Source organism: Streptomyces sp. 351MFTsu5.1 (assembly GCF_000383655.1).
Lineage (GTDB): Bacteria > Actinomycetota > Actinomycetes > Streptomycetales > Streptomycetaceae > Streptomyces > Streptomyces griseorubiginosus.
Genome location: NZ_KB911796.1, coordinates 1 through 55,262 on the forward strand (window position 1 = coordinate 1; position 55,262 = coordinate 55,262).

The window sequence follows — 55,262 nt, forward strand, 5'->3', positions numbered from 1 at the left end:
CTCTAGCGCGGACAGCCCGGCCGGCCCGGCTACTTCACCGGCCGGCCCGGCTACTTCAGCAGCGACAGCACCCGGATGTCGTGCTCCTCCCACAGCCGCCGCGACACCTCCTCCGGGTACGGCCGCACCTCCGGCTCCACGTCCAGGACCTGCGTCAGCCGGCCGCTCGCCGGCTCGTACGCCGGCCAGCCCGGGTCACCGGTCCGCGCGAACGCCGTCCACGCCGACTGGAAGCGGGCGGTCAGTGCCTTCGCCTCGGACGGCACCCCGGCCCCCATGAAGAGGAGAGCGCCGAGGTCGGCCTCGTACGTGCCGAACAGCAGCGGGATGTCCAGCCCGTGGCACGCGCCCAGCGCGCCGCCGAACACCGGTGCGGGCCAGGTCAGTTCGTAGAGGTGGGCCCGGCCGCCACCCGCCACCTGCGCCTCCGCAAGCCGCTGGGACGGCACGCTGAACAGCCAGTCCGTCTGGACGCGTTCGTGGAGTCCGGCCGGTGTCGCGTCCGGGAAGGCCGCGCGGTAGGAGCGCTCCCCGTCCGGACCCGGCGCGAACGTCCGCAGCGCCGCGGCCGCCTGCTCCTCGGTGGCCTTGCCCAGCCGGTCGGCCAGGGCCAGGAAGAGCCGGTACTCGTCCCGGTTGTGCCCGACGAGCAGCTCCACCTCCCGGCCCGCGCCCGCCGCCAGCGCCTCCCAGGGCGTGCACGGCAGCACCTCGCCGTCGACGACGGGAGAGAAGGGAGTGGCGGTGTGCGCGACCCGTCCCCACCGGTCGTCGTACTCACTCATCCGCAGGCTCAACCGCTCGCCCACCGACGGGAGTTCACGCGGGTCCACGGCGGCCAGCGCGTCGGCCGTGGCAGCGAGACCCGCCTCCTTGCCGAACTCCACCGCGATGTCCCGGGCCAGTTCGGCGGAGAAGTACGTCACGGGCACGCTCTGCGCGACCGCCCGCCGGAACAGCCCCCGCGCGCTCGGCATCGCCAGCAGGGACGCCACCGACCCCGCGCCCGCCGACTCCCCGAACACCGTGACCTGCTCCGGGTCCCCGCCGAACGCCGTGATGTTGTCCCGCACCCACTCCAGCGCCGCGACCTGGTCCAGCAGCCCCCGGTTCGCGGGAGCGCCCTCCAGCAGGGCGAACCCCTCGATGCCGACGCGGTAGTTGAGGGTCACGACGACCACGTCACCGGCGCGCGCGAGATGCTGGGCGTCGTAGCCGGGGCTGCCGGCGTGACCCAGCTTGTAGGCGCCGCCGTAGATCCACACCATGACGGGACGGCGGGCGGACGGGTCGGGGGCCGGGGTCCAGACGTTGACCGTCAGCCAGTCGTCGCCCGTCGGCTGGTCCCCCGTGGCCGCCCGGCCCTGGAAGGCGGACTCCTGCGGGGGCGGCGGCCCGAACGCGTACGCCTCCCGGACCCCCTCCCAGCTCCGCACGGGCCGCGGCGCCTGGAACCGGGCCTCGCCCACCGGCGGTTCGGCGAAAGGGATGCCCCGGAAGACGCCGAGGCCCCCCTCCTCCCGTCCGCGCACCGCACCGGCGGCGGTGCGCACGTCGAGATCCGCGGCTGACGTCATCGTCGAACTCCTAAGCTGGGGGGGCTGGTCCTCCCACTCCAGCCGACGGCCCTTGCCCGAGTCAACCAAGTCGGTCAGGGTCCGTGCTCCGCCACCACCGCCCGGGTGCGCTCCTCGTCCAGCTGGTACACCGTCTCGTGCGCCCGCGGGTCCCGCGCGTGGAAGGTGTGGAACATCGGGCTCGCCGGCCCGCCCAGCTCCACCAGCGAGGCCGAGGCGCCCCGTACCGCGCGCTCGGTGCCGTACGGCGTCGTGAGGTCGGTCCGGTTGACCACCCCCGGCGTCACCCACACGGGGACGGACTCCAGCATCCCGAAGAGCTGGAGGTGGTAGTGCCCGGTGAGGACCACCCGTACGTCACTGCCCCGGATCGCCGCCGCCAGCTGCCCGGGGTCGAGCAGCCCGAAGACCTGCTGGGTGACGGACAGGCCGAGGCTGATGGGCGGGTGGTGGAACGCGAGGACCGTGCCGTGCTCGGCCGGGGTGCTCAACACCTCCCGGAGCCAGTCCAGTTGAGCGGGGCTGATACGGCCGTACACCTTTCCCGGCACCAGCGAGTCGAGGGTGACGAACCGGTGACCGCCGACCGTGCTCACCGCGGCCCGTTCCGCCGCGTCGGTCTCCAGCACGCACTCGGGCTCGGCATGACCGCTGCCCAGCACCTTGCCGAAGGCCTCGCGCTCGTCGTGGTTGCCGGTGGTGTAGAAGACGGGGGCCTTCCGGGGCCGGGCGAACTCCCCGACCAGCTCCCGCACCGCCCTGTAGGCCTCCACGTCCCCCTGGTCGGCGATGTCCCCGGTGACGACGACCGCGTCGACGTCCCGCAGGTGCCGCAGCTCGGCGAGCATCAGCCGCAGCGATTCGGTGGCGTTGACGCCGTTACTGTTCGGAGCGTCGGTGCGCTCCACATGGGTGTCCGAGAGCTGAAGGATCCGCATGTCCCTTGACGCTAGCGGGAGTTGCCGTCCGCGTCAGCGCGCCGGCCGGCCCCGCGAGGTTGGCGGGGTCGGTCGACTCCAGGTAGGCGGGGCGCCGAGTTCGTCGACACGGCGGAGACCCTCGGCGAGCAGTCCCATGCCGAGGCCCTTGCCGCGATGGTCGGCGTGGGTGCCGAGAATGGTGAGACAGAAGAACGGCTCGGCCGGATGGACCGCCTCGAACCGCTCCCCCACCTCCATGATCGCCCGGGCGGTCCCGGGGTCAGTGGCCGCCGCCGGCTTCCCCTCCAGCCCGGCCGCTTCCGCCGCCGTGAGCTCGGTCCTTTGTCGGCCACGTCACTTTCAGCCCGTCCGGCGTTTGAGGACGAGGCCCTTCGGGCCGATGGGGGTCTGGGGGCACAGCCCCCGGGAACAGCAACCCCCACCGACCCGCAGCGCCCGACCGAACCGTCAGCTCAACGACTTGAGCGCCGCCGCGTCATACGGCTGAAGCTCGTCGAACCGACCCGCCAGCACCTTCGCCGCCCACTCCGGGTCCTGAAGCAGCGCACGCCCCACGGCAACCATGTCGTACTCCTCGCGCTCCAGCGCGTCGAGCAGGTCGTCGATCCCCTTGACCGGCGAGCCCTCGCCCATGAACCCGCGGATGAAGTCGCCGTCGAGCCCGACCGACCCGACCGTGATCGTCGTCTTGCCGGTCAGCTTCTTCGTCCAGCCGGCCAGGTTGAGGTCGGATCCGTCGAACTCGGGCAGCCAGTAGCGGCGGGTGGAGGCGTGGAAGGCGTCCACGCCCGCGGAGGCCAGCGGCGTGAGGATCGCCTCCAGCTCCTCCGGCGTCTGGGCGAGCCGCGCCTTGTACGCCTCCTGCTTCCACTGCGAGTACCGGAAGATGATCGGGAACTCCGGCGACACCGTCTCCCGTACGGCCGCCACGATCTCCGCCGCGAACTTCGTACGGGCGACCGGGTCACCGCCGTAGGAGTCGCCGCGCCGGTTGGTGCCCGCCCACAGGAACTGGTCGAGGAGGTAGCCGTGGGCGCCGTGCAGCTCGACGCCGTCGAAGCCGATGCGCTCGGCGGCGGCCGCGGCCTGGGCGAACGCGCCGATCACGTCGTCCAGGTCGAGCTGGGTCATCGCCTTGCCGGTGGGCTCGTCGGCGCCGATGCGCAGACCGGAGGGACCGACGGCGGGGGCGTCGGCGTAGGGCGCCTGGCCCTGCTCACGCACCATGCCGATGTGCCACAGCTGCGGGACGATGGTGCCGCCCGCCGCGTGCACCCGCTCGGCGACCTTCGCCCAGCCGGCCAGCTGCTCCTCGCCGTGGAACCGCGGGACGCGGTCGCTGTTCCCGGCCGACTCGTGGCCGACGTAGGTGCCCTCGGTGACGACGAGACCGACTCCGGCGGCCGCGCGGCGGGAGTAGTACGACGCCACGTCCTCGCCGGGGATGCCGCCCGGGGAGAACATGCGGGTCATGGGCGCCATGGCGATGCGGTTCGGGACGGTCAGACCGTTGATGTGGACCGGGCGGGCGAGGATCTCGGCGGCACGGGAGGTGGAGGGGGCGGGGGAGGCGGTCACGAGGCGATACTCCTTGGTATGTGCATGTACATATACGCTACCAAGGTGCCCTGCACGACAGAAGCCCGCCCCACGACGTGGGACGGGCTTCACATGGAGCGCCGGGCAGGCCTTGCACCTGCATTTCCCCGCAGGAAGCGGGGCGTCTTTCCTTGGACCACCAACGCGTAGTCGACCGACGGGAGTTCACGTCGGGCGGCTCGTGATCAACTATAGCGCAAGAAAAGACCGGGGGCGGCCACCCCCTGTTCCCAGGAAGTGCCGCCCCCGGCAAGACCGTTGATCAACCGTCAGGCCTCGCGGCCCGGGGATGATCAGAAGTCCATGTCACCGCCCGGCATGCCGCCACCGGCGGGCGCGGCGGCCTTCTCCGGCTTGTCGGCGATGACGGCCTCGGTGGTGAGGAACAGCGCGGCGATGGAGGCGGCGTTCTGCAGGGCAGAGCGCGTCACCTTCGCCGGGTCGATGATGCCCTCGGCGATCATGTCGACGTACTCACCGGTCGCGGCGTTCAGGCCGTGGCCGACGGTGAGGTTGCGGACCTTCTCGACGACGACGCCACCCTCGAGACCACCGTTCACGGCGATCTGCTTGAGCGGGGCCTCCAGGGCGAGCTTCACGGCGTTGGCGCCGGTCGCCTCGTCACCCTCGAGCTCCAGCTTCTCGAACACCTGGGAGGCCTGGAGCAGGGCCACGCCACCACCGGCGACGATGCCCTCCTCGACGGCCGCCTTCGCGTTGCGAACGGCGTCCTCGATGCGGTGCTTGCGCTCCTTGAGCTCGACCTCGGTCGCGGCACCGGCCTTGATGACGGCGACGCCACCGGCGAGCTTGGCCAGGCGCTCCTGGAGCTTCTCGCGGTCGTAGTCCGAGTCGCTGTTCTCGATCTCGGCACGGATCTGGTTCACGCGGCCGTTGACCTGGTCCGAGGAACCGGCACCGTCGACGATGGTGGTCTCGTCCTTGGTGATGACGACCTTGCGGGCGCGGCCCAGGAGGTCCAGGGTCGCGTTCTCCAGCTTGAGGCCGACCTCCTCGGAGATGACCTCGCCGCCCGTGAGGATGGCGATGTCGCCGAGCATGGCCTTGCGGCGGTCACCGAAGCCCGGGGCCTTGACGGCGACGGACTTGAAGGTACCGCGGATCTTGTTGACGACCAGGGTCGACAGGGCCTCGCCCTCGACGTCCTCGGCGATGATCAGCAGCGGCTTGCCCGACTGCATGACCTTCTCCAGGAGCGGGAGCAGGTCCTTGACGGAGCCGATCTTGGAGTTGGCGATGAGGATGTAGGGGTCGTCGAGCGACGCCTCCATGCGCTCCATGTCGGTGGCGAAGTACGCCGAGATGTAGCCCTTGTCGAAGCGCATACCCTCGGTGAGCTCCAGCTCCAGACCGAAGGTCTGGGACTCCTCGACGGTGATGACGCCTTCCTTGCCGACCTTGTCCATGGCCTCGGCGATGAGCTCGCCGATCTGGGTGTCGGCGGCGGAGATGGAGGCCGTGGAAGCGATCTGCTCCTTGGTCTCGACATCCTTGGCCTGCTCGAGCAGGGCGGCGGAGACGGCCTCGACGGCCTTCTCGATACCGCGCTTGAGGGCCATCGGGTTGGCGCCGGCGGCTACGTTGCGCAGGCCTTCCTTGACCAGGGCCTGGGCGAGCACGGTCGCGGTGGTCGTACCGTCACCGGCGACGTCGTCCGTCTTCTTGGCGACTTCCTTGACCAGCTCGGCGCCGATCTTCTCGTACGGGTCCTCGAGCTCGATCTCCTTGGCGATGGAGACACCATCGTTGGTGATCGTGGGGGCGCCCCACTTCTTCTCGAGGACGACGTTGCGGCCCTTGGGGCCGAGCGTCACCTTGACGGCGTCCGCGAGCTGGTTCATGCCGCGCTCGAGGCCGCGCCGCGCCTCCTCGTCGAACGCGATGATCTTGGCCATGTGAAGTGGTCCCTCCAGGACTGGGGGTGATTCCTTCGGACCGCGCCCGCGCCCGCGACGGACGGCTCGCACACCTCGTGGGTTCCTTCCCCACCCGGCCTGCGGGCCTCACCGACCCGGTCCTTCGTTGTCACTCTCACCTTCAGAGTGCTAACGCCAATGATTAGCACTCGGCATGGTCGAGTGCAAGCGCCTCTCGTGGATCGACCCCGCCCACAACCCCACCGACCACGCGCGTCCGCCCCCACCGGACAGTTCGCCGCGTACGACATGAAGGGGACGGGGTGGGGGGATGTCCGCCCGCAGCGGCCGGCGTCCGGAACCGAGAACTGACCAAGAGACCGAGCCGCCGGACCGAGGACGGACACCCCCCACCCCGGCACCGACCCACCCACCACACAGAACGCGCTACACAAGCCCCCACCGAGGCCGGGCGGGCCGCCGCAGGCACCCAGGGGCGCGGGGCTGTATCGAGATGCGGCTCCGCCGCGTGGGCGCAAAACGCCAGCCCCCACCCACCCGCAGACAACAACCCGCGCATGACGAAGGGCCCGTACCCATGACTCCCCATGGGGTACGAGCCCTTCGTTGGAAAAGAAGAACGACGCTGTTGTTACCCGGCGCGTGCTTCAGCCAGTCGCGAGACGGACCATGTCCGCCTGCGGCCCCTTCTGACCCTGCGAGATCTCGAACTCGACCCGCTGGCCCTCTTCAAGGGTGCGGTAACCGTCCATCTGGATCGCGCTGTAGTGGACGAATACATCCGCACCACCGTCGACCGCGATGAAGCCGTACCCCTTCTCCGCGTTGAACCACTTGACGGTGCCCTGAGCCATGCCTAACTCCCCTATTACTGGCCCTTGCACGGATCCGCACTTCGCGGATCCGGGTCAGACCTCACCCCCCACATGGTTGGGGGCGTGCGCCGGAACGCGTCGACCGCGGCTGAATGTATCTGTCCAACTGCCGTCTGCAACAGGTCAATCGGACGAGAATTCTGGACGGAAGGGGTCCGGAATGTAGTGAGAATTCGTCCGAATTCGGGGCAAGTCGGGCCCCATAAAGGACGCATAAGGCACATAAGGTGCACACACTTTGGCTACTTCTCATCGCATCCGGAGCAGGAACTCATATGCGTGCGGCAAGGAGAAAGACCCTGGTTCCCCAACTGTACCGCGCTCAACCATAGAGAATTGCCCCCTCCGCTTCTCTCGCGGAGGGGGCAATCAGTTGAACACTCGGTAATTACCATTACCGATGGTAATGACCAGTCATACGGTCACGGTCGCGCTCACCCGCCGGCGACCGCCGGGATGATCGAGACACCCGCCCCGTCGGGCGTCGCCGTCTCCAGCCCCTGCTCGAACCGCACGTCGTCGTCATTCACGTACACATTGACGAACCGGCGCAGCTTGCCCTGGTCGTCGAGAACACGTGCGGCGATACCGGCGTGGTTCTTCTCCAGATCCGCGATGACCTCGGCGAGGGTCCCGCCCTCGGCCTGCACCTCGGCCTGGCCGCCGGTGTAGGTGCGCAGGATGGTGGGGATGCGGACGTTGACGCTCATGCGAGGCCAGCCTCTCGGAAAGAGTCGAGGTTCGGACGAATCGTGGCGGTGAGCCCCGTACCGGCCACCGCGTCCAGGGTCTTGAGACCGTCGCCGGTATTCAGTACCACCGTGGTCTTCGTCGGGTCGAGGACACCGTTCTCGATCAGCTTGCGGGCCACACCCACGGTCACGCCGCCCGCGGTCTCCGCGAAGATGCCCTCGGTCCGCGCCAGCAGCTTGATCGCGTCCACGACCTGGTCGTCGTTCACGTCCTCCACGGCACCCCCCGTACGACGGGCGATGTCCAGCACGTACGGCCCGTCCGCCGGGTTGCCGATGGCGAGGGACTTGGCGATGGTGTTCGGCTTCTGCGGCCGTACGACGTCGTGCCCCGCCTTGTACGCGACGGAGACCGGGCTGCACCCCTCCGCCTGCGCACCGAAGATCTTGTACGGCCTGTCCTCGACGAGCCCGAGCTTGATCAGCTCCTGGAGCCCCTTGTCGATCTTCGTGAGCTGGGAGCCGGACGCGATCGGCACGACCAGCTGGTCGGGAAGCTTCCAGCCGAGCTGCTCGCAGATCTCGTACGCCAGCGTCTTGGAGCCCTCGGCGTAGTACGGCCGCAGGTTGACGTTGACGAAGCCCCAGCCCTCGCCGGCCGGGTCGCCGATCAGCTCGGAGCAGAAGCGGTTCACGTCGTCGTAGTTGCCCTCGATGCCGACGAGCTCGCCGCCGTAGATCGCGGCCATGACGACCTTGCCCTGCTCCAGGTCGTGCGGGATGAACACGCACGAGCGGAAGCCCGCCCGGGCGGCGGCGGCACCGACCGCACCGGCGAGATTGCCGGTCGAGGAGCAGGACAGGGTGGTGAAGCCGAACGCGCGCGCCGCCTCCAGGGCCTGCGCGACGACACGGTCCTTGAAGGAGTGCGTCGGGTTGCCGGAGTCGTCCTTGATGTACAGGCCGCCGGTGACACCGAGCTCCCGGGCGAGGTTGTCCGCCTTGACGAGCGGGGTCCAGCCGGGGTTGATGTTGGGCTTGTCCGCCACGTCCGCGGGGACGGGCAGCAGCGGGGCGTAACGCCAGATGTTCGCGGGTCCCGCCTCGATCTGCTTACGGAGTTCCTCGGTTTCGTAGGCCGAGTAGTCGTACGCGATCTCGAGCGGGCCGAAACACTCCTCGCAGGCGAAGACCGGGCCGAGCGGCACGCGGTGACCGCACTCGCGGCAGCTCAGTGCCGCGGCGGGACCCAGGTCGACGGAGTTCGTGGTGCTTGCAACAGTCTGCGCAGCCATGGAGGCGAGGCCCTTTCTCCTCATCTTCCTCACGACGCGTTTCGCCGTGAGACGGATTTGGCACCTTCCCTAGCCGGGAGCCTCGCGAAATGATCAACAGTGATCTACGAGAACCGACTGGAGGGTTGCCGGGGCTTCATCGGGCCGTATCCCTCTGCCCCTCTGGATGAGCGGTATGAAGTTGTGGTCGGCGGGCGGTCCAGGACATGCGATGGTCACCCGCGTTGTTCAAGACTGTAACCGACAACCAGGACAGTTGAGATAGTCCGTCCGAACCGCGAGACGGATCACCCGGACCACACACGAAGGAGCCGCCTACGTGCTGGAAGAAGTCGAGCGCTGGCTGAGCACCCGCTCCTGGTCGGTGACCGATCGCCCGCTCCACCAGATCATGGCCGCCAAGCAGCGCACCGGGCAGACGGTCAGTGTCGTGCTGCCCGCGCTCAACGAGGAGGAGACGGTCGGTGACATCGTCTCCGTGATACGTCACGACCTGGTGCGGCAGGTTCCGCTCGTCGACGAGATCGTCGTCGTCGACTCGGGATCGACCGACCGCACCTCCGAGGTCGCCGCCGCGGCCGGCGCCACCGTGGTGCACCGCGACGAGATCCTGCCCAGGCTGCCCGCCCTCCCGGGCAAGGGCGAGGTGCTGTGGCGCTCCCTGCTGGTCACCCGCGGGGACATCGTCTGCTTCATCGACGCCGACCTGAAGGAGTTCTCCTCGGACTTCGTCCTGGGCATCGTCGGCCCGCTGCTCACCGACCCCGGGGTCGACCTGGTCAAGGGCATGTACGACCGCCCCCTGGGCGGCGCGGCGGGTCAGGGCGGCCGGGTCACCGAGCTCATGGCGCGCCCGCTGCTGAACATGCACTGGCCGCAGCTGGCCGGCTTCGTGCAGCCGCTGGGCGGCGAGTACGCGGCCCGCCGCAGCCTCCTGGAGCAGCTGCCGTTCCCCGTCGGCTACGGCGTCGAGCTGGGCATGCTGGTCGACGCGCTGCACCTGGTGGGCCTGGACGCCCTCGCCCAGGTCGACGTCGGCGTCCGCAAGCACCGCCACCAGGACGGCCAGGCCCTGGGCCGCATGTCGGCGGCGATCTACCGCACGGCCCAGCTCCGCCTGGCCCGCGGCCACCTGATCCGCCCGTCCCTGACCCAGTTCGAACGGGGGGAGGAGGGCTTCGAGCCCCGCACCTACTCGGTCGACACGGAGGAACGTCCACCGATGACGGAAATCCCGGAGTACATGAAGAAAAAGGCTGCGTAAGAGCGCCCCGTCAGGGGCGCGGGGAACGGCGCGACCAGCCCCCACCGGCCGGTAGCCGACCACGCGCCCCACGGGAACGTTTGAGCGGTTGCACCCCGGGCTAGATGTCGAGGCATGGCTCCCTCGCACAACGCCCACGTACTGGTCGCATCCAACAGAGGCCCCGTCTCGTACGAGGTCCAGGAGGACGGCGAGCTCACAGCGAAGCGCGGCGGCGGCGGCCTGGTCTCCGGCCTCTCGGCGATCGGGCCGGAGGCCGACGCCCTGTGGGTGTGCTCGGCCCTCTCCGACGGCGACCGGGAAGCCGTCCGGCAGGGCGTCGGCGAGGACGGCGTGCGGATGCTCGCGATCCCGGCCGACGTGCACGCGGACGCGTACAACGGCGTCGCCAACTCGGTGCTCTGGTTCGTCCACCACATGCTCTACCAGACCCCGCTGGAGCCGGTCTTCGACGCGGAGTTCCGGCGCCAGTGGGCGTCGTACGAGACGTACAACCGCGCCTTCGCCGAGGCGCTGGCGGAGGAGGCGGCCGAGGGGGCGGCGGTCCTGGTGCAGGACTACCACCTGTGCCTGGTCCCGGGGATGCTCCGCGAGCTCCGCCCCGACCTGCGGATCAGCCATTTCTCGCACACGCCGTGGGCGCCGGTGGACTACTTCCGGATGCTGCCGGACGACATCGCGGCGCAGCTGCTGCGCGGCATGCTCGGCGCCGACCGGCTCGGGTTCCTGACCCGGCGGTGGGCGGACGCCTTCACGGCCTGCGCCACGGAGTGCGCGGGCGGGCTCGGGGACACACAGGTCGGCGTGCACGGGCTGGGCGCGGACGCGGACTTCCTGCGCGAGCGGTCGCACGCGGCCGATGTCGAGGAGCGCATCGTCGGTCTGCGCGAGGAGATCGGCGCGGGCCGGAAGACGATCGTGCGGGTGGACCGGACCGAGCTGTCCAAGAACATCGTGCGCGGGCTGCTGGCCTACCGGCGGCTGCTGGAGTCGCGGCCCGAGTGGCGGGAGCGGGTCGTGCACGTGGCGTTCGCCTACCCGTCCCGGCAGGACCTCGCGGTGTACCGGGACTACACGGCCGAGGTGCAGCGGGTCGCGGACGAGGTCAACGACGCGTTCGGCACGCCGGGCTGGACGCCGGTCGTGCTGCACGTCAAGGACGACTTCGCGCGCTCGCTCGCCGCGTACCGGCTGGCCGACGTGGCGCTGGTCAACCCGATCCGGGACGGTATGAACCTGGTCGCGAAGGAGGTGCCGGTGGTCTCCGACGAGGGGTGCGCGCTGGTGCTGTCGCGGGAGGCCGGGGCGTACGAGGAGCTGGGCGAGGACGCGATCACGGTCAACCCGTACGACATCGAGCAGACGGCGGCGGCCCTGCACGAGGCGTTGACGTTGCCGCCCCACGACCGCGCCGAACGCGCGAAGCGGCTGGCCGCGGCGGCCACGGCCCTGCCACCGGCCCAGTGGTTCCTGGACCAGCTGAACGCACTGAAGGCACTGGACGCATGAGTCTTCCCACGCCCGGCACCCCGGCCGGCCAGGACGGTCTCGCAGCGTTTCTGTCGCACCCGCGCGGAGCGGTGATCGGGCTGGACTTCGACGGGACGCTCGCGCCGATCGTGGCGGACCCGGAGCAGGCGCGGGCGCACCCCGAGGCGGTGTCGGTGCTCGCCGCGCTGGCCCCGAAGGTGGCCTCGGTGGCGGTGATCACCGGCCGCCCGGCCGAGGTCGCGGTCCGCTACGGCGGCTTCGCGGGCGTCGCCGGTCTGGAGCACCTGACCGTGCTCGGCCACTACGGCGCGGAGCGCTGGGACGCGGCGACGGGCGAGGTGACGGCGCCGGAACCGCACCCGGGTGTGGCGGCGGTCCGCGCGGAGCTGCCCGCCCTCCTCGACGGCACCGGCGCCTGGGTCGAGGAGAAGGGCGGCCGTGCCGTGGCCGTCCACACCCGCCGGGCCCCGGATCCGCAGGCCGTCTTCGACGCCCTCCGCACCCCCCTCACCGACCTGGCGGTCCGGCACGGCCTGATCGTCGAACCGGGTCGACTGGTCCTGGAACTGCGGCCGCCGGGCATGGACAAGGGCGTGGCCCTGCTGACCCACGTCCGCGAGCTGTCCGCCACCTCGGTCCTCTACGCCGGCGACGACCTCGGCGACCTCCCGGCCTTCTCCACGGTCGAGAACCTCCGCACCACCGGCACCCCCGGCCTCCTGGTGTGCAGCGGCAGCGACGAGGTCACGGAACTACGCAAACGCGCCGACCTGGTGGTGGACGGCCCGGACGGCGTGGTGACCCTGCTGCGCACCTTGGCGGACCACCTCACCTGACCCGGCGGGCGAACCATCCGCTCGACCAGCGTGCGCCCCCGGCACACGGTTCCCACGGCCGGAAGCCGCCGAGCGCCCTGCTCACCTGCCGAGACGGCCCGCTGGACCGGCCCCGCCGCTCGCCCCTCCAGGCCGACGGCCTCGACGGTCGGCACCACCGGACCGGCCCGCACGACGGAAGACCGCGGGCCACCGGGGCCGGCCGACGGGAGCGCCTGCTCGGGCCGTCGACCCGGCACACCCACACGCGGCCCACCGACCCCCCGCCCCGCCCCGCCGGCGGCTACCGCTCGGAGCGCCGCGCCTCCCGTACCCGGCGCAGTCTGTTCACCGTCACCGGGTCGTGGGCCAGGGCGCGTTCGTCGTCCAGCAGGGCGTTGAGGAGCTGGTAGTAGCGGACCGGCGCCAGGCCCAGCTCCTCGCGTATCGCGCGCTCCTTCGCGCCGGGGCCGGAAAAGCCGCGGCGCTCCAGGGCGAGGACGTCCCGCTCCCTGCGGTCCAGCTCCGGATGCTCCATGCCCAGAACCGTAGCCCCCGCCACTGACAACGCGACCTCCTCCACCGGAGAAGCGACTAGTCGGCGTTCTGCGCGGTCAGCTGAAGCTCCCGCAGCACCTCCTCGGGGCTCCCGCCGGGACTCACCGCCGACCCGATCCGCTTCTTCACCGCCGCGCTCACCGACGCCCAGGACGTCTTGCCCACCGGCGGCAGCTCGGCGGTGGGCAGCGCGTCGAGGAAGGGCTTGAGATCGGCGTCCCGGGAGGCCCGGCTCATCGTCGTGGACGCGGAGTTGGTCACCGGCAGCAGGTCGTACTCCCGCGAGAACGCGAGCACGTTCTTCTCGCTGTACACGAAGTCGAGGAAGTCCCCCACCTGCTCGGCGTGGCCGTTCTGCTTGAAGGCGGTCATCCAGTCGGCGACGCCCATGGAGTTCTTGGTCGGGCCGGCCACCCCCGGCATGGGCACCATCCCGAACTTCACCCCCTTCGCGGCGGCGATCTTCATCAGCGAGGGATGCCCGTTGAGCATGCCGACGTCCCCCGCGGCGAACGCCGAGAACGCGGCGGCCCGGTTGAGTTCCGCCGGTGCGACGGGCCCGGTCAGCCCCTTGCCGACGAGGTCGTCCTTGAGCCAGTTCATCGTCGTGACGTTCTCGTCGGAGTCGATGCCGTACGTCCCGACGGAGTCGATGTACCCGCCGCCCCCGCTGAGCAGCCACTGCATGGTCTCGGCCTGTGCCTCCTCCGGGCCGAGCGGCAGCGCGTACGGGTACTTCACCCCGTCCGCCCTGAGCGCCTCGGCGTCGGCGGCCAGCTGCTTCCACGTCTTCGGCGGGGTGAGCCCGGCGTCGGCGAAGAGCGTCTTGTTGTAGAAGAGGAGCCGCGTGGACGCGGCGAACGGCATCCCGTACTGCATCCCGTTGATCCGCCCCGCGGCACCGAGCTGCGCGACGAAGTCGGCCTGTTCGCGGATCCCGATCAGGTCGTCGGCCTTGTAGAGCAGCCCCTTGTCCGCGTAGTCGGCGTACGAGCCGATCTGCGCCATGTCGGGCGCCTCCCCGGCGGCGACGAGCTCCTTGACCTTGCGGTCGACGTCGGTCCACGAGTACACGCTGACGTCGATCTGCACGCCGGAGTGCTTCGCCTCGTACTCCTTGACGAGCTTGTCCCAGTACTTCCGGGAGCTGTTGGCGGAGCTGTCGCCGTAGTCGGCGGCGACCAGTCTCAGTGTCACCTCGTCCGGTCCGCCGCCCAGGCCACAGCCGCCCAGGGCCGCCGTCATGCCCAGTGCGGACACCGCCGCGATCGTTCCCGTCCTACGCCGCCGCACCGACAACCGCCCCACACTCACGTTCGAAACTTTCGAAAAGTCATACATATCTCGGCCTTAAGGTCTACACCACGTGAGTGGACTAGACCTCTTGCGGGTCGAAGGGCCACACTGTCCCCCGTGAGACATGTCATCGCCCTCGACGTGGGCGGCACCGGGATGAAGGCGGCCTTGGTCGGCGCGGGCGGCGAACTCCTGCACCGGGCCCGCCGCGCGACCGGCCGCGACCGCGGACCGGACGCGGTCGTCGAAGGCATCCTCGACTTCGCCGCCGAACTGCGCGCGTACGGCACCGAACAGCTCGGCGCCCCCGCGCTCGCGGCCGGCGTCGCCGTCCCGGGCATCGTCGACGAGGAGCACGGCGTCGCCGCCTACGCAGCCAACCTGGGCTGGCGGGACGTGCCCCTGCGGGCGCTGCTCACCGACCGCCTCGGCGGCGCCCCGGTCGCCCTCGGCCACGACGTCCGCACCGGCGGTCTCGCGGAGGGCCGCATCGGAGCGGGCCGGGGAACCGACCGCTACCTGTTCGTCGCCCTGGGCACCGGCATCGCGGGCGCGATCGGCATCGCCGGCCGGGTGGAGGCGGGCGCGCACGGCTTCGCGGGCGAGATCGGCCACATCGTCGTACGGCCCGGGGGCACCCCCTGCCCCTGCGGCCAGCGGGGCTGCCTGGAGCGGTACGCCTCCGCGGCGGCGGTCAGCGAGGCCTGGGCGGCCGTCACCGGGAACCCGGAGGCGGACGCGGCGGACTGCGCGAGGGCCGTGGACGCCGACGACCCGAAGGCCCGGGAGGTCTGGCAGCACGCCGTGACCACCCTGGCCGACGGCCTGACCACCGCCCTCACCCTCCTGGACCCCCGCACCCTGATCATCGGTGGCGGCCTGGCGGAGGCGGGGGAAACGTTGTTCACACCGCTGAGGGAGGCGGTGCGGCAGCGGATCACCTTCCAGAAGCCACCGACGATCGTCCCTGCGGCCCTCGGGGACACGGCGGGCTGCTTGGGCGCGGGCCTGCTGGCCTGGGATCTCCTAGACAAGACAAACAGTTCGGAGGCAACGGCGTGACGGCCAACCCCCCAGGGGCGCGGGGAACTGCGCGACCAGCCACAACGGCGCCGCACCCCGCAACCGGCAAGGCACCCCTCGTCCTCTCCGGCGCCACGGTCGTCCTCCCCACAGGACCGGTGAAGAACGGCCAAGTAGCGATCGAGGGCACCCGCATCACCGCCACCACCCCCGAAAACGCCCAGGTCATCGACGCAACCGGCCATTACCTGGTCCCGGGATTCGTCGACCTCCACAACCACGGCGGCGGCGGAGCCTCCTTCACCTCGGGCACCCCCGAGGAGATCCTCAAGGGCATCCACACCCACCGGATCCACGGCACCACCACCCTCGTCGCCTCCACCGTCACCGGCGACATGGACTTCCTCGCCCAGCGGGCCGGTCTCCTCTCCGAACTCGCCGAGCAGGGCGACATCGCCGGCATCCACTTCGAGGGCCCGTTCATCTCCCCCTGCCGCAAGGGCGCGCACTCCGAGGCTCTGCTGCGCCACCCCGACCCCGCCGAGGTCCGCAAGCTGATCGACGCGGGGCGCGGACACGCGAGGATGCTCACCCTCGCCACCGAACTCCCCGGCGGCCTCGACTCCGTACGCCTGCTCGCCGAGCACGGCGTCATCGCGGCGATCGGCCACACGGACGCGACCTACGAGCAGACGGTCGAGGCGATCGACGCGGGCGCGACCGTGGCGACGCACCTCTTCAACGCGATGCCGCCCCTGGGCCACCGCGAGCCGGGCCCGATCGCCGCCCTGCTGGAGGACGAGCGGATCACGGTCGAGCTGATCAACGACGGCACGCATCTGCACCCGGCCGCGCTGCAACTGGCGTTCCGTCACGCGCGTTCGGCACGGGTGGCGTTCATCACGGACGCCATGGACGCGGCCGGGTTCGGCGACGGCCGTTACATGCTCGGCCCCCTGGAGGTCGAGGTCAGCGAAGGCGTCGCCCGCCTGGTGGAGGGCGGTTCGATCGCCGGCTCGACCCTCACCCTGGACCGCGCGTTCAAGCGGGCGGTGACGGTCGACGGGCTGCCCGTCGAGGACGTGGTCGCGGCGATCTCCGCCAACCCGGCCCGGCTGCTGGGGATGTCCGACCGCATCGGCTCCCTGGAGCCCGGCAAGGACGCCGACCTGGTCCTTCTCGACCACCGGTTCGACCTCAAGGGAGTCATGCGCCGCGGGCAATGGGTGGTCGATCCCCAACTGGGGTGATGTGTCCCGCTGTTGGGGCCGGGTAAGCCCTGGGAGACTGGACGGGCACAGGGCACATCATTCCGTCGTCGGGGGAGGCCGGTCCGGTGATCCTCACGGTCACGCTGAACACCGCGCTCGACATCACCTATCGCGTACCGTCGTTGCGGCCGCACACCAGTCACCGGGTCTCGGAGGTCGTCGAACGCCCGGGCGGCAAGGGGCTGAACGTGGCCCGGGTGCTGGCCGCGCTCGGCCACGAGGTGACGGTGACGGGTTTCACGGGCGGCGCCACAGGCCGTACCGTCCAGGACGCGCTCACGGCCGTGCGGGGGCTGGTGGACGCGCTGGTCCCGGTCACCGGCGCGACCCGTCGCACCATCGCGGTCGTGGACGAGCGGTCCGGCGACACCACGCAGCTCAACGAACCGGGTCCCACGGTGACCGCGGCGGAGTGGGCCGCCTTCCAGGAGGCGTACGAGGATCTGGTGCCGTCCGTCTCGGCGGTGGCCCTGTGCGGGAGTCTGCCGCCGGGGGTGCCGGTGGGGGCGTACGCGGCCCTGATCCGCACGGCGAAGGCGGCCGGGGTGCCGGTCCTGCTGGACACCAGCGGTGAGGCCCTCCGGCGGGGCGTCGCCGCCCGCCCCGACATCGTCAAGCCGAACGCCGACGAACTGGCCGAACTGACCGGCTCCCACGACCCGCTCCGCGCGACCCAGGACACCCGCCGCCGGGGCGCCCGGACGGTGGTCGCGTCCCTGGGCAGGACGGGCCTCCTCGCAGCCACCCCGGAGGGCCGCTGGCGAGCCACCCCACCGGCCCCCGTCCACGGCAACCCGACAGGCGCGGGCGACGCGGTGGTGGCGGGCCTGCTGTCCGCCCTGGTGGAGAACCTCCCCTGGCCGGCCCGCCTGACCCGGGCGACAGCCCTGGCCGCGGCGACGGTGATGACCGGCACAGCGGGCGACTTCGACCAGGCCGCCTACGAGGGCCTGCTGGAGCGGGTGACGGTGACGGGGGAGGTCAGTGCGGCGTAGCTCCTACGAGTTACGAGTCGACGTTCTCCGTCACCCTGAACTGGTCGAGCAGGGCGTTGCACTGGTTGCCCTGCTGGCAGGAGAGCTGGATGGTGTTGGTGCCCTTGGTCAGGGAGACCTGGGCCCAGGTCTCCTGCCAACCGTTGGCGGGGAGCTTGCCGAAGTTCTTCATGTTCAGGGGCCGGGGGGACGACTTCCCGTTGACCGTCACCGTGGCGTTGGCGTCCGCGTCCGGGAGGCCGTAGCGGACGTAGACCCGGTAGACGCCGGCCTTCTTGATGCCGTTAACCGTCCACGTGACGGAGGCGCCCACCTGGTTGAAGCCCTGGACGTACACGCCGCCGTCGGACTTGGCGCCCTCGACGTCGGACGCGGTGGTGGGGCCGCCCTCCAGGCGCATCGTCTTCACGTCGGCCTGCGGAAGGTCGGCCTCCTGCTCCGCCGACGACGCGGACGCGCTCGGCTCCGAGCTCTGCGACACACTCGGCGTGGTCCCCGCCTGGTTGCCCGTGTCCTTCTTGTCGTCGTCGCCGCCCAGCATGGCCACGCTGATGCCGATGACGACCGCGGCGACCACCGCGATCGCGCCGATGAGCAGACCCTTGGTGTTGGGGCCGCCGCTGCGACCGCCGCCGCCGCTGTAGCCCGGCATGGGCTGCTGGCTGGTGGGGGCCGAGCCCGGGAAGGTCTCGGGGGCCGCGTAGTGCGCGCTCGGCTGGCCGTAGGCGCCCTGCGGCTGCTGCGGGACCTGGCCGTACGCGGCGGTCGGCGCGGTGGGTGCCTGCTGCTGGCCGTACTGCCGCTGGCCGACCGAACGCACTCTGTTGACGGAGTTCGGGTAGCCGTAACCACCGGAGGGCGGTTGGGCCCCATTGGCCTGGCCGTCGGCGTAGAGGTAGCCGAACGGGTCGTCGTCCTCTGGCGTGCTCGCGCCGTTGTTGCCGGACGTCATCCCTTGGTACTCCTCAAGCAGGTGCGATCGGATGCGATACGTGGAGTCAGAATGGCGAGCCTACCCGCTCCCGATGGCCCAAACGGGTGACCCGGATCGCATCAACTCGCTGACCTGGGGGTCAGCCCGCGCGTCTGTGTTGTTTGGGACGAGATCGTTTCTCGACGTACATCCGCTCGTCGGCTGACTTCAACACTTCGTCCGCCGTCATCCCGCAGTGCGCCCAGCCGATGCCGAAGCTGGCGCCCACCCGCACGGCCCGTCCCTCGGCCCGGATCGGCTGGATGATCTCGTTGCGCAGGCGTACGGCGAGGTCGGCGGCGTCCGCCTTGCCGAGCCCGTCGGCGAGGATCACGAACTCGTCGCCGCCGAGCCGGGCCACGGTGTCGCCGTCGCGGACGCACTGGGACAGCCGCCGGGCGACCTCGATGAGGACCGCGTCACCCGCGTTGTGCCCGAACCGGTCGTTGATCGACTTGAAGCCGTCGAGGTCGCAGAAGAGGACCGCGAGCCCCTTGGTGCCGTCGTCGCGCTCCCCCTCGGGGGCGACGGTGTGCACATGGTGGTCGAAGGTGTCGTACGCCTGCGCGCCGCCCTGCCGGAAGTCGAAGCCGTGGCCGGCCGCGTCGAAGGCGGGGTGGCCGAAGGCCGTGTCGACCGGCTCCAGGGCGCCGGAGTGGGTGGGGCGCTGACAGAGCCGGGAGGACAGCCGCGCGCGCAGCTCGGCGGAGTTCGGCAGGCCGGTCAGGGAGTCGTGGGAGGCACGGTGGGCGAGCTGCATCTCACGCTGCTTGCGTTCCGCGATGTCCTCGACGTGGGTGAGCAGGAAGCGCGGGCCGTCGGCGGCGTCGGCGACCACCGAGTTGCGCAGGGAGACCCAGAGGTAGGTGCCGTCACGGCGGCAGAGGCGGAGCTCGGCGCGGCCGCCCTCCGCCGAGGTGCGCAGCAGGGTGCCTATGTCCTCGGGGTGGACGAGGTCGGAGAAGGAGTAGCGGCGCATCGCGGAGGCGGGACGGCCCAGCAGGCGGCACAGGGCGTCGTTGGTGCGCAGGATCCGGCCGTGCTGGTCGCCGCCCATCTCGGCGATGGCCATGCCGGAGGGGGCGTACTCGAAGGCCTGCCGGAAGCTCTCCTCGCTGGCCCGCAGAGCCTGCTGCTCCCTTTCGAGCCTGACCAGTGCCCGCTGCATATTCGCACGTAGACGCGCGTTGCTGATCGCGATGGCGGCCTGGAAGGCGTACATCTGGAGCGCTTCCCGACCCCAGGCGCCGGGCCTGCGGCCGTTGCGCGGCCGGTCCACGGAGAGCACGCCGATCAGCTCGCCGCACTGGCCGCCCGACACGCTCGGTGTGTACATGGGCGCGAAGAGCCGGTCGGAGGGGTGCCACTCGTCCTCGAAGCGGGGCGCGGGCCCGTCGGTGTACCACTGCGGGACGTCGTCGTCGTCGAGGACCCAGCCCTCGGTGTGCGGGATGAAGACCAGGTCGCCCCAGGTCTCCCCCATGCTCAGCCGGCGGTCCCAGGACTCGCGGGAGCCGGTCCGGCCGGTGATCAGCGCCTCGGCGGCCTGGTTGCCGGAGAGGGCGGCGACCACGAGGTCGCCGTCGGGGCGCACGAGATTGACGCACGCCAGCTCGTAACCGAGTGCGGTGACCACGCCGTTCGCGACGGTCTGCAATGTGTCGGCCAGGCTACGGGCCGTGTTCATGTCGGCCATGACCTGGTGCAGTTGTCGCAGGGACGCAAGGCGGACGTAGGGCTCCGACTCGGTCTCCATTGCTTGCCCTCCCCCCGAGACCTCGCAGCGAATCAAGGGTCATCTGTCCAGCCACTGAATCACAGCGCGCTCCCCGCTCGGTACACAGGGTCAACAATTGGCACCTCTTGTGACTCAAGTCACAGCGAAAGGTGAGCAATTGAGCGGGGTTTCTGCGTTTTTCCTGTGCACTTACTGAGCACAAACTTTGGCTCTTTGTGGAGTCCCTGGTGGGCGCTCCGCCGGGAGACCTAGGTCCGCTCTCGGACGAAGGCCCGATGCGCGGCACGCGGCGCCGAGATTAGCGTTTCCGGCGTGTCGAACTCTTCCGCCCCCGCCGCTCCGATGATCCCCTCGCCCGCCTCCGGGCATGCTGTGGGGGTGAGCAACGACGAGTTCCGCGCGGCCATGTCCCGGCTCGCCGCGGGTGTGGTCCTGGTGACCGCGTTCGAGCCCCCGCTCGACGCCGACGGCCCCGGCGGCGAGGACGTCGGCATGACCGCCACGGCCTTCCTGTCGGTCTCCCTCGACCCGCCTTTGGTGCTGGTCAGCCTGCGTACCGGCTCCCGGATGGACGACCTGCTGGACGAGCAGCCGCACTGGGCGGTCTCCGTCCTGTCCGAGAGCCAGCGGCACATCGCCGGCCGCTTCGCCATGAAGGGCCGCATCAGCGACCGCCTCCTGTTCGAGGACATTCCGTACGTCCGCGGCGCGGCGACCGGCGCCGCACTGGTGGGCGGCGCCCTCGCCACCCTGGAGTGCCGCACCGAGCAACGCGTCCAGGCCGGCGACCACACCCTGGTGATCGGCCGCGTCCTGACAGCGGACGTGCCGAGCGCGGACGGCGGGCCACTGACCTATTTCCGGGGCAGGTACCGGCAGTTGGGATGAATTCCGTTGGCGGCGCACCCATGCCCCCGCCTAAGGTCCCCGGATGACATTCGCACCACGCCTCGAAGAAGTCACACCCGGGAATTTCGAAACCGCGACCGCGATACGCGTTCACCCCGACCAGGAATTCGCGGCCTCCCCCGTCATGCAGTCCCTCGCCGAGGCCTACGTCCTCCCCCACTCTCGGCTTCGCTCGAGCGGGGGGACCCCCACCCGGGCGTGGCCTGGCCCCGTCTGATCGTCGACGGCGACCGCACGGTCGGCTTCCTCATGGCCTTCCTCGACATCGACTGGCGCGGCGACGGCGGCACCCTGCGCCGCTCCGGCCTGTGGCGGCTGAACATCGCGGCCGACGCGCAGGGCCGGGGCTACGGCCGGTTCGCCGTCGAGTCCGTCGCCGCGGAGCTGCGCCGCCGGGGCACGAAGGAGCTGTACGTCACCTGGCACGAGGGCGAGAAGGGCCCGGCGGAGTTCTACCTCAGGCTCGGCTTCCGCAGGACCGGTGAGCTGAGCGGGGACGAGACGGTGGGGGTCCTGGACCTCGCGTAGGCCGTGTACGAACGTGAACGCGAAACGGGACCTGCGGGTTCGGTTCCGGGGCGCGGGGCCGCTACCCCCAGTCCCGCCCGGACCGCCCCCGCTTTGTGTCCGACCGCGCCTTCTTCTCCCGCAGCCGCCGCTCATTGATCCCCCGGGGAATCCGCGTGGGCCGCCGCGGCTTGGGCGGCGGCGCCGTCGCCTCGGCGAGCAGGGCGGCCAGCCGTACGGCCGCCGTCTCCCGGTTACGCCACTGCGACCGGTGCTCGGAGGACCGTACGGTCACGACCCCGTCGACGAGCCGCGAGGCCAGCTTGGCCAGCGCCCGCTGCTTCCAGACGTCGGGCAGGGCCTCGGTGCGGGCGAGGTCGAAGCGCAGCTCCACCTGGGAGTCGCTGGTGTTGACGTGCTGACCGCCCGGACCGGACGACCGCGAGAAACGCCACATGAGCTCGGCCTCGGGAAGGGAGACGGAGCCGCGGATGACGTGAGGACCGGACATGGGGTCCATGTTCCCGCCTCTGACCCGTCCACGTCACCCCAATATCCCCGGCCCGCTGCCTGGTTCCGCTTGGGTAAAGAGAGTAAAGAAGCAGGGAACCTTCGACACCTCTCGCGGCGTTCATAGAGGTAGCTGTAGCTTCGTGCCCGTTACTTAACGAGGGAAGGGACTCCCAACAATGGCTGTAAGCCTGTCCAAGGGTGGCAACGTCTCGCTCACCAAGGAGGCTCCGGGCCTGACGGCCGTCACCGTGGGCCTCGGCTGGGACGTCCGCACCACCACCGGCACGGACTTCGACCTCGACGCCTCCGCGATCGCGGTCAACACGCAGGGCAAGGTCTACTCGGACGCCCACTTCGTGTTCTTCAACAACAAGCAGACCCCGGACAGCACCATCGTCCACACCGGTGACAACCGCACCGGCGAGGGCGAGGGCGACGACGAGGCGATCAACGTCAACCTGGCCGGCCTCCCGGCCGACATCGACAAGATCGTCTTCCCGGTCTCGATCTACGACGCGGAGAACCGCTCGCAGAACTTCGGCCAGGTCCGCAACGCCTACATCCGCATCATCAACCAGGCCGGCGGCGCCGAGATCGCCCGCTACGACCTCTCCGAGGACGCGGCCACGGAGACGGCGATGGTCTTCGGCGAGCTGTACCGCAACGGCGCGGAGTGGAAGTTCCGCGCGGTGGGCCAGGGCTACGCGTCCGGCCTGGTCGGCATCGCGCAGGACTTCGGCGTCAACGTCTGACGTGTCGCTGCGCTGAGCGGGAGCCCCTGGTCGTTCACCGGCCGGGGGCTCCGGCGTCAGGCCTGCGACACGAACACGGTCCAGCTGGCGGGGGTGAAGGCCAGACGGGGGCCGGTAGTGTCGTGCTTGGAGTCACGGATGTGGACCGCGCGGGGCGCCACCGCGATCTCGACGCAGGAGTTGCCGTCGTTGCCGCCGCTGTAACTGCTCTTGAACCAGGCCAGGTCGGAGATCATCTTTTCCCCTACGTCTGCGAGACGAACGCGGTCCAGCTGGCCGGGGTAAAGGCCAGACGGGGGCCGGTGGTGTCGTGCTTGGAGTCACGGATGTGGACCGTGCGGGGCGCTAGCGCGATCTCGACACAAGAGTCACCCTGGGTACCGCCGCTGTAGCTGCTCTTGAACCACACCGGCTCGGAGATGTCCCCGGCAGCGGACTTGCGGATCATGTTTCTCCCAGCAGTCGCTCAATGAAAGTCACCGACTCCCGTGGAGAGAGAGCCTGCGCCCGGATCGTGCCATATTGCAGTTCGACGATGCGCAGCTGTTTCGGATCCGTGGTCGGGCGGCCGTTGAAGAGACCGTCGCCGCGAGCCACCGCCGTCCCGTCCGGGAACTTCAACAACTCGATCCTGCCGTCCAACCCCGGATGGGGGTCGCTGTTGGTCGGCATGACCTGAAGCGTGACGTTGTTCAACCGCCCCACCTCCAGCAGGCGTTCGAGCTGCTGTCGCCACACCATTGTGCCTCCGACATGGCGCCGCAGAGGGGCCTCTTCCAGCACGAAGTGGATCGACGGGGCCGGGTCGCGCTCGAAGACCGACTGACGGGCCAGCCGAGCGGCGACCATGCGCTCCACGTCGTCCGGCGAATACGGCGGCTGCGCGGCGGAGATCACGGCTCGTGCGTGCTCCGGTGTCTGCAGCAACCCGGCGACGATGTTGCACTCGTACACGCCGATCTCGACGGCCTGCCCCTCCAACTTGGCCAGCTCGCGGACCTTCTTGGGATAACGGACCTTCTTGACGTCCTCCCAGGCCGCGGAGATGAGCCCACCGGCCCCCAACACCTCGTCCGCCCTGTCCAGATACTCCTGCCGGGGAATCTGCTTGCCGCCCTCGATCTTGTAGACGAGGTCCTCCCCGTACCCGACCGCCTCCCCGAACTCGCCGGCCCGCATCCCCACGGCCTCCCGCCGCAGCTTCAGTTGCCGCCCGACCGTCGCGATGACCGCGACACCCCACTCGTCGTCCGGGTCGACCGTCTCGCCGTCCACGCTCATTCCGCGCCCCTCCGCCGTACGTCCCTACCGCGACGCCCTACCCGTACGACCGCCCCGGACAGCCCGGACACGACCGGACAAGCTCCGGACAGTCACCGTACGTATCGGCACAGTCACTGTTCACGGTACGCAGCCACGGCCACGCTGAGTGACGTGAATCAAGAAACCACCGTGATCCGCAACTTCAGCGTGCCGCTGTCGGCCACGCCCCGGGGAGCCCGCCTGGCGAGACTGCTGGCGTGCGAACAACTCCGGGAGTGGGGGCTGCCGTTGGACCCGGCGGAGCACCTCGTGGCGGAACTGGCGGCGAACGCGGCGACGCATGGCCGGGTGCCGGGAAGGGACTTCCGCCTGACCCTCTACGTGGTCGGCGACACGCTGCGTATCGAGGTCACGGACACGAGGGGCGACCGCCTCCCCCACCCCGAACTCCCGCCCCCGGACGCGGAGTCGGGCCGGGGCCTCCTGCTGGTGGACGCCCTGTCCACCCGCTGGGGCGTCTCCCCCGGCCCCGCACCACGCAAGACGGTGTGGGCCGAGGTGACGTTCGTCTAGCTCTGCGTCTGCCGGCGCGGCCAGCACCTACCCAAGACCGGCGCTGCTTTTCCCTGTCATCTGGTCAGTGGCCCCGAGCTTCTGCTGTCCTACCTGACGTCGACGAAGTCGCCCGGAGCCGTCGCCGGGGCGGTGGTGGACGTGCCGGCGAAGGAGTAGCGGTAGTAGCCGTCGACCGTGGCCTTGGTCGTGGTCTTCAGGACGCCCGTGCTGTTGGTCTTGATCGTCTTGAGGGTGGTGTAGGTGCTGCTGCCCTTCTTGCGGAACTGGAGCTTCACGGGCTGCGAGACATAGCCCGCGTACTTGCCCGTCGACCAGTTCGCGCGGGCGAGCTTGCCCGTGACGGTGATGGTCTTGCCCTTCTTGACCGGCTCGGGAGTCGCGTCGGCGGTCAGCGTGGCGGCCTTCTTGATGGACGCGGTGGTGACGTCGTCGTTGTAACTGGCGTTCGCGTAGAGGTCCCATCCCCCCAGGAACAGCTTCCAGGTCCCGGCGACGCCGTTGTCCTTCATGTCGGTGGCCGGGTGGATGTTGAAGACGGCCTTGCACTTGTAGACGCCCTGCGTGGCCGTCTCCGTGCAGTCGGGGTCGTCGTCCGTCCCGAGGCCACCGGTGATGCCCTCCGTGGTCGAGCTGTCGGTGCCCTGCCACAGGAAGGCCTCGGTGACCGCGACACCGTTCTGGTCGGTCGCGGTGTACGTGACGACGACGGACTTCGTGCCGCTGGTGCCGAGCACGATGTCCTTGCCGCCGTTGACGACCGCGTTCGTGAACTTGGTGTTCCCCAGCGAGTCGTTCGGCCGGAGCTTCGCCGGCACACGTTCCGCCGCCTGCGCGGCGACCGGAACGGCGAGCGCGGACAGCGCGACGGCTCCGGAGACAACGGCGGTGACCACAAGGCGTATTCGCATGTATCCCCCACGTACGGGTCTGTTGATCTCCGCATCCTAGGAACACGCGCTGGACGGGTGAAGATTTTTTGTGCAATAAGTGCGTAATCACCGGCACCTGGGGATCCGGGTGCCGGTGTCGGTGGCGCTCTTTCCAAAGGACCCCGGGAGAAAGAAACCCCACCAAGCCCCACCCCTCCTCCCGCCGCGAAGTCGCAGCTCACCCGCCTCACTCGCCCGGGTGAACATCGCCAACTCAGCTGGATTTCGGACCGGTTGCTTGCTCTACAGTCAGCGCAACACCACCGCGGACCTGCTGCGGACATACAACGGCCCTCGCGGGGACTGGCATCCCGATGCGAGGGCCTGACCACCAAGGAAGAGCACCTTCCCGATGGACACGCAAAACCCTAGCGCGCCCCCGCGCCCCCAGTCCCGTACCGAGGGCAAAAACCACCCCCGCGTGGGGGGCCTCGTTCACGAGAACGCCCGTCACACCGAACGCTTCACGGTGATCGGCAACCACCTCGCCCAGCACCCCGAGCTCTCGCTCGTGGCCAGAGGGCTGGCCCTGTACATCCAGTCCCTCCCCACCGGCGCCGCCGTGGACATCAAGACCCTCGCGTCCCGCTTTCCCGAGGGCCGGGACCGTATCGCCGCCGCCCTGCGGGAGCTGGAGACCCACGGCTACCTGCGCCGCACCCACGAACGCGTGGCCAGGGGCCACATCGTCACCCGCACGGTCTCCTGCAACCGGCCGGGTCATCGCGGCCGGGCCGGCGAGGACCAGGCCCCCGGCCCGCCGAAGAAGCGGCCGGCGCCCCGCAAGCGGCTCCTGCCCGCCGTACCGCAGCCGGGCTACCGGGCTCCCGCCCTCCTCCAGCAGGCCATCGACGTGCTCAGCACCCTGCGCCGCGCCGACCCCCGCCTGCTCCTGTCGGCGACGGACACGGAACACCTGGCCCCCGGGGTAGCCGCCTGGCTGGAACGGGACCTGACGCCGACCGCCGTACGCGACGCCCTGACGTCCCGCCTCCCCGCAGAACCCCTGCACCGCCCAGCGGCCCTCCTGGCCCACCGCCTCACCGCGGAGCTACCACCCCTGCCCCCGCACCGCCCCCCGGTCCAACCGCCGCCCCCACGACACCCGTTCCAGACCTGCGACGGCTGCACTCGCGTCTTCCGCGCCCCGGAACCGGGCCAATGCCGCGACTGCCGAACCACGACCACGCAAGCGCCGCCGACGTGAACTCTCACCACTACCGGGCAGCACGTGCCTTCCTGGAGTCAGTCGAAGACACATTGCCGGGCAAGTTCGAGATCACCAAGAACGGCCTCGTCCACGATCTGGGTTCTCCCAGCGGCCCTCACGAACTGACTCGAATGCGACTCCGCAAGCGCCTGGAACAGGTGATGCCGGAGGCGCTCGTGGCTCACACGGGCGAACCCGACGTCGAGGACGAGCCCGAGGGCATCATGCGCCGTCCCGATGTCATGGTGATCACCGAGGCGGAGATGGAAGGAGACGGCTCCTTCGACCCCCGAACGGTCCGTGCCGCCATTGAGGTCGTATCCCGCTCCAACCCCGACAACGACTGGGTCAGCAAGGTCCGCGACTACCCCCTGATCGGCGTCCCCGTCTACGCGATCTTCGACCCCCGCACCGCCACCGGCGCCGTCCTCACCGACATCCACCCCACCCCCGACGGCCCCCGCTACGCCACCCGCAAGGACTTCGTCTACGGCGAGGACGTCACCATCGGCGACTGGACCATCTCCACGGACGACCTGCCGAGGTACCAGGACTAGCTTCAGCCCCGGAAGATCCGGTCCAGGTGGTACCGGAGGACGGCCTGGGCGGAGTCGGCGTCGCGTTGGCCCACCAGGACGCTGGTGCCGAGGCCCGCGGACATGGCCAGCAGGCCGACCGCCTCGGCGTGGGTGTCCGTACCGGCCCGGAGCAGTCCCGCGTCCGCCGCCTGCCGCAGCAGCCCGGCGAGGGTGGTCTCGGCGGTGTCGGGGTCCTTGATGAACGGCTGGGCCGCGAGGGCCTCGTCGGTGACCGACAGCACGGCGTACGAGGTGTAGAGGTGGTGGAACAGGCGGCTCTCCTCGTCGACCGGCAACGCCGCCATCAGCAGCGCCTCGATCACCGCCCGCGGGCCGGGGTCGTCACCGGCGGCGCGGATCCGGGCGGTCACCCGTTCTCCGAACCTGTCGGCCAGGTGCCGTAGTCCGAACAGGAGCAGCTTCTCCTTGGACTCGAAGTAGTACTGCACCAGCCGCAGGGAGACGCCCGCCTCAGCCGCCACGTCCCGCATCCCCACCGCGTGCAGCCCCTGCCGCCCGGCGGCCCGGACCAGGGCCCGCGCGATCTCGGTGCGCCGCTCCGCGTGATCCACGCGCTTGGGCATGGTTCGACCCTCTCCGCTCCCGGTCCCCTTCCGGGACTCTGCCGCCGATTTTTGATGATACAGCCGTACCACGTTTGTGGTACGTTCGTATCACAAAGATCGACTGCCCTGGAGGTGGCCGTGCCCGAGCCCACAACCGTCCGTTCCCGGCCCGATGTCGGCCGCTTCGTCAGCGACGCCTGGCGCGACCGCTACTTCGCCGCCTGCGACGCGGTCTACGCCCTGGGCGCGCCCGCCGCCGCGGAGCTGGACGTGGAGACGTCCTTCGGGACCACGCACGTCTACCGCTACGACCCCGAGGACCCGGCCGCCCGCGAGCGCACCCCCGTCGTGCTGATCCACGGCGCCGGCTCCTGCTCCGCCATGTGGTACCCGAACACCCCCGACCTCAGCGCCGAACGACCCGTCTACGCCGTCGACACCCCGGGCGACCCGGGCCGCAGCGTGCAGCGCGCACCCCTCCACGAGCCCGGGCGGGCCGCGCAGTGGCTGGACGAGACACTCGCCGGCCTGGAGCTCGACCAGGTGCACCTCCTCGGCTCGTCGTACGGCGGCTGGCTCGTCCTGAACCAGGCACACCGCGCACCGGAACGCCTCGCCTCGGTCACGCTGCTCGACCCCGGGGGCCTGGAGAAGGTGGGACTGCGTTTCTTCGTGTGGATCTTCGCGAGCCTGTTCGCCACCTTCGCCCCCAAGGCACTGCGGCCACGTCTCGCGTCCTGGCTGGAGCAACCCGTGCTCGTCGTCCCGGAACTGCGGGCCATGATCCGCACCGCGGTCCGCGCCTACCGCATCCGCCGTCCGGTGCCGCAGCCGCTCACCGAGGCCGAACTGGGCACGATCCGCACGCCGTTGTACCTGGTGCTCGGCAGGCGCAGCCTCCTGGTCCACCCCGACCGGCAGGTCGAACGCATACCCCGGCTGGTCCCCGGCGCGCGGGCCGAGATCATCTCCCGGACCGGCCACGGCCCGCAGATCGACCACGCGGAACTGACCAACCGGAAGATGCTCGACTTCATGGACACCACGGAGATCGGCCGGCCGGCGACGCACTGAACGCCAGTGACGAAACTGGGTCCAGTTCCCGGAAGAGTCGTGAAGAAACCAGGCAGATTAGCTGTGTGTTCTTCGAATCGCCGGGCAACAGGACCGGCGGAGGTTGATAACTATGGTTCCCCTGCTTGTCGTTCTGCTTCTGGCCCTGCTTCTCTTCGGTGCGGGTTTCGCGCTGAAGGCCCTGTGGTGGCTCGCCGTCATCGTGCTGGTCGTCTGGCTGCTCGGCTTCGTGCTGCGCAGCGCGGACGCGGGCGGTCGTAAGGGCCGCTGGTATCGCTGGTAGGCAGTCACAGGGAAGCAGCAGCCGGTTTGTGGGGCCCCGGGCACGTTCGTTCCCGGGGCCCCAGGCATGTCTCAGGCGCCGATCCGAGGTACCGGGGATCAGGGGGCCCGGCCGCACCCGCGTGACAGCAGGCGGCAACTACCGTGCCCGTATGCGTCTCAGCCCCCTCGCCCTCACGCGGGACCGTGACATCCCGGCCCCCCTCCTCACCGAGCTCACCGCCCTCTACGCCGCCAACCGGGACTTCCACGCCCTGAGCGGTGACTTCCCGGATCCCGACGACATCCGCCCGGAGCAGGTGGCCGCCGAACTGGCCGACGAGTTGGCGCAGCCGGACGCGGAGGTGCTGCTCGCGCGCAGTGAGGGGCACCTCGTCGGGGTCGTCGTCACGCTCGGCCGCCACCCCGACCCGGCCGACCCGGATCCCTGGATCGGGCTGCTGATGGTGGACGCCGCACTGCACCGGCAGGGCCACGGGCGGGCGATGGCGGAGCTCGTCGAGGACCGCTTCCGCGCCGAGGGCCGTACCGCCGTACGCCTCGCCGTCCTCGACGGCAACGACCGCGCCCTCGCCTTCTGGACGGCCCTCGGCTACGAGGTGATCGACCACCGGGCCGACCGCGGGCGGGGCCGGCCCTGCGCGGTGCTGCGGAAGGAGCTGTCGGGCGGGGGCGCCGCGGCTGAGGGGCGGTGAGCAGCACAGCGGGCGGCGGGCGTCAGGACCCGGGTTTCGGGGGCTTGCCCTCGCCGTACAGCCAGTCGTCCCAGATCGAGGTGAAGTCCTTGTCCGGGGCCTGCTTCTCGACGTACGCCGTGAAGTCGGCGGTGTCCGCGGTGCCGTGCCGGTGGGCCGTCGCCCAGCCCCGCAGGATACGGGCGAAGACGGTGTCGCCGACGGTCTGCCGGATCCGGTGCAGGACCATCGCGCCCCGCACATAGACCGGACTGTCGGAGATGTGCGCCGCGCTCGACGGCTTGGCGGGCGGGAAGGCCCAGACGTCGTCGTCCGCGCCGCGGGCGTACACCTCGTCGAAGATATGCTGCGCGCTTCTCCCGCCGTGCTTCTCCTCCCACAGCCACTCGCCGTAGGTCGCGAAGCCCTCGTTGAGCCACATGTCCTGCCAGCTCCGCGGGGACACCGAGTCGCCGTACCACTGGTGGGCCAGCTCGTGCACGAGGGTCGCGATGTCGGGCGAGCCGGGGAAGAAGGGGCGGTTCTGGGTCTCCAGGGCGTACTCCGCGGAGCCCCGGGGGCCGACGATCACGCCCGCGGAGGAGAAGGGGTACGGCCCGAAGGTGTCCTCCTCCCACCGCAGCACCTCCGGGATCCGCGCCAGCACCTTCCGGCTCGCGGCCACCTCCGTCCGGTCGACGGCCGTGTACAGGGGCAGCCCGGAGGGGGTCGTGGAGCGCTGGATGTCGTAGTGGCCGATCGCGAGGGTGGCGAGGTAGCTCGCCATGGGCTCGGCGGTGTGCCAGGTGGACGTCGTACGGCCGTCCGCGGTCCGCTGTGCCGTCAACTCGCCGTTGGAGACGGCCTGCAGGCCCTGGGGGACGGTGATCGTGAGGTCGTAGGACGCCTTGTCGGAGGGGTGGTGGTTGCCGGGGAACCAGGCCATCGAGCCGGTGGGTTCGCCGAGGGCCACCGCCCCGCCGTGGCCGGGCAGCCAGCCCTCATCGGAACCGTCCGGGTCGGTGATCGTCTTCGGGGTGCCGGAGTAGCGGACGGTCACCCGGAAGGCGCGGCCCTGGTCGAGGTCGTCGTGCGGCCGTACGGTCAGCTCCTGGCCGGCGCGGTTCCAGCGGGCCCCGTCGCCGTCGACGGTGACCTTCTCGACGTCCAGGCCGTCGAGGTCGAGGTCGAATGCGGTGAGGTCCTGGGTGGCGCGGGCGGTGAGGGTCGCGGTGCCCGAGAGCCGCTCGGTGCCCGGGTCGTAGGCGAGGTCGAGGTCGTAGTGGGTGACGTCGTAGCCGCCGTTGCCCATCTTCGGGAAGTACGGGTCGCGCAGGCCGGAGCCGCCGGGGGTGCCGTGCACCCCGCCGTCGCACCCGGTCAGCAGGCACGCGGACAGGGCGCCCGCGAGGAGCAGGGCGAGGGGAGCGCGGGAGGGGAGGGGGGAAAAGGAGGAGAGGGGAGCGAACAGCGCGGAACGGGGCACGCGGCGATCCTACGAGCCCCCCGTGACACCATCACGTACGTGCTCGACATCGGCTACGCCCTCTCCAACCGCTTCCCGGACCCCCCGCAGACCGACTACCGGCGGGCGGACGTGCACGCGCTGCGGCACGACCTGTTCTGCGGGGACGTCTATCTCGCGGACACCAAGGAGGACCGGGAACTGTCCACAGCCTGGGGATGGGTGCCGGTGCTCGACTTCGCGTGGGCGCTGTGCGACATCGCCGAGCGCCTCGACCGCGACCCGGCCGGCTCCCGCGCCTCCCGCCCCCAACACGCGGAACTCGACTTCACCGAGTCCACCGACCGCATGCTCTTCGAGCGCCGGTTCGGCTGGGTGGACGTCGAGGCCGACTGGATGCGGGCCGAGGAGCCCCCGCTCACCTTCTCCCACGCCGAACTCCGCCGCGAGGCACGTGACTTCCTGCACGACCTCATCGCCGACCTGATCGACCTCCACGAGGACCTGGGCGAGAACCCGGCGATCTGGACACTCCAGGCCCGATTCCCACGGGTGAAGTGAGCAGGAGCCCCCCCGGTGAGCAGGAGCAACCCCCGGCGCTCCTCGTCAGGGAGTACCACCGACCGCCGGTTCCCGCGCCGCTTCTAGCGTCCCCTACTCCACCCGGATCCCCACCTCCGCCGCCAGCACCGGGGCCAGGTCCAGGAGTTGGGACGGGCTGATCACCGCCCCGGCCAGGCGGTCCACCCCCCGCGCGATCTCCAGCGCCGCGGCGCCGCGCAGGTCCACGTCCTTGAGGGTCGCCGCCGTCAGGTCCACGCCCTTGAGCGCGCAGTCCACGAACTCCACGCGCTCCAGCCGCGCACCCCCGAAGTCCGGTTCCACCAGCACACAGCCCTCGAAGACGACGTCCCGCAGGACGGCCGTACGCAGGTTCAGGTAGTCGATCTTGCCGCCGCGGATCACCACCCGCTCCAGGGCCGCCCCATGCAACTGCACTCCGCCCAGGCGGGCGTCGACCAGCTCCACGTCCCGAAGCGTCGACTCGGCGAGATCGGTGCCGACACCCCGGATCCCGGTGAGGACCGAGTCGAGGAAGCGGGCGTGGTGCAGACGGGTCTCGTCCAGCGCGCACCCTCTCAGCGCGCAGTCCATGAAACGGGCCCCCGCCCCGTCCTGGCCCGCGAAGTCCGCCTCCGGGAACTCCAGCCCGTCGTAGTCCCCGTCCGGCTCCAGCTCCCCTCCCCCGAACGGCTCCAGCGGCGGCAACCGCACCTCCGGCCGCCGCGCCCCCTTCACCCTGCCCGCACCCGTCCCTCGGCTCACCATGCCCCCATCCTGCACCCCACCACTGACAACCGCCCTGACCTGCAACAACAGTCCTCATGTCACATTCCGGCGCCCTCCGGCAGTCATAGGGACGAAAGAGAGGCGAGACAACGAGCACTCGGCCGCAGCGCCCTTGACCTCAAGCATGCTTGAGGTCGAAGAGTGGGCCCCTGAGGACAGACCGACAGGACGACAGAGGAGCTCCTCCCATGCACGCCATCCGCCTGCACAGCTTCGGCCCCGAGAACCTCACCTACGAGACCACCGACGACCCGGCACCGGGCCCCGGCCAGGTCCGTATCGCCGTACGCGCCGCAGGCGTGCACCTCCTGGACACGGCCCTGCGCGAGGGCCACCAGGGACCGCTGCCCGAACTCCCCGCGCTGCCCACCGTCCCCGGACGCGAGGTCGCCGGGATCGTCGAGGCGCTGGGGGACGGCGTCGCCGGGTCGTGGCTCGGCAAGCGCGTGGTCGCCCACCTCGGCTTCGCCCCCGGCGGCTACGCCGAACTCGCCGTCACCGACGTGGAGCGCGTCCACGAGATCCCCGGCGGCCTCGACTTCGCACAGGCCGTCGCCATGATCGGCACGGGCCGTACCGCGATGGGAATCGTGCAGTTCGCCGAACTCGGCCCCCACTCCGTGGTCGTGGTCCCGGCCGCCGCCGGAGGCATCGGCACGCTGCTCGTGCAGTACGCGAAGAACGCCGGGGCCACGGTCGTCGGCCTCGCGGGCGGCCCGCGCAAGGTCGCCCTGGTCGCGGCGAACGGCGCCGACCTCGCCGTCGACTACACCGACTCCGCGTGGGCCGACAAGGTCCGCGCCTTCCTCGGCGGCCGGCCCGCCACCGTCGTGTTCGACGGGGTGGGCGGGGACATCGCCCGTGCATCCGTCCGCCTCCTCGGTCCCGAAGGACAGCACATCGTCTTCGGCTGGTCCGGCGAAGGCATCCACGACGGCAGCCCCTACCTCGTCGAAGGCGTCTCCGAACAAGTCCTCGGCCCCGCGATGCTGCGCAAGGCCGGCCCCGACCCGCTCCGCACCCTTGAACTCCGCGCCCTCACCGAAGCCGCGGCAGGCCGGCTCACGCCCGCCGTGCAGCGCTTCCCGCTCGCCGAGGCGGCCACCGCGCACCGCGCGCTGGAGAGCCGCGGCACAACCGGAAAGGTGGTCCTCGAGCCATGACACGCCCAGATGCGTCCCGTACCGATCCATGGTCTTCTGGCCAGGTGAATGTCACCCGGACAGGTGAAGATCCACGCCGTTGGTGGGGCCTGGTGGTCATCGCCCTCGCACAGTTGATGGTCGTCCTCGACGCGACCATCGTGAACATCGCCCTGCCCTCCGCACAGCAGGACCTGGGCATGTCCGACGCCAACCGGCAATGGGTGATCACCGCCTACACCCTCGCCTTCGGCGGCCTGCTCCTGCTCGGCGGGCGCATCGCCGACCTGGTGGGCCGCAAGCGCACCTTCATGATCGGCCTGGTCGGCTTCGCCGCCGCCTCCGCACTCGGCGGCGCCGCCACCGGCTCCGGCATGCTCTTCGCCGCCCGCGCCCTCCAGGGCGTCTTCGCGGCCGTCCTCGCCCCCTCCGCGCTGTCCCTGCTGACGACGACCTTCACCGACCCGAAGGAACGCGGCAAGGCCTTCGGGATCTACGGCGCCCTCGCGGGCTCCGGATCCGCGATCGGGTTCATCGTGGGCGGCCTGCTCACCGAGTACCTGAACTGGCGCTGGTGCCTGTACGTCAACGTGCCCATCGCGGTGATCGCCTTCTTCGGCGCCCTCGTCCTCCTCCACGACCGGCCCGGCCACGCGGGCGCCCGCCTCGACGTGCCCGGCGTGCTGCTGGGCTGCGGCGGCCTCGTCGCGATCGTCTACGGCTTCAGCGAGGCCCAGCCGCGGGGCTGGAGCGACCCGCTGGTGCTGACCCTGCTCTTCGGGGGCGTCGTCCTCCTCGCCGTCTTCGTGTGGTGGCAGTCCCGGGCCCCGATGCCCCTCCTCCCGCTGCACATCGTCAAGGACCGCAACCGCGCGGGCTGCTTCCTCACCATGGGGCTCGCCGTCATCGGGATGTTCGGCCTGTTCCTGTTCATGACCTACTACCTCCAGGTCGTGCTGGCCTACTCCCCCGTCCGCACCGGGCTCGCGTTCCTGCCGATGACCGCCGCGATCATCGTCGGCTCCACCCAGATCTCGGCCCGCCTCATGAACCGGGTCGCACCGCGCATGCTCATGGTGCCCGGCATGGTCCTCGCGGCGAGCGGCATGGTGATCCTCACGCAGATGACGGTGGACAGCTCCTACACCACCGAGATCCTGCCCGCCCTGCTGCTGATGGGCCTGGGCATGGGCCTCACCTTCATGCCGGTGTTCTCCACCGCCACCGCGGGGGTCGCCCCGCAGGACTCCGGGGTCACCTCGGCGACCGTCAACACCTCGCAGCAGGTGGGCGGTTCGATCGGTACGGCCCTGCTCAACACCATCGCCACCACCAGCAGCACGGCGTACATCACCTCGCACCTCACCGACCCGTCGAGGAAAGCCCTGATCATCAAGGAGGGCGTGGTGCACGGCTACACGGTGGCCATCTGGTGGGCCGCCGGCATCATGCTCCTGGCCGGCCTCATCGCAGGCCTGATGGTCACGACAAAGCCCCCGAAACAGGGGGCGCAGGCGCCGACGCCGGTACCGGAATCGGTGGCGTGAACGCGAGGCGACGTGGGCGGGGCGCTGTGAGCGGGGGCAAGCCCGCTGAGCGCCGCAGGCGTCAGCTCCGCCCCGCCACCCGGTCCGCCCACCGCGCCAGCCTCGACGACTCCGCGCTGTGGGTCGCCGTCTCCCGGCGGTCCGCCGAGCGGTAGGTCGCGTACATGCCCTGCACACCCAGCCAGCGCAGCGGCTCCGGTTCCCACTTGCGCACCTTGTGGCCCACCCACGGCAGTTCCGTCAGCTCGGTCCGCCCGCCCTGACCCGAGTCCTGCCGCACCAGATCCCGCAGGGTCCGGGCGGCCAGGTTGGCGGTCGCGACGCCCGAGCCGACGTAACCCCCCGCCCAGCCGAGCCCGGTCGAACGGTCCAGCGTCACCGACGCGCACCAATCCCGCGGCACCCCCAGCACCCCCGACCAGGCGTGCTCGATCCGCGTCCCGACGAGCATCGGGAAGAAGTCCACGAGGATCTCCCGCAGCGCCTCGACCGTCGCCGCCTGCGTCCGCCCGTCGTTGTCGGTGCGCGATCCGAAACGGTACGGCACCCCGCGCCCGCCCAGCGCGATCCGCCCGTCGGCGGTGCGCTGCGCGTACATGTACGCGTGCGCCATGTCCCCCAGCGTCTGCCGCCCCTCCCAGCCGATCGCCGCCCACTGCTCCTCGCTCAGCGGCTCGGTCGCGATCATCGAGGAGTTCATCGGCAGCCAGGTCCGCCGCTGCCCCTTCAACGCCGCCGTGAAGCCCTCCGTGCAGCGCAGGACATAGGGCGCCCGGACCGTCCCGTACGGCGTCACCGCGTGCTTGGGCCGGATCTCCGTCACCGGAGTGTGCTCGTGAACGACCACACCCAGCGCCTCCACCGCCGCCGCCAGCCCCTTCACCAGCCGCACCGGATGCACCCGCGCCCCGTGCGGCGTCCAGGACGCACCCACCGCGCCCGCAACCCGCACCCGCCGAGCCGTCTCCCGCGCGCCGTACAGCTCACGGTCCTTCTCGCCGTACGACACCTCATGCTCGTGGAAGGCCCTGAGCCGCGCCAACTGCGCGGGCGTACGCGCGACTTCGAGCACCCCGCCCTTGTGGAGCCCGGCGTCGAAGCCCTCCTCACCGGCCACCCGGACGACCTCGTCGACGGTGTCGTTCATGGCCCGCTGAAGGCGTACGGCGGCCTCGTGCCCGTGCAACTTCGCGTACCGGTCGCGGCCCGCGACGCCGTTGTACAGCCAGCCGCCGTTGCGCCCCGAGGCGCCGTAACCGCAGAACTTCTGCTCCAGGACGGTGATCCGCAGAAAGGGCACGGCCTTCTTCAGGTAGTACGCCGTCCACAGCCCCGTGTACCCGCCCCCGACGATCACCACGTCCGCCGACGCGTCACCCGCGAGCGGCTCCCGCGCCTCGGGGAAGCCGTCGTCCGCGTACCAGAAGGAGATACCGCCGTTCACGACCCTGCTGCTCATGGCCAGGGACGTTAACCCGCCGACGCACCCGCTGTCTCCTTCGGATTCCGCACTCTCACCAGCGGATAACACCCGAATCCGATGAGCGCGGAGGTGAAGTGCCCCAGGTCCGTGAAGGTCCGCCCGGTCACCAACGGCACCGCGTACACGACGAGCACCACGAACCCGTACACGTACCGCCACGGCCGCGGAATCCGGTACACCAGCACCGCGACCACCCCCGCGAGCGCGTAACTCACCCCGACGTCCAGCGTGTTGACCGCGGACTCCGGTGCCATCCCGTGCCGGATCCCCCACAGCAGCGCCCCCTCACTGATCAGCGTGGCCAGCACATGCGCCGCCGCGCACACCGCCAGCCAGCGCGCGGTGCCCAGCCAGCGCTCCGCCTGCGCGTGGAAGACGGAGAAGAGGACGACGTACGGCAGCCAGTGCCCGCTGTCGATCCACATCGCACTGGCGACCAGCACCCGCACCGGATTGCTCGACAACTCATGGATGTTGGTCGAACGCTGCCGCAGGAACTGCTCCTCGAACGCCGGCGACATGTGGTGCAACGCCACCGTCGTCACGAAAAGGACCGTCAGCCACACATAGGTGCCGGGAGCACGGCGGACGTACTCCCCCACCCTGTGGACGCCCCGGTTAATCCGCATGAGCCGATTCACGCACGCCGGTAGGGTCCGGCACGTGATCGACATCCCGGCGGAACTGGCAGCGACACAGGAGCGTTACAACGGCCAACGGGGACGGGAGTTCATCGCCGGACTGCCCACACTGGTCGAGGAGTTCCTGGCCCGCTGGGACCTCCGACCGGACGGCACACCCCTGCACGGGGTCACCGCGCTCGTCCTGCCCGTCGTCCGCGTCGGCGACGCCACCCCGGCCGTCCTGAAACTCCAGCTCCTCGACGAGGAGAGCGCCGGCGAACCTGTCGCCCTGCGCCGGTGGGACGGCGACGGCGCGGTCCGCCTCCTCGACCACGACCCGGTCACCCACACCATGCTCCTGGAACGCCTCGACTCCACCCGCATGCTGTCCACCCTGCCCGGCACCCGCGACGCCGTCCTCGTCATCGCCCACCTCCTCGCCCACCTGACCGCGGGGCCCGCCCCCGCCGGCCTGCGCCGCCTCGGCGACATCGCGCACGCCATGCTGGACCGGACCCCGCACGCACTCCCCCACATCCCCGACCCCGAGACCCGCCGTACCGTCGCCGACTGCGCCGCCGCCGTACGCGAGGTCGCCGACGAACCCGGCGACCGCCTCCTGCACTGGGACCTGCACGACGAGAACGTCCTCGCCGCAGGCCGCGCCCCCTGGCTCGCCATCGACCCCAAGCCGCTGGCCGGAGACCCCGGATTCGACCTCTGGCCCGCCCTCGACAACCGCTACGACCCCGACGAAACCCGCTGGCGCTTCGACGCCATGACCGACATCCTCGGCCTGGACCGCGCCCGCGCGCGGGCCTGGACGATGGGACGGCTCCTCCAGAACGCCCTCTGGGACATCGAGGACGGCCGCCCCCTCGAACCCCGCCGACTCGAGATCGCCCACCGCCTGCGCACCCACGGAGCCTGAAGTGATCCGCCCCGCCACCCCCGCCGACGTCCCCACGATCCACACCCTGATCCGCGAACTCGCCGACTACGAGAAGTCCCTGACCGAGGTCCGCGCGACCGAGGAACAACTCCACGAGGCGCTGTTCGGCCCCCACCCCGCCGCCCACGCCCTCGTGGCGACCGACACCACCGGCACGGTGATCGGCTACGCCGTCTGGTTCCTCAACTTCTCCACCTGGCGCGGCACCCACGGCATCTACCTGGAGGACCTCTACGTCCGCCCCCAGGCCCGCGGCGGCGGCCACGGCAAGGCCCTCCTCACCGCACTCGCCCGCATCTGCGTCGAACGCGGCTACCAGCGCCTCGAATGGTCCGTCCTCAACTGGAACACCCCGACGATCGACTTCTACGAGTCCCTCGGCGCCCGCCCCCAGGACGAGTGGACGGTGTACCGCCTGACCGACGAAGCCCTCACCAAGGTCGCCTCCACCCCCGCATGACACACAAAAGCCCAGGTCAGATATCTCCTGACCTGGGCTGTGCAGAGCCCCCTGTCGGATTCGAACCGACGACCTACGCATTACAAGTGCGTTGCTCTGGCCAGCTGAGCTAAGGAGGCGCCCGTGCAGTGTACCCAGGTCACCATGGCGGCCCGCTCGAAAATTTCCGCGAAGTTCACAGTCCTCCAGGTACTGACATACGCGTGAACGCCGGGTACCGTCCTGAGCCAGTCCCTGTGTGGACTACACCACCACCTTCCTACAACGGATCGTCCGGCACGTTCCTGCCGGTAGAAGGGGGCCTCTGAGCCATGGCCACTGTTTCGTTCGACAAGGCGACCCGTATTTACCCGGGTTCCACGAAGCCCGCCGTCGACGGTCTCGACATCCACATCGAGGACGGCGAGTTCCTCGTCCTGGTCGGCCCGTCCGGCTGTGGCAAGTCCACCTCGCTCCGCATGCTGGCGGGGCTCGAGGACGTCAACGGCGGCGCCATCCGCATCGGCGACCGTGACGTCACGCACCTGCCGCCGAAGGACCGGGACATCGCCATGGTGTTCCAGAACTACGCCCTGTACCCGCACATGACGGTCGCCGACAACATGGGCTTCGCGCTCAAGATCGCCGGCGTCAACAAGGCGGAGATCCGGCAGAAGGTCGAGGAGGCCGCGAAGATCCTCGACCTCACCGAATACCTGGACCGCAAGCCGAAGGCCCTCTCCGGCGGTCAGCGCCAGCGTGTCGCCATGGGTCGCGCCATCGTGCGTGAGCCCCAGGTCTTCCTCATGGACGAGCCGCTGTCCAACCTCGACGCCAAGCTCCGTGTGTCGACGCGTACGCAGATCGCCTCGCTCCAGCGCCGTCTCGGCATCACCACCGTCTACGTCACCCACGACCAGGTCGAGGCCATGACGATGGGCGACCGCGTGGCCGTGCTCAAGGACGGTCTGCTCCAGCAGGTCGACTCCCCGCGCAACATGTACGACCGCCCGGCGAACCTCTTCGTCGCCGGCTTCATCGGCTCCCCGGCGATGAACCTCGTCGAGGTCCCGATCACCGACGGCGGCGTGAAGTTCGGCAACAGCGTGGTGCCCGTCAACCGCGAGGCCCTCAAGGCCGCCTCCGACAAGGGTGACACCACGGTCACCGTCGGCGTCCGCCCCGAGCACTTCGACGTCGTCGAGCACAACGGCGCCGCCGCCTCCGCCCTCTCCAAGGACACCGAGGACGCCCCGGCCGGCCTCGCGGTCTCCGTGAACGTCGTCGAGGAGCTCGGCGCCGACGGCTACGTCTACGGTTCCGCCAAGGTCGACGGCGAGCTGAAGGACCTGGTCGTGCGGGTCAGCGGCCGCGCGGTGCCGGAGAAGGGCGCCACGCTGCACGTCGTGCCGCGTCCGGGCGAGACCCACGTGTTCTCGACCTCCACGGGCGAGCGCCTCTCCGACTGAGGACGAACCGCAGCAATTCACCCAGGTTGACGGAGAGGGCCCCGCAGCACGTCTGCGGGGCCCTCTCCGCGCTCCGACACCGTCGGCGAAAACCCCGGCAGACCGGTCATTTCGAGCAGCGTACGTCAACGCCTTACCCAAAAAGCGGCACCATCTCATCCCCCGAACCGGTGACTAAATGTCGCCAAATCATTACCGCACGCTACCCTCACACGCGTGAAGCACTCCACTTACCAACAGACGCGACGCGGCCGGGGCCCCGCCCGCCGTATCGGCCGCTCCCTCGCCCTTGTCCTGCCGGTCGTCCTGGTGCTCTCCGGGACCCTCGCGGTCACCCGAGTCAACTGGTCGGGGGATCCCTCGAGCTCCTCGGTGCTCACCGCGTCGGACGCGACGGTCTCGGACGGCAAGCCGCGCAGCGCCCCCCTCGCCCCGCAGGACGTCCTGCGCGAGCGACTCCTGACCGAACTCCAGGAGAAGGACCCGGGCACCGCCCTCACCCACCTCCAGGAGGCCGTGAACGGGCGTCCGTCGCTCGCGAAGCACTGTGTGTCCATCGCGCGGGCCCTGGGCCGCGCCGCGGTCCGTGTGTACGGCCCGACGCGCGCGCAGTCGTACGCCCGCCCCGTCTGTGACACGTCGTTCGCGACGGGTGTGGCGGCGGCCCACAGCTGATCCACACAAAAAGGCACGCCACCCGAGGCCTGGATCGGGGCGCGTCGTACAGTTCCGGTCATGACCGATCCGAACGCCGCGTCCCGTCCGACCCAGGCCGTGATCCTGGCCGGCGGCCAGGGCTCCCGGCTGCGCCCCTACACCGACGACCGGCCCAAGCCGATGGTCGAGATCCCCGGCACGGGGACTCCGATCATCGGCCATCAGCTTGTCTGGCTCGCCGAGGAAGGCGTGACGGACGTGGTGGTCAGCTGCGGGCACCTCGCCGAGGTGCTCCAGGACTGGCTGAAGACGGCGGACCTGCCGGTGCGGGTCAAGACCGTCATCGAGACCGAGCCGCTGGGCCGCGGTGGCGGTCTGAAGTACGCGGCGGCGCATCTGCCGCACCCCGGGCAGTCCTGGTACGCGACGAACGGTGACATCTGGACCCGGTTCTCGCTGCGGGACATGGCCGACTTCCACACCGAGCGGGACGCGGTGGCCACGCTGGCGCTGGCGCGTCCGCGGATTCCGTGGGGGGCCGTGCAGACGGACGGGTTCGGGCACATCACGGACTTCATCGAGGCCCCGCCGTCCACCTTCGAGATCAACGCCGGTGTGTACGTCTTCTCGCCCGCGTTCGCCGAGCTGCTGCCGGAGCGGGGGGATCACGAGCGGACCACGTTCCCGACGCTGGCGCGTGAGCTGCGGCTTGCCGGGTTCCCGATTCCTCAGGGGGCGTACTGGCGGGCCATCGACACCGCCAAGGATCTGACCGAGGCCGCGAAGGAACTGGCGGCACTGGGACGCTGACGGTCGTCCTCCGGGCGCGGGTCCGTCGTGGCCTGTGGCGCCCGCGCGGCGGAGCCGCACATCGATACGGCCCCGCGCCCCTGAAAGCCACGGCTCGCCGACGCCGAGAAGGTCCCGCACATCCTCTGTGCGGGACCTTCTCTCTGCGCGGGCCGTGTCTCTCAGCCGGTGGGGTCGCCCAGTACGTCTCCCACCGGCCCGCCTACCCCAACAGGCCGCCGACCAGGCCCGGCTGGCCGGAGGACGAGCCCCCGGTGCCGGAGCCGCCTGTCGAGCCGCCGGAGCTGCTGGTGCTGCCGGTGGGGCCTGAGGTGGTGCTGGGGGCCTGCTGCACCGGGGAGGACTGCTGGGGCGTGGTGCGGCCCGTGGTGCCCTGGGTCTGGCTGGGCGAACCGCCGGTGCCGGTGCCGGTGTCGCGGGTGGCGCCGGGCGTGGCCGAGGTGTCGGCGGACGGGCTCCGGGTGGCGCCGTGGCTGGGCCGGGTGGAGGCCGACGGGCTCTTCTTGCGGGCCTTGACGGAGTCCTGCGGGAGCGGGGAGCCCGGCAGTTCGTTGCGCGGGGCCTCTCCGGGGCCGGGCACGATGACGCGGTCGGCGTCCCGGACGGCACCGCCGAGCACCGAGCCGATGAGCAGCGTCAGGCCGGTGACGATCGCGGTGAGCAGGGCGCCGCGGCGCAGGACGTAGCGGCGCAGCTCCCAGATGTCGGAGCGGGGGCCGAGGCGCCGCCAGGCGCTGCCCGCGAGGCGGCCGTCGATGGAGTAGACGGGGGCGCCCGCGATGATCAGCGGGGACCAGGCGGCGAGGTAGATGATGTCGGGGGTGTCGTAGGCGGGGATGCTCTTCCAGCTGACGGTGACGAGGAGCGCGGCGGAGAGGCCGGCGCCGACGACCGCGGCGACCCGCTGCCAGCAGCCCAGGATCGTGAGGACGCCCACGATGACCTGGAGGAAGGCGATGACGAGGCCGGAGCCGACGGGGTGCTGGAGGGCGAACTGGCGCAGGGGTTCGGCGACTTCCCACGGGTGCAGGGTGTTGAGCCACTTGACCATGGAGCCGCGCTTGCCGCCGTCGAAGTAGACGGGGTCGCAGAGCTTGCCCATGCCGGCGTAGATGGAGATGAAGCCGAGGAAGATCCGGAGCGGTAGGAGGACCACGCCGAGGTTCATGCGGCGGCCCGGGTAGTAGGCGTGCCGCGCGGGTTCGTCGCCCTGTCGCTTGAAGCTGCGACCGGTGTCCTCGAAGTCGTCGTCCGGGTAGGCGGGTTCGTCGTCGGCGCTGCCGACCGCCGGCATGTCCGGCAGGAGTCGGGTGCCGTGGGCGTCGTAGCTGCGCTGGGCGCCGACGACCGGGGTCTCCATGGTCTGGGCCAACTCGTCGTCGTAGTCGGCCTGGTAGCCGTGGTCGACGTCGATGCGGGGGATGACCTGGGTGGCGCCGGCGTCGGCGGCCGGGGGCTCGGCGTGGCCGACGCTGCCGCCCCGTACGGCCTGCAACAGGCGGTGGGCGCCGGTGTCGTCGGGGGCGGACCTGCCGCTCCACACGACGGGTCGGCGGCGCCCCGCGGCTCCGCCGGCCGGCATTCGGGCGCTGTCGTCGGCGGCGATCAAGTGCCGTGCGATCCGCGGGGATTGGGCGCGTCTCGTCGACGCGCCCAACTGCACGCGGAAGCTCGCATGATTGACGATGATCTGCGCCGGATCGCTCGGCACCTTCACCATGCTCAGCGCGGGAGCGTCGTCGAATCCCGACGGGCCGTCCCCCGTGGGTGTGCGGGGTGTTCTGGTGTCCACACTCATCTAACCGAGTGACGTGTGGTTAGGACACTGCTTTGACCGGGCGGATCTGTCCGGACCCCGTCAAGCTTGCACGGTACGCCGGGAATGCCGCGTGTGGGTGACGAGTCCGAACGCCCGTTCACCCACCTCGGCTTCTGCCGTCAGGCGCGTCGCCGGGCCGCCTCGTACAGCACGATCCCCGCCGCCACACCGGCGTTGAGGGACTCGGCGCCGCCCGGCATCGGGATCCGCACCCGGAAGTCGCAGGTTTCGCCGACCAGCCGGGACAGGCCCTTGCCCTCGCTGCCCACGACGATGACGACGGGGCCGTCCAGGGCCGGCAGTTCGCCGACCTCGTGCTCGCCGTCGGCGGCGAGGCCCACGACCGCGATGCCCGCCTTCTTGTACGCCTCCAGGGCGCGGGTCAGGTTGGTGGCGCGGGCGACCGGGGTGCGGGCGGCGGTGCCGGCGGACGTCTTCCAGGCGCCGGCGGTCATGCCGGCCGCACGCCGCTCCGGTACGACGACGCCGTGGCCGCCGAACGCGGACACCGAGCGGACGACGGCACCGAGGTTGCGCGGGTCGGTCACCCCGTCGAGGGCCACGATCAGCGGGTCCTCGCCGTCGTCGTAGGCGGCCGCGGCGAGGTCCTCGGGATGCGCGTACTCGTACGGCGGGACCTGCAGAACGAGGCCCTGGTGGTTGAGGCCGTTGGTCATGCGGTCGAGCTCGGGACGCGGGGCCTCCATGAGGTGGACGCCGCCGCGGTCGGCGACGAGCTGGAGCGCCTCGCGCACCCGCTCGTCGTTGTCGATGAACTGCTGGACGTAGAGCGTCACCGCGGGCACGCCCTCGCGCAGCGCCTCGACGACCGGGTTACGGCCGACGACCATCTCCGAGGTGCCCTTGCCGCCGCGGCCGCGCGCTGCGGGACGGCGCGCGGTCTGCCTCGCCTGCGCATTGGCGATTCGGTTCTTCTTGTGGCCCTTGCGCATCTCGGCGGGCGGGGTCGGCCCCTTGCCCTCCAGGCCCTTGCGCCGCTGGCCGCCACTGCCGACCTGCGCGCCCTTCTTGCCGGACATGCGGCGGTTGTTGGCTGCCATGACCTACCCGTCTGTCGTGAAAAGTCGTACGTACGTCTATGAAGTGTGCCGCCCGGAGGCCCGGACGGCACAATCGATCAAGGAAAACAAGGAAAAGCGGGCTGGGGCCTACCGGGGACCGAGCGTCCAGCGGGGTCCCTGCGGACTGTCCTCGATGGTCAGTCCCGCCTGGCCGAGCTGGTCGCGGATGGCGTCCGCGGTGCCCCAGTCCTTGCGGGCGCGGGCGGCCTCGCGCTGGTCGAGGACCAGGCGGACCAGGCTGTCGACCACGCCGTGCAGGTCCTCGCCGCGGTCCGACTCACCGGCCCAGTGCGCATCGAGCGGGTCGAGGCCGAGGACGCCGAGCATGGCGCGCACCTCGGCGAGGCGGGCCACCGCGGCCTCCTTGTCGTCGGCCGCGAGCGCGCTGTTGCCCTGCCGGACGGTGGTGTGCACGACGGCGAGGGCCTGCGGCACGCCGAAGTCGTCGTCCATGGCCTCGGCGAAGGCGGGCGGCACCTCGGCGGAGGGCTCGACGGGGCCGGCCTTCTCGACCACCCGCTGCACGAACCCCTCGATCCGCGCGAACGCGGACTCGGCCTCGCGCAGGGCGTCCTCGCTGTACTCGATCATCGAGCGGTAGTGCGGGGTGCCGAGGTAGTAGCGCAGCACGATGGGGCGCCACTGCTTGACCATCCCGCTCACCAGCACGCTGTTGCCGAGCGACTTGGACATCTTCTCGCCGCTCATGGTGACCCAGGCGTTGTGCACCCAGTACCGGGCGAACTCGTCGCCGTAGGCCTTGGCCTGGGCGATCTCGTTCTCGTGGTGCGGGAAGATCAGGTCGAGGCCGCCGCCGTGGATGTCGAAGGCGGAGCCCAGGTACTTGTGCGCCATCGCCGAGCACTCCAGGTGCCAGCCGGGCCGGCCGCGGCCCCACGGGGTCTCCCAGTCGGGCTCGCCCGGCTTGGTCGCCTTCCACATGGCGAAGTCGCGGGGGTCGCGCTTGCCGGCGACGCCCTCGTCGGGCTGGCGCAGGTCGTCGATGTCCTGGTTGGACAGCGACAGGTAGCCGGGGTAGGAGCGCACGTCGAAGTAGACGCTGCCGTCGGCCTCGTACGCGTGGCCGCGCTCGATGAGGCCTCGCATCATCTCGACCATCTCGGTGACATGGCCGGTGGCCCGCGGCTCGTACGTCGGCGGGAGGCAGCCGAGGGCGGTGTAACCGTCGTTGAACGCGCGCTCGTTGTCGTAGCCGATGGACCACCACGGGCGGTTCTGCTCGGCCGCCTTGACGATGATCTTGTCGTCGATGTCGGTGACGTTGCGGATGAAGGTGACGTCGTAGCCGCGGTACTCGAACCAGCGGCGCATGATGTCGAAGTTCAGGCCGGAGCGGATGTGGCCGATGTGCGGGGCGGCCTGCACGGTGGCGCCACAGAGGTAGATCGAGACACAGCCCGGCGTGACCGGGGCGAAGTCACGGATCTGCCGGGCGCTGGTGTCGTACAGGCGAATGGTCACGGGTCCAGGGTAGTGGGCGATGTCCGGTGCCTTCGACGGGTTGTGGATAACAGTCAGCTCGTGATCCTGACCACCAGTGCGGTCGCCACCGCCATCAGGCCCTCGTCCCGGCCGGGAAAGCCGAGTCCGTCCGTGGTCGCCCCGGACACCGAGACCGGCGCCCCGGCGGCCTCCGACAGCAGCTTCTGTGCCTCGTCCCGGCGTTTTCCGATCTTCGGGCGCGGTCCTACGACCTGTACGGCGATGTTGCCGATGCGGAAGCCGGCCTCGCGCACGATCCGGGCCGCCTCCGTCAACAGCGTGACGCCGGATGCACCCGACCATTCGGGGCGTCCGGTGCCGAAGTGCTGACCGAGGTCGCCGAGCCCGGCGGCGGAGAAGAGCGCGTTGCAGGCGGCGTGGGCGACGACGTCCGCGTCGGAGTGGCCGGCCAGGCCGGGGCCCTCGCCCTCCCACTTCAGGCCCGCGCACCACAGCTCGCGGCCCTCCTCGAAGGCGTGGATGTCGGTGCCGATGCCGACCTGGGGCAGGAGGAAGGGCTGCTCAGAAGCCATCGTTGAGCCTCCTGCGGGCCAGGACCGCCTCGGCGAGGACCAGGTCCAGCGGGCGGGTCACCTTGAAGGCCTCCTCGTGGCCGGGCACGACCACGACCGTGAGGCCCAGTTGCTCGACCATGCTCGCGTCGTCGGTGACGTCCTCGGTGACGGTCTCGTGGGCGCGGATCAGGGTGGCCCGGTCGAAGCCCTGCGGGGTCTGCACGGCACGCAGACGCGCCCGGACCGGGGTCGCGACCACCGGTTCCGGCTCACCGGGGGCCGGCTCGACCTCCTTGACGGTGTCCGCGAGGGGCAGCGCCGGGACCACGGCGGGCGCGCCGTCCCGTACGGCCTCGATGACCGCGTCGACGGTGTCGACCGGGACGAGCGGGCGGGCCGCGTCGTGGACCAGCACGATGTCGAAGTCGTCCGGCAGGGCGTCCAGGCCGAGCCGCACCGACTCCTGGCGGGACTCACCGCCGGGGACGACGACGAAGTCGGTGCGCTCGGGCAGCGCGTGCGCGTCCAGGAGCGACTTGACCTCGCCGGCGCCGTCGGGCGGGGCGACCACGACGACCAGGGAGACGGCGCGCGAGGCGGCCATGGCGCGGATCGCGTGGATCAGCATGGGGGTGCCGTTGAGCGCGCGAAGCGCTTTGGGGGCGCCCGGACCAAGGCGTACGCCTCTTCCGGCGGCCGGAATCACCACCGCGGTACGGGCTTCCGTACGTGCCTGCGCGGGCGAAGGGCGCGAAACGTCAGACATCGGTTCCTGTCAGGTTTGTGTGCTCGGCCAACGTGGGTACGGAGACAGCGTGCCGGGCGCGACGCCTTGACCGGACCCTTCCGTGACACCGGTCGAGCCTGCTGCCCGGGCCCGGCACGCCAAGTATCGGGGGATCTTCACTCCGAAATGAACACGCGTACGGCGCCGGAGGCGTCGCTCGTCGACGGAAACGCCGGATCCGTGATCCGGCACCCCGTGATCCGGTATCCGGAGACGAACATGCCGCAGCGCCCGGCGACAGCTTTCGCGTCATCGGGCACCGCGGCATTTCAGTGCGGCACTTCCGGGAAGTACTGCGGTACTTCTCCGAAGCACTCAGTGGTGTGCTGAGCTGAGCGGGCCAGGGGCCTGCACAGGGACGCTCAGGACGCGAGAACCTCGTCGAGCAGCGCCTCGGCCTTGTCCTCGTTCGTGTTCTCCGCGAGGGCGAGCTCGCTCACCAGGATCTGCCGAGCCTTGGCGAGCATGCGCTTCTCACCTGCGGAGAGTCCGCGCTCGCGCTCACGACGCCACAGGTCACGCACGACTTCCGCGACCTTGATGACATCGCCGGAGGCGAGCTTCTCCAGGTTTGCCTTGTAACGACGGGACCAGTTAGTGGGCTCCTCGGCGTACGGCGCGCGCAGCACCTCGAAGACCCGGTCCAGCCCGTCCTGACCGACCACATCACGCACGCCGACGAACTCCGCATTGTCCGCTGGCACACGTACCGTCAGGTCACCCTGGGCGACCTTCAGCACCAAGTAGGTCTTGTCCACGCCTTTGATCTGGCGAGTTTCGATAGCCTCGATCAGCGCGGCCCCGTGATGGGGATAGACCACGGTGTCGCCAACCTTGAACGTCATGTGACAGGTACCCCTTCCGTGGCTATCCAGGGTAACACGGAAACCGCGGGTTCTGAATGGCGTTTTCGCAGGTCAGGGCATATCTCGGGGCTTGACAACAGCAACAGGAACGTGCTGCGGAGGCCGAGCGGAAGCAGGTATTCGCAGGTGGGAGCGGCTCTCCGGGGGAGGTGAAACGCGTACGTTACACACATCCGGAGCCCCCTCCGAGCGGCCTAACGTCCACAAATGTCCGGTTCCATGTGTGCGACTTCCGCTACTCCGTTCGATGACAGGAGTGACTTCCGCGTCGATTCCGGAATTGATCACACGCGGCACACGGATCACACAGTGATCAATTCCGGGGGCGGTCTCTCTTTCCTTCACGGAAGATTTGCCACTGGGCGCTGAGGCCTCTTATGTGAATGCCGGACGAGCGCCGGAGTGCGGGGAAGAAGTGACTCGCGGGTCACTTGTGAACCGGGTGACTCGGGAGTGACTCGGGAGTGACACGCCTCTTGGGGAGGGTCGGGTGCGGCGGCACGGGGACGGCTCGGTAACCTAAGCCCTGCTGACAGACACTTAGCGCGGCTTTACGGGCCGCCCCGCTCAAGTCAAGGAGTTGCCGCCGCCGTGAGCAGCAGCCTTCGACGCGGCGCCCTCGCCGCCGCCTCCCTCGCGTTCTCGGTCGTCACGCTCTCCGCGTGCGCGGCCGGCAGCAACGCCCAGACGCTGGAGGTCAAGCCGGACAACGCGGAGACCAGCGTCGGCGCCATCAAGCTCCAGAACATCGTGGTCATCACCCAGGCCACCACCCAGGCATCCGGCGAGACCAAGGGCCCGGCCGTGGTCTCCGGGACCGTCTTCAACACCGGTGCCACGGCCCAGACGCTGGACTCCGTGACCATCGCGGGCGGCGGGAGCGCCGAGATCAAGCCCGCCAAGGGCAACGGCAAGGTGACCGTCCCGGCGCACGGCTCGGTCGTCCTCGGCGGCAAGGGCAACGCCTCCGCGGCGGTGGCCGACCTCGGCGAGAGCGTCAAGGACGGCAACGCCCAGAAGGTCACCTTCACCTTCAGCACCACCGGCGAGGTCAGCCTCAAGGCCTTCGTGGTCCCGGCCGACAGCTACTACGCCAAGTGGGGTCCGAGCGCGGTGCCGTCCGCCCCGGCGACCCCCGCGAAGCCGAAGCCCTCCGGTTCCGCGACCCCGAGCGGCGCGGCCACCCCGAGCGGCGCGGCCACCCCAAGCGGCTCCGCCACCCCGACCGACGCGGCCTCCGCGAGCGCGAGCGCGGGCTGAGCGGCCGAACGGGATCGCCGTACGGGATCGCCGTACGGGAGTCGCCGTACGACACGAAGGGCGGGACCTCCGAGGAGGTCCCGCCCTTCGGCGTGTGCGAGCCGCGTCGGGTCTACGGCTCGAACTTGTAGCCCAGGCCACGGACCGTGACCAGGTACCGCGGCGCGCCCGGGTCGGGCTCGATCTTGGCCCGCAGGCGCTTGACGTGGACGTCGAGGGTCTTGGTGTCGCCGACGTAGTCGGCCCCCCAGACGCGGTCGATGAGCTGCATGCGGGTCAGGACGCGGCCGGCGTTGCGCAGCAGCATCTCCAGCAGGTCGAACTCCTTGAGGGGCAGGTCGACCTTGGAGCCGGAGACCGTGACCACGTGGCGGTCCACGTCCATGCGGACCGGACCGGCCTCCAGCGCGGCCGGGGTGACCTCCTCGGGCTCCCCGCGGCGGCGCAGGACGGCGCGGATACGGGCGACCAACTCGCGCGAGGAGAACGGCTTGGTGACATAGTCGTCGGCTCCTATCTCCAGGCCGACGACCTTGTCGATCTCGCTGTCCTTGGCGGTCACCATGATGACGGGGACGTTGGAGCGGTTGCGCAGCTGGCGGCAGACCTCCGTGCCGGGCAGGCCCGGCAGCATCAGGTCGAGGAGGACGAGGTCGGCGCCGTTGCGCTCGAACTCGTCGAGTCCGTCGGGTCCCGTGGTCGCGATGGCGACCTCGAAGCCCTCCTTGCGAAGCATGTACGACAGGGCGTCGGAGAAGGACTCCTCGTCCTCGACGACGAGCACTCGGGTCACGGAAGGACCTCCGGGGCGGGAAGCGGGTCGTAAGAAGCCGACTCGGTGGTGGAAAGCCCGTCCTCGTCGTCGAGGTCGGGGTGCTGGAGCGCGCGGTCGCGGGCCGCGCCCGCCTCCGGCAGCCTGAGGGTGAACGTGGAGCCCTGGCCCTCCGAGCTCCACACCGTGACCTCCCCGCCGTGCGAGGCGGCCACGTGCTTGACGATCGCGAGACCGAGGCCGGTGCCGCCGGTCTGGCGGGAGCGGGCCGGGTCGACGCGGTAGAAGCGCTCGAAGATGCGCTCCTTGTCCTTGTCGGAGATGCCGATGCCCTGGTCGGTGACGGCGACCTCGATGTGGTCGCCGCCCGGCGCGGACACCCTGCGGGCCGCTATGCCGACGCGGGTGCGGGCGGGCGAGTAGTTGACGGCGTTCTCGACGAGGTTGCCGAGGGCGGCGGCGAGCTGGCCGCGGTTGCCCCACACCCGCAGCTCGGCAGCGCCGGCCGCGGCCATGGTGATCTGCTTGGTGCCGGCCTGGTGCCGGCAGCGGTCGATGGCCTCGGCGACCAGCTCGTCCACGCGGACCGGCTCGGCGTCCTCCAGCGGGTCGTCGTTCTGCACCCGCGAGAGGTCGATGAGTTCCTGCACCAGGTTCGTCAGCCGGGTGGCCTCGATCTGCATACGTCCGGCGAACCGCTGCACGGCCTCCGGGTCGTCGGAGGCGTCCATGACGGCCTCGGAGAGCAGGGAGAGCGCGCCGACCGGGGTCTTGAGCTCATGGCTGACGTTCGCGACGAAATCCCGCCGCACCGCTTCGATCCGCCGGGCCTCGGTGAGGTCCTCGACGAGGAGCAGCACCAGCCGGGAGCCGAGGGGCGCGACCCGCGCGGAGACGGCCAGTGCCTCGCCGCGTCCGGTGCCCCGCCGGGGCAGGTCCAGCTCGACCTGCCGTATCTCCCCGTCCCGCCGGGTGTCCCGGGCCATCTGGAGCATCGGCTCCACGGACAGCTTGCCGCCGCGGACCAGCCCTAGGGCGTACGCGGCGGAGCTGGCCTTGACGACGGCGTCGGCCTCGTCGAGGACGACGGCCGAGGACCGGAGCACCGAGAGCACGGTGTCCACGCCGGGCGGAAGCACGGGGTCGGTGTGCAGGGAGGTGCGGGTGGGGCGCTTCTGCTCCCGCTCGCTCCAGCGGAACGCCAGCATGGCGATGACACCGGTGAGCACACCGGCGATCGCTGCCGCTGCGGCGACCGCCGCGTTCACGTCCATGCCTCCAGGTTAGGCATGGGATCCGTCCTGGCCACAGCCGTCCGAGTGGGACCTCGAACACTCGTCGCCCAGAGTTCACCTTGGAGCCAGTGGTGGTTCATTTGGGAGGGCGGAAACGGACGCGTACAGGGCCGAACGTGGGAGCGTGGGGTACGCAGCACCGGTTTTCGCGGCCGGTAGCACCGGTTTCGCAGCTGGTAGCACCGGTTTCGCGGCCGGTTTTGGCCCCTGGCACCCACAGGAACGACGTACGAGAGGGAACCGACAATGCGGGACGCGTACCACGAGGAACTTGATTCGATCGGCGACGGTCTGGTGGAGATGGCCCGCCTGGTCGGCTCGGCGATCGGACGCGCCACGACGGCCATCCTCGACTCCGACCTGAAGCTCGCCGAGAGCGTGATCGAGGCCGACCAGAAGGTGGACGACCTCCAGCACGACCTGGAGGCCCGGGCGATAGCACTGCTCGCCCGCCAGCAGCCGGTGGCCACCGACCTGCGGATCGTCGTGACCTCCCTGCGGATGTCCGCCGACCTGGAGCGCTCCGGCGACCTCGCCCAGCACGTGGCGAAGCTGGCCCGGCTGCGCTTCCCCGAGAAGGCGATCCCCCACGACCTGCACGCCACCATCCTGGAGATGGGCCAGCTCGCCCAGCGCCTGATGGCCAAGGCGGCGGAGGTCATCATCACCAAGGACGTCGACCTGGCGCTCCAGCTCGAGCAGGACGACGACGAGATGGACCTGCTGCACCGCACGCTCTTCCAGCACCTGCTGGACGACAAGTGGAAGCACGGCATCGAGACGGCGGTGGACGTCACGCTGCTGGGGCGCTACTACGAGCGGTTCGCCGACCACGCGGTGTCGGTGGCCAAGCGCGTGGTGTACCTGGTGACGGGCGAGCACGCGGACGACCTCCAGGCGGACGTGCAGCCGGTGACGGGAGTGGAGGGGGCGTGATCCCTCCGGGGGGTGCGCTGGTGGGGCGAGGGTGCTGAGGAGTCCTTTGCCGTGCTGCCAGGGCGTGCGCGAGCCTCTGTGCGCCGTTGATGCGCCCAGGGGAGCGGGCATGCACTGGGTACAGGGCCTGATCCGACCGTCGGGACGTACTGGCCCTCGCCTCGAGGAGGGACTCATGGCCGAAGCCCCCAGCACCCCCCAGTCCGACCCCACCCAGGAACGCCCGACCGAGCAGCCCACCGCGATCAGGACCCTGTCGGTCATCGGCGCGTGCGGCTGCGGGTCGGGATGCGGGTGCGGGTGCCAGTCGGGCAATCCGTGTCAGTGCGGGTGAGATGTACGGCGTTTCTTGTACGGCGGTGAGGGGCCCCGGGGTGATCCCGGGGCCCCTCGTCGTGTCGGGTGCTGCGCCGGCGCCGGGTGCTCGGGTCGCCCGGTCGGGTGGGGAGGCGCAGCATGGAGAAGGAACGGGACGGGGACGGGGACGGCAACCGTACGGCTCGGGGATGACGCCGCCGGTGTGCGGCGGGCGAGGAGGTGGAGGCCATGGCTCGCTACATGGACGTACACCGAGGAATGCACGGCATCACGGCGGAGCAGCTGATGGAGGCCCATCAGGCCGACCTGGCGATAGAAGGGGAAGAGGGCGTGCACTTCGAACGCGCCTGGGCGGACCCCGAGTCCGGCACCGTGTACTGCCTCTCGGAGGCACCCTCCCCGGAAGCGGTCCAGCGCATCCACGAACGGACCGGCCACAAGGCGGACGAGGTCCATCCGGTGCCGTTGTCGGTGTGAGGGTGAGGGTGGGGGTGGTGTGGGGGGCAGGGCGCCGGATAACGGGTGCCGGATAACGGATGGCGGGGCCGGCGGGGCCGCTCATAGGGTCAGCGCATGGACTGGCAGAGGTGGCACGACCGTTACGACGCGCCCGAGTCACCGCTGGCCTGGCGGTTGCGCGCGGTCCAGGACCGTATCCGAACGGCCCTGGACGCCGCTCCGCCCGGCCCGCTGCGGGTGATCAGCCTGTGTGCCGGTCAGGGCCGTGACCTGCTGGGCGTCCTGCCCGCCCACCCGCGCCGCGAGGACGTCCGCGCCCGGCTGGTGGAACTCGACCCGGGGAACGTGGCGGAGGCGAGGCGGGCCGCCACGGCCCTGGGTCTGCCGGGTGTGGAGACGGTCGCCGCGGACGCCGCGCTGCTCGACCACTGCGCCGACCTGGTCCCGGCCGATCTGGTACTGCTGTGCGGGGTGTTCGGCAACATCACGAATGAGGACATCGAGCGCACGGTCGAGGCGTGCACGCAGCTGTGCGCGCCGGGCGCCCGGGTCATCTGGACCCGCCATCGCAAGGCTCCCGACCAAGTCCCGCGGATCTGCGGGTGGTTCGAGAGCCGGGGCTTCGTCCGCGAGTGGACCTCGTCTGCCGACGCCGACCACGTCCAGTCGGTCACGGTCCACCGCTTCACCGCGACACCGGCTCCGCTCCGACCGGGCACCAGGGTCTTCGACTTCGTGGGGTACGACCGGCTGCACGCCCTGGAGCCGTAAGGCCCCCTGAGACGGACGAGCCGCGGGGGAACCGGTGAAACCGCGGGGCAGCATGCGGCGTCCAGGGGTACAAGACCGGGAGAATGTACACGAGTTGCGCCATCTCGGCCCTGTCTGGACGTACCAGGGAAGATGGTCAGAAATGGCACCCGAAACCGTTCCCTGTACCGCGCCACGGCTCTCGGCATGACCGCGGCGGCAGTGGCCCTACTGACAAGCTGCACACCGAGCACCGGCACCAGCCACGGCAGCGCACCGACCACAGCGGAAACAGCTTCGTCGGCACCGCGGACACCCACGGAGCGGGCCGGCTCGACGGGGTCCGGCGGCTCGGCGGGGTCTGAGGGCTCGGCGGGATCTGCGGGCTCGGCGGGATCTGCGGGCTCGGGCGGATCCGGCAGTTCCGCCGCCTCCCCCCGGCCCACCACGGCAGGTGCCCCGGCCAGGACAGACGCCTGCCGGTCGCTGACGGTGCCCGCGACCGTCAAGGCGGACGTCACGGCGGCGTACGGCGCACAGGCTCAGCCACGCCTGACCCACATCACGCCGGTCAAGGGGACGTTCTACTACGGCAGTTGCGACGGGACCTTCTACGCCGGCACCGGCTTCCAGCTCACGCCCGGCAGCACGCAGGCCGAGCAGGTGGCCCTGCAGGACGACGGTGCCGTGATGAAGTACTTCATCGACCGCCCCGGCACCGGCTGGACCTACCTGGCCGCCGACACCTTCCCGGCCTCCCCCGAGGGCTGCGCCGCCCTCCCCGAAATCCCCTCCCAGCTGTCGGCACTGTGGAACGACTGCCGCTCCT

57 protein-coding genes, 1 tRNA gene, 1 pseudogene and 1 riboswitch (1 of these 60 running past the window's edge) are annotated in these 55,262 nt (G+C 70.6%); of the genes and pseudogenes, 28 read left to right on the plus strand and 31 right to left on the minus strand.

The annotated features are described in order from the left end of the window. Positions 1–50: 50 nt before the first annotated feature. The 8 genes from H295_RS0135320 to thrC form a co-directional block, all read right to left on the minus strand. On the minus strand, positions 51–1,577 hold the full coding sequence (locus H295_RS0135320) for a carboxylesterase/lipase family protein (protein WP_020140081.1): 1,527 nt from the start codon (positions 1,575–1,577) through the stop codon (positions 51–53). A 74-nt stretch (positions 1,578–1,651) separates the two neighbouring features. Further along, a complete protein-coding gene (locus H295_RS0135325; protein WP_020140082.1) occupies positions 1,652–2,515 on the minus strand; it encodes a metallophosphoesterase family protein in 864 nt (287 codons plus the stop codon). 33 nt (positions 2,516–2,548) lie between these two features. Next, on the minus strand, positions 2,549–2,755 hold the full coding sequence (locus H295_RS44120; RefSeq protein ID WP_028810036.1) for a GNAT family N-acetyltransferase: 207 nt from the start codon (positions 2,753–2,755) through the stop codon (positions 2,549–2,551). A gap of 210 nt (positions 2,756–2,965) precedes the next feature. After that, positions 2,966–4,096, minus strand: coding sequence for an NADH:flavin oxidoreductase (locus H295_RS0135335; protein ID WP_020140083.1), 1,131 nt, complete (start codon positions 4,094–4,096; stop codon positions 2,966–2,968). A 314-nt stretch (positions 4,097–4,410) separates the two neighbouring features. After that, positions 4,411–6,033, minus strand: a complete 1,623-nt coding sequence (groL, locus tag H295_RS0135340; RefSeq protein WP_020140084.1) for a chaperonin GroEL — start codon at positions 6,031–6,033, stop codon at positions 4,411–4,413. A 629-nt stretch (positions 6,034–6,662) separates the two neighbouring features. Beyond that, positions 6,663–6,869, minus strand: coding sequence for a cold-shock protein (locus H295_RS0135345; protein ID WP_007382895.1), 207 nt, complete (start codon positions 6,867–6,869; stop codon positions 6,663–6,665). Between the two features lie 455 nt (positions 6,870–7,324). After that, on the minus strand, positions 7,325–7,600 hold the full coding sequence (locus H295_RS0135350) for a MoaD/ThiS family protein (RefSeq protein WP_020140085.1): 276 nt from the start codon (positions 7,598–7,600) through the stop codon (positions 7,325–7,327). Then, positions 7,597–8,877: a threonine synthase gene (gene thrC, locus H295_RS0135355; RefSeq protein WP_028810037.1), complete on the minus strand. Its 1,281-nt coding sequence runs from the start codon at positions 8,875–8,877 to the stop codon at positions 7,597–7,599. The genes H295_RS0135350 and thrC overlap by 4 nt, the downstream gene beginning before the upstream one ends. 17 nt (positions 8,878–8,894) lie before the next feature. Further along, a riboswitch (SAM riboswitch) is annotated at positions 8,895–9,050 on the minus strand. 146 nt (positions 9,051–9,196) lie between these two features. Here thrC and H295_RS0135360 point away from each other — a divergent pair. From H295_RS0135360 to otsB, 3 genes are all read left to right on the plus strand, one after another. Continuing rightward, on the plus strand, positions 9,197–10,141 hold the full coding sequence (locus tag H295_RS0135360) for a glucosyl-3-phosphoglycerate synthase (protein WP_020140087.1): 945 nt from the start codon (positions 9,197–9,199) through the stop codon (positions 10,139–10,141). A gap of 114 nt (positions 10,142–10,255) precedes the next feature. Then, entirely contained in the window at positions 10,256–11,650 is a 1,395-nt protein-coding gene (locus tag H295_RS0135365; RefSeq protein WP_020140088.1) for an alpha,alpha-trehalose-phosphate synthase (UDP-forming), read from the plus strand. After that, entirely contained in the window at positions 11,647–12,468 is an 822-nt protein-coding gene (otsB, locus tag H295_RS0135370) for a trehalose-phosphatase (RefSeq protein ID WP_020140089.1), read from the plus strand. Before H295_RS0135365 ends, otsB begins: the two co-directional genes overlap by 4 nt. 283 nt (positions 12,469–12,751) lie before the next feature. On the opposite strand, the gene H295_RS0135375 is transcribed toward otsB, so the two are convergent. Both H295_RS0135375 and H295_RS0135380 read right to left on the minus strand, forming a co-directional pair. After that, positions 12,752–12,985, minus strand: a complete 234-nt coding sequence (locus H295_RS0135375; protein ID WP_020140090.1) for a DUF3263 domain-containing protein — start codon at positions 12,983–12,985, stop codon at positions 12,752–12,754. A gap of 56 nt (positions 12,986–13,041) precedes the next feature. Then, entirely contained in the window at positions 13,042–14,250 is a 1,209-nt protein-coding gene (locus H295_RS0135380; RefSeq protein WP_106961039.1) for an extracellular solute-binding protein, read from the minus strand. Positions 14,251–14,418: 168 nt separating this feature from the next. Between H295_RS0135380 and H295_RS0135385 the strand changes: the two genes are divergently transcribed. From H295_RS0135385 to H295_RS0135395, 3 genes are all read left to right on the plus strand, one after another. Continuing rightward, positions 14,419–15,363, plus strand: coding sequence for an ROK family protein (locus H295_RS0135385; RefSeq protein WP_020140092.1), 945 nt, complete (start codon positions 14,419–14,421; stop codon positions 15,361–15,363). Positions 15,364–15,482: 119 nt separating this feature from the next. Next, the gene (gene nagA / locus H295_RS0135390) at positions 15,483–16,574 is read left to right on the plus strand and encodes an N-acetylglucosamine-6-phosphate deacetylase (protein ID WP_020140093.1); all 1,092 of its coding nucleotides are present in this window, start codon (positions 15,483–15,485) and stop codon (positions 16,572–16,574) included. Between the two features lie 86 nt (positions 16,575–16,660). Then, positions 16,661–17,590, plus strand: coding sequence for a 1-phosphofructokinase family hexose kinase (locus H295_RS0135395; protein ID WP_020140094.1), 930 nt, complete (start codon positions 16,661–16,663; stop codon positions 17,588–17,590). 10 nt (positions 17,591–17,600) lie between these two features. Here the strand turns inward: H295_RS0135395 and H295_RS0135400 are convergent, their stop codons facing one another. Beyond that, a complete protein-coding gene (locus H295_RS0135400; protein ID WP_020140095.1) occupies positions 17,601–18,542 on the minus strand; it encodes a hypothetical protein in 942 nt (313 codons plus the stop codon). Positions 18,543–18,663: 121 nt separating this feature from the next. Then, positions 18,664–20,319 carry a diguanylate cyclase CdgB gene (cdgB, locus tag H295_RS0135405; RefSeq protein ID WP_020140096.1) on the minus strand — a complete coding sequence of 552 codons (1,656 nt, stop codon included), beginning with the start codon at positions 20,317–20,319 and terminating at the stop codon, positions 18,664–18,666. A gap of 324 nt (positions 20,320–20,643) precedes the next feature. On the opposite strand from cdgB, the gene H295_RS0135410 reads away from it, so the two are divergent. Both H295_RS0135410 and H295_RS44125 read left to right on the plus strand, forming a co-directional pair. Then, positions 20,644–21,189 (plus strand): flavin reductase family protein, encoded by a 546-nt coding sequence (locus H295_RS0135410; protein ID WP_106961030.1) that lies wholly within the window; start codon positions 20,644–20,646, stop codon positions 21,187–21,189. Between the two features lie 43 nt (positions 21,190–21,232). Next, positions 21,233–21,738: pseudogene (locus H295_RS44125) on the plus strand (GNAT family N-acetyltransferase). A gap of 61 nt (positions 21,739–21,799) precedes the next feature. On the opposite strand, the gene arfB reads toward H295_RS44125, so the two are convergent. After that, positions 21,800–22,228 carry an alternative ribosome rescue aminoacyl-tRNA hydrolase ArfB gene (gene arfB / locus H295_RS0135420; protein ID WP_020140099.1) on the minus strand — a complete coding sequence of 143 codons (429 nt, stop codon included), beginning with the start codon at positions 22,226–22,228 and terminating at the stop codon, positions 21,800–21,802. Positions 22,229–22,406: 178 nt separating this feature from the next. Here arfB and H295_RS0135425 point away from each other — a divergent pair, with 178 nt between their 5' ends. After that, positions 22,407–22,982 (plus strand): TerD family protein, encoded by a 576-nt coding sequence (locus H295_RS0135425; RefSeq protein WP_020140100.1) that lies wholly within the window; start codon positions 22,407–22,409, stop codon positions 22,980–22,982. Positions 22,983–23,038: 56 nt separating this feature from the next. On the opposite strand, the gene H295_RS0135430 is transcribed toward H295_RS0135425, so the two are convergent. From H295_RS0135430 to H295_RS0135440, 3 genes are read right to left on the minus strand one after another with little or no spacing between them, the layout of a single operon-like run. Further along, positions 23,039–23,218, minus strand: a complete 180-nt coding sequence (locus H295_RS0135430; protein WP_020140101.1) for a DUF397 domain-containing protein — start codon at positions 23,216–23,218, stop codon at positions 23,039–23,041. An 8-nt stretch (positions 23,219–23,226) separates the two neighbouring features. Then, positions 23,227–23,430 (minus strand): DUF397 domain-containing protein, encoded by a 204-nt coding sequence (locus H295_RS0135435; protein WP_020140102.1) that lies wholly within the window; start codon positions 23,428–23,430, stop codon positions 23,227–23,229. Next, entirely contained in the window at positions 23,427–24,263 is an 837-nt protein-coding gene (locus H295_RS0135440) for a helix-turn-helix domain-containing protein (RefSeq protein ID WP_020140103.1), read from the minus strand. The genes H295_RS0135435 and H295_RS0135440 overlap by 4 nt, the downstream gene beginning before the upstream one ends. Before the next feature lie 153 nt (positions 24,264–24,416). Here H295_RS0135440 and H295_RS0135445 point away from each other — a divergent pair, with 153 nt between their 5' ends. Continuing rightward, positions 24,417–24,818 carry an ATP-binding protein gene (locus H295_RS0135445; RefSeq protein ID WP_028810039.1) on the plus strand — a complete coding sequence of 134 codons (402 nt, stop codon included), beginning with the start codon at positions 24,417–24,419 and terminating at the stop codon, positions 24,816–24,818. 89 nt (positions 24,819–24,907) lie between these two features. Here the strand turns inward: H295_RS0135445 and H295_RS0135450 are convergent, their stop codons facing one another. Continuing rightward, a complete protein-coding gene (locus H295_RS0135450; protein ID WP_028810040.1) occupies positions 24,908–25,729 on the minus strand; it encodes a hypothetical protein in 822 nt (273 codons plus the stop codon). A 373-nt stretch (positions 25,730–26,102) separates the two neighbouring features. On the opposite strand from H295_RS0135450, the gene H295_RS0135455 reads away from it, so the two are divergent. Together H295_RS0135455 and H295_RS0135460 are read left to right on the plus strand one after the other, a co-directional pair. Then, on the plus strand, positions 26,103–26,957 hold the full coding sequence (locus H295_RS0135455; RefSeq protein ID WP_028810041.1) for a helix-turn-helix domain-containing protein: 855 nt from the start codon (positions 26,103–26,105) through the stop codon (positions 26,955–26,957). Next, positions 26,912–27,517 carry a Uma2 family endonuclease gene (locus H295_RS0135460; RefSeq protein WP_020140107.1) on the plus strand — a complete coding sequence of 202 codons (606 nt, stop codon included), beginning with the start codon at positions 26,912–26,914 and terminating at the stop codon, positions 27,515–27,517. The genes H295_RS0135455 and H295_RS0135460 overlap by 46 nt, the downstream gene beginning before the upstream one ends. A gap of 2 nt (positions 27,518–27,519) precedes the next feature. On the opposite strand, the gene H295_RS0135465 is transcribed toward H295_RS0135460, so the two are convergent. Continuing rightward, complete coding sequence (locus H295_RS0135465; protein ID WP_020140108.1) at positions 27,520–28,122, minus strand: TetR/AcrR family transcriptional regulator; 603 nt, start codon at positions 28,120–28,122, stop codon at positions 27,520–27,522. 114 nt (positions 28,123–28,236) lie between these two features. On the opposite strand from H295_RS0135465, the gene H295_RS0135470 reads away from it, so the two are divergent. From H295_RS0135470 to H295_RS44130, 3 genes are all read left to right on the plus strand, one after another. After that, positions 28,237–29,178, plus strand: coding sequence for an alpha/beta fold hydrolase (locus tag H295_RS0135470; protein WP_051135671.1), 942 nt, complete (start codon positions 28,237–28,239; stop codon positions 29,176–29,178). 112 nt (positions 29,179–29,290) lie between these two features. Next, positions 29,291–29,461, plus strand: a complete 171-nt coding sequence (locus tag H295_RS0135475; RefSeq protein ID WP_020140110.1) for a hypothetical protein — start codon at positions 29,291–29,293, stop codon at positions 29,459–29,461. 151 nt (positions 29,462–29,612) lie between these two features. Further along, positions 29,613–30,155: a GNAT family N-acetyltransferase gene (locus H295_RS44130; protein WP_020140111.1), complete on the plus strand. Its 543-nt coding sequence runs from the start codon at positions 29,613–29,615 to the stop codon at positions 30,153–30,155. A gap of 22 nt (positions 30,156–30,177) precedes the next feature. Here H295_RS44130 and H295_RS0135485 read toward each other — a convergent pair whose 3' ends face one another. Next, a complete protein-coding gene (locus tag H295_RS0135485; protein WP_020140112.1) occupies positions 30,178–31,620 on the minus strand; it encodes a M1 family metallopeptidase in 1,443 nt (480 codons plus the stop codon). Positions 31,621–31,659: 39 nt separating this feature from the next. On the opposite strand from H295_RS0135485, the gene H295_RS0135490 reads away from it, so the two are divergent. Beyond that, positions 31,660–32,160 carry a hypothetical protein gene (locus H295_RS0135490; protein WP_020140113.1) on the plus strand — a complete coding sequence of 167 codons (501 nt, stop codon included), beginning with the start codon at positions 31,660–31,662 and terminating at the stop codon, positions 32,158–32,160. A 93-nt stretch (positions 32,161–32,253) separates the two neighbouring features. Here H295_RS0135490 and H295_RS0135495 read toward each other — a convergent pair whose 3' ends face one another. Then, positions 32,254–32,928 carry a pentapeptide repeat-containing protein gene (locus H295_RS0135495; RefSeq protein ID WP_078616846.1) on the minus strand — a complete coding sequence of 225 codons (675 nt, stop codon included), beginning with the start codon at positions 32,926–32,928 and terminating at the stop codon, positions 32,254–32,256. Positions 32,929–33,137: 209 nt separating this feature from the next. Here H295_RS0135495 and H295_RS0135500 point away from each other — a divergent pair, with 209 nt between their 5' ends. After that, a complete protein-coding gene (locus H295_RS0135500; protein WP_020140115.1) occupies positions 33,138–34,112 on the plus strand; it encodes a zinc-binding dehydrogenase in 975 nt (324 codons plus the stop codon). Further along, positions 34,109–35,638, plus strand: a complete 1,530-nt coding sequence (locus tag H295_RS0135505; protein ID WP_078616847.1) for an MFS transporter — start codon at positions 34,109–34,111, stop codon at positions 35,636–35,638. Before H295_RS0135500 ends, H295_RS0135505 begins: the two co-directional genes overlap by 4 nt. 61 nt (positions 35,639–35,699) lie before the next feature. Here H295_RS0135505 and H295_RS0135510 read toward each other — a convergent pair whose 3' ends face one another. Together H295_RS0135510 and H295_RS0135515 are read right to left on the minus strand one after the other, a co-directional pair. Further along, entirely contained in the window at positions 35,700–37,097 is a 1,398-nt protein-coding gene (locus tag H295_RS0135510) for an NAD(P)/FAD-dependent oxidoreductase (protein ID WP_028810045.1), read from the minus strand. An 11-nt stretch (positions 37,098–37,108) separates the two neighbouring features. Continuing rightward, positions 37,109–37,750 carry a rhomboid-like protein gene (locus tag H295_RS0135515; RefSeq protein ID WP_106961032.1) on the minus strand — a complete coding sequence of 214 codons (642 nt, stop codon included), beginning with the start codon at positions 37,748–37,750 and terminating at the stop codon, positions 37,109–37,111. Here H295_RS0135515 and H295_RS0135520 point away from each other — a divergent pair. Next, entirely contained in the window at positions 37,749–38,675 is a 927-nt protein-coding gene (locus H295_RS0135520; protein WP_028810046.1) for an aminoglycoside phosphotransferase family protein, read from the plus strand. The genes H295_RS0135515 and H295_RS0135520 overlap by 2 nt on opposite strands. Position 38,676: 1 nt before the next feature. After that, the gene (locus H295_RS0135525) at positions 38,677–39,156 is read left to right on the plus strand and encodes a GNAT family N-acetyltransferase (RefSeq protein WP_020140120.1); all 480 of its coding nucleotides are present in this window, start codon (positions 38,677–38,679) and stop codon (positions 39,154–39,156) included. 45 nt (positions 39,157–39,201) lie between these two features. Here H295_RS0135525 and H295_RS0135530 read toward each other — a convergent pair. Continuing rightward, positions 39,202–39,275 (minus strand) — tRNA-Thr (locus tag H295_RS0135530). Between the two features lie 192 nt (positions 39,276–39,467). Between H295_RS0135530 and H295_RS0135540 the strand changes: the two genes are divergently transcribed. The 3 genes from H295_RS0135540 (at position 39,468) to H295_RS0135550 (ending at position 42,071) form a co-directional block, all read left to right on the plus strand. Next, a complete protein-coding gene (locus H295_RS0135540) occupies positions 39,468–40,604 on the plus strand; it encodes an ABC transporter ATP-binding protein (RefSeq protein ID WP_020140121.1) in 1,137 nt (378 codons plus the stop codon). A 216-nt stretch (positions 40,605–40,820) separates the two neighbouring features. Then, positions 40,821–41,279 (plus strand): hypothetical protein, encoded by a 459-nt coding sequence (locus H295_RS0135545; protein ID WP_020140122.1) that lies wholly within the window; start codon positions 40,821–40,823, stop codon positions 41,277–41,279. A 60-nt stretch (positions 41,280–41,339) separates the two neighbouring features. Then, positions 41,340–42,071, plus strand: coding sequence for a nucleotidyltransferase family protein (locus H295_RS0135550; protein WP_020140123.1), 732 nt, complete (start codon positions 41,340–41,342; stop codon positions 42,069–42,071). 202 nt (positions 42,072–42,273) lie between these two features. Here the strand turns inward: H295_RS0135550 and H295_RS0135555 are convergent, their stop codons facing one another. From H295_RS0135555 to H295_RS0135585, 6 genes are all read right to left on the minus strand, one after another. After that, positions 42,274–43,869, minus strand: coding sequence for a DoxX family protein (locus tag H295_RS0135555; RefSeq protein WP_078616848.1), 1,596 nt, complete (start codon positions 43,867–43,869; stop codon positions 42,274–42,276). A 140-nt stretch (positions 43,870–44,009) separates the two neighbouring features. After that, entirely contained in the window at positions 44,010–44,951 is a 942-nt protein-coding gene (gene rlmB, locus H295_RS0135560) for a 23S rRNA (guanosine(2251)-2'-O)-methyltransferase RlmB (protein WP_020140125.1), read from the minus strand. Positions 44,952–45,059: 108 nt separating this feature from the next. Continuing rightward, positions 45,060–46,454 carry a cysteine--tRNA ligase gene (cysS, locus tag H295_RS0135565; protein WP_020140126.1) on the minus strand — a complete coding sequence of 465 codons (1,395 nt, stop codon included), beginning with the start codon at positions 46,452–46,454 and terminating at the stop codon, positions 45,060–45,062. Positions 46,455–46,507: 53 nt separating this feature from the next. Beyond that, a complete protein-coding gene (gene ispF, locus H295_RS0135570) occupies positions 46,508–47,008 on the minus strand; it encodes a 2-C-methyl-D-erythritol 2,4-cyclodiphosphate synthase (protein WP_020140127.1) in 501 nt (166 codons plus the stop codon). Beyond that, entirely contained in the window at positions 46,998–47,756 is a 759-nt protein-coding gene (ispD, locus tag H295_RS0135575) for a 2-C-methyl-D-erythritol 4-phosphate cytidylyltransferase (protein WP_028810047.1), read from the minus strand. The genes ispF and ispD overlap by 11 nt, the downstream gene beginning before the upstream one ends. A gap of 383 nt (positions 47,757–48,139) precedes the next feature. Beyond that, positions 48,140–48,622 (minus strand): CarD family transcriptional regulator, encoded by a 483-nt coding sequence (locus H295_RS0135585; protein ID WP_003953493.1) that lies wholly within the window; start codon positions 48,620–48,622, stop codon positions 48,140–48,142. A gap of 612 nt (positions 48,623–49,234) precedes the next feature. Between H295_RS0135585 and H295_RS0135590 the strand changes: the two genes are divergently transcribed. After that, entirely contained in the window at positions 49,235–49,903 is a 669-nt protein-coding gene (locus H295_RS0135590) for a copper chaperone PCu(A)C (protein WP_020140129.1), read from the plus strand. 112 nt (positions 49,904–50,015) lie between these two features. Here H295_RS0135590 and H295_RS0135595 read toward each other — a convergent pair whose 3' ends face one another. Together H295_RS0135595 and H295_RS0135600 are read right to left on the minus strand one after the other, a co-directional pair. Further along, the gene (locus H295_RS0135595) at positions 50,016–50,696 is read right to left on the minus strand and encodes a response regulator transcription factor (RefSeq protein WP_020140130.1); all 681 of its coding nucleotides are present in this window, start codon (positions 50,694–50,696) and stop codon (positions 50,016–50,018) included. Continuing rightward, on the minus strand, positions 50,693–51,949 hold the full coding sequence (locus tag H295_RS0135600) for a sensor histidine kinase (protein ID WP_020140131.1): 1,257 nt from the start codon (positions 51,947–51,949) through the stop codon (positions 50,693–50,695). Before H295_RS0135600 ends, H295_RS0135595 begins: the two co-directional genes overlap by 4 nt. Before the next feature lie 267 nt (positions 51,950–52,216). Between H295_RS0135600 and phoU the strand changes: the two genes are divergently transcribed. The 4 genes from phoU to H295_RS0135620 form a co-directional block, all read left to right on the plus strand. Continuing rightward, complete coding sequence (phoU, locus tag H295_RS0135605; RefSeq protein ID WP_020140132.1) at positions 52,217–52,906, plus strand: phosphate signaling complex protein PhoU; 690 nt, start codon at positions 52,217–52,219, stop codon at positions 52,904–52,906. 546 nt (positions 52,907–53,452) lie between these two features. Beyond that, entirely contained in the window at positions 53,453–53,701 is a 249-nt protein-coding gene (locus tag H295_RS0135610; RefSeq protein ID WP_028810048.1) for an SCO4226 family nickel-binding protein, read from the plus strand. Between the two features lie 96 nt (positions 53,702–53,797). Further along, positions 53,798–54,454, plus strand: coding sequence for a class I SAM-dependent methyltransferase (locus tag H295_RS0135615; RefSeq protein WP_020140134.1), 657 nt, complete (start codon positions 53,798–53,800; stop codon positions 54,452–54,454). Between the two features lie 471 nt (positions 54,455–54,925). Next, positions 54,926–55,262 carry the 5' portion of a hypothetical protein gene (locus H295_RS0135620; protein ID WP_020140135.1) on the plus strand. The gene runs 2 nt beyond the window's last position, so 337 of the gene's 339 nt are visible here — the first part of the coding sequence; it begins with the start codon at positions 54,926–54,928; the stop codon is cut by the window's right edge — 1 of its three bases falls inside, at position 55,262.

Bases quoted from the DNA above. Each gene is read 5' to 3' on its own strand.
- H295_RS0135430 (WP_020140101.1), bottom strand. From the start codon at position 23,218: ATGATCTCCGACCTGGCCTGGTTCAAGAGCAGTTACAGCGGCGGCAAC.
- H295_RS0135515 (WP_106961032.1), bottom strand. From the start codon at position 37,750: ATGCGGATTAACCGGGGCGTCCACAGGGTGGGGGAGTACGTCCGCCGT.
- H295_RS0135425 (WP_020140100.1), top strand. From the start codon at position 22,407: ATGGCTGTAAGCCTGTCCAAGGGTGGCAACGTCTCGCTCACCAAGGAG.
- H295_RS0135505 (WP_078616847.1), top strand. From the start codon at position 34,109: ATGACACGCCCAGATGCGTCCCGTACCGATCCATGGTCTTCTGGCCAG.
- ispD (WP_028810047.1), bottom strand. From the start codon at position 47,756: ATGTCTGACGTTTCGCGCCCTTCGCCCGCGCAGGCACGTACGGAAGCC.
- H295_RS0135475 (WP_020140110.1), top strand. From the start codon at position 29,291: ATGGTTCCCCTGCTTGTCGTTCTGCTTCTGGCCCTGCTTCTCTTCGGT.
- H295_RS0135540 (WP_020140121.1), top strand. From the start codon at position 39,468: ATGGCCACTGTTTCGTTCGACAAGGCGACCCGTATTTACCCGGGTTCC.
- H295_RS0135465 (WP_020140108.1), bottom strand. From the start codon at position 28,122: ATGCCCAAGCGCGTGGATCACGCGGAGCGGCGCACCGAGATCGCGCGG.
- ispF (WP_020140127.1), bottom strand. From the start codon at position 47,008: ATGGCTTCTGAGCAGCCCTTCCTCCTGCCCCAGGTCGGCATCGGCACC.
- H295_RS0135365 (WP_020140088.1), top strand. From the start codon at position 10,256: ATGGCTCCCTCGCACAACGCCCACGTACTGGTCGCATCCAACAGAGGC.
- thrC (WP_028810037.1), bottom strand. From the start codon at position 8,877: ATGGCTGCGCAGACTGTTGCAAGCACCACGAACTCCGTCGACCTGGGT.
- H295_RS44120 (WP_028810036.1), bottom strand. From the start codon at position 2,755: ATGGAGGTGGGGGAGCGGTTCGAGGCGGTCCATCCGGCCGAGCCGTTC.
- H295_RS0135350 (WP_020140085.1), bottom strand. From the start codon at position 7,600: ATGAGCGTCAACGTCCGCATCCCCACCATCCTGCGCACCTACACCGGC.
- H295_RS0135585 (WP_003953493.1), bottom strand. From the start codon at position 48,622: ATGACGTTCAAGGTTGGCGACACCGTGGTCTATCCCCATCACGGGGCC.
- H295_RS44130 (WP_020140111.1), top strand. From the start codon at position 29,613: ATGCGTCTCAGCCCCCTCGCCCTCACGCGGGACCGTGACATCCCGGCC.
- H295_RS0135380 (WP_106961039.1), bottom strand. From the start codon at position 14,250: ATGACGGCGGCCCTGGGCGGCTGTGGCCTGGGCGGCGGACCGGACGAG.
- H295_RS0135600 (WP_020140131.1), bottom strand. From the start codon at position 51,949: ATGGACGTGAACGCGGCGGTCGCCGCAGCGGCAGCGATCGCCGGTGTG.
- H295_RS0135450 (WP_028810040.1), bottom strand. From the start codon at position 25,729: ATGCGAATACGCCTTGTGGTCACCGCCGTTGTCTCCGGAGCCGTCGCG.
- H295_RS0135375 (WP_020140090.1), bottom strand. From the start codon at position 12,985: ATGGAGCATCCGGAGCTGGACCGCAGGGAGCGGGACGTCCTCGCCCTG.
- H295_RS0135460 (WP_020140107.1), top strand. From the start codon at position 26,912: ATGCCGCGACTGCCGAACCACGACCACGCAAGCGCCGCCGACGTGAAC.
- H295_RS0135495 (WP_078616846.1), bottom strand. From the start codon at position 32,928: ATGGTGAGCCGAGGGACGGGTGCGGGCAGGGTGAAGGGGGCGCGGCGG.
- H295_RS0135435 (WP_020140102.1), bottom strand. From the start codon at position 23,430: ATGATCCGCAAGTCCGCTGCCGGGGACATCTCCGAGCCGGTGTGGTTC.
- phoU (WP_020140132.1), top strand. From the start codon at position 52,217: ATGCGGGACGCGTACCACGAGGAACTTGATTCGATCGGCGACGGTCTG.
- H295_RS0135615 (WP_020140134.1), top strand. From the start codon at position 53,798: ATGGACTGGCAGAGGTGGCACGACCGTTACGACGCGCCCGAGTCACCG.
- H295_RS0135455 (WP_028810041.1), top strand. From the start codon at position 26,103: ATGGACACGCAAAACCCTAGCGCGCCCCCGCGCCCCCAGTCCCGTACC.
- H295_RS0135320 (WP_020140081.1), bottom strand. From the start codon at position 1,577: ATGACGTCAGCCGCGGATCTCGACGTGCGCACCGCCGCCGGTGCGGTG.
- arfB (WP_020140099.1), bottom strand. From the start codon at position 22,228: ATGTCCGGTCCTCACGTCATCCGCGGCTCCGTCTCCCTTCCCGAGGCC.
- H295_RS0135500 (WP_020140115.1), top strand. From the start codon at position 33,138: ATGCACGCCATCCGCCTGCACAGCTTCGGCCCCGAGAACCTCACCTAC.
- cdgB (WP_020140096.1), bottom strand. From the start codon at position 20,319: ATGGAGACCGAGTCGGAGCCCTACGTCCGCCTTGCGTCCCTGCGACAA.
- H295_RS0135440 (WP_020140103.1), bottom strand. From the start codon at position 24,263: ATGAGCGTGGACGGCGAGACGGTCGACCCGGACGACGAGTGGGGTGTC.
- H295_RS0135325 (WP_020140082.1), bottom strand. From the start codon at position 2,515: ATGCGGATCCTTCAGCTCTCGGACACCCATGTGGAGCGCACCGACGCT.
- H295_RS0135520 (WP_028810046.1), top strand. From the start codon at position 37,749: ATGAGCCGATTCACGCACGCCGGTAGGGTCCGGCACGTGATCGACATC.
- H295_RS0135410 (WP_106961030.1), top strand. From the start codon at position 20,644: ATGATCCCCTCGCCCGCCTCCGGGCATGCTGTGGGGGTGAGCAACGAC.
- H295_RS0135610 (WP_028810048.1), top strand. From the start codon at position 53,453: ATGGCTCGCTACATGGACGTACACCGAGGAATGCACGGCATCACGGCG.
- H295_RS0135550 (WP_020140123.1), top strand. From the start codon at position 41,340: ATGACCGATCCGAACGCCGCGTCCCGTCCGACCCAGGCCGTGATCCTG.
- H295_RS0135555 (WP_078616848.1), bottom strand. From the start codon at position 43,869: ATGAGTGTGGACACCAGAACACCCCGCACACCCACGGGGGACGGCCCG.
- otsB (WP_020140089.1), top strand. From the start codon at position 11,647: ATGAGTCTTCCCACGCCCGGCACCCCGGCCGGCCAGGACGGTCTCGCA.
- H295_RS0135345 (WP_007382895.1), bottom strand. From the start codon at position 6,869: ATGGCTCAGGGCACCGTCAAGTGGTTCAACGCGGAGAAGGGGTACGGC.
- rlmB (WP_020140125.1), bottom strand. From the start codon at position 44,951: ATGGCAGCCAACAACCGCCGCATGTCCGGCAAGAAGGGCGCGCAGGTC.
- H295_RS0135400 (WP_020140095.1), bottom strand. From the start codon at position 18,542: ATGACGTCCGGCAACAACGGCGCGAGCACGCCAGAGGACGACGACCCG.
- groL (WP_020140084.1), bottom strand. From the start codon at position 6,033: ATGGCCAAGATCATCGCGTTCGACGAGGAGGCGCGGCGCGGCCTCGAG.
- H295_RS0135510 (WP_028810045.1), bottom strand. From the start codon at position 37,097: ATGAGCAGCAGGGTCGTGAACGGCGGTATCTCCTTCTGGTACGCGGAC.